This window comes from Micromonospora sp. NPDC048830, from assembly GCF_043198215.1.
Lineage (GTDB): Bacteria > Actinomycetota > Actinomycetes > Mycobacteriales > Micromonosporaceae > Micromonospora.
In genome coordinates, this window is sequence record NZ_JBICUP010000020.1 from 55,774 (window position 1) to 110,321 (window position 54,548).

Genomic DNA, 54,548 nt, shown 5'->3' on the forward strand with positions numbered 1-54,548 from the left:
TGAGTCTGCGCTTCGTCCTCGACCCCGACCTCACCGCCGAGCTGCGCGAGCAGCTCGTCTCCCTCTGGGTGGACGTCACCAACGCCGGCGGCGCCGTCGGCTTCGTCGCCCCGGTCACCGCCGCGGACGTCCTCGGCATCGCCGAGCCGACCTTCGCGGCCATCGCGGACGGCCCGGACCGGCTGCTCGTCGCGTACGAGGGCGAGCGCCCGGTGGGAATGCTGATCTTCGTCGACAACCGGTTCCACCTGAAGACGCACTGGTGTGTGCTGAAGCGGGTGATGGTGCACCCGGACACCCAGGGCCGGGGCCACGGGTACGCGCTGATGCGGGAGGCGGAGCGGCTCGGCCGCGCGATGGGCTTGGCGGCGCTGCACGTGACGGTGCGGGGCGGGCTGGGGCTGGAGGGGTTCTACGAGCGCCTCGGGTACCGGGAGGTGGGCCGGCTGCCGGGCGCGCTCCGGGTCGCCCCGGACGACGACCGGGACGAGATCTTCATGTGGCTCAACCTGGCCGCGCCGGGCGCCTGACCTACCGGAGCCGGCCCCGGCGGGGACCCGACCTACCGAAGCCGGCCCCGCCGGGCGCCAGACCTGCCGGAACCGGCCCCGCCGGGCAGGCACGCCAGGCACGCCGGACACGCCAGGCGCGCCGGTCAGCCCGCCACGACCAGCGGGTCGCCGACCCGCACCGCGCCCGGCCCCTCGGGGACGAGGTTCAGCCCGAACCGGAGCTTGCCGTCGACGTTGCGGCGTCGCCCGAGGGTGTGCAGCGGCTCCCTGCCGCGTACCCCGGTCTCCTGGTCGGTCGTGGTGACCACGCAGCGACCGCACGTCCCGCCGGCGCGGAACCACGCCGACCCGATCCGCAGTCGGCGGCCGACCCAGCCGTCCTCGGCCCAGGCCGGCGCGCCCGCCACGACGAGGTTGGGCCGGAAGCGGCTCATCGGCACGGCCTGCTCGCCGGCGTCGGCGAGCCAGCCGTTCAGCGCGTCGAGGGAGGCGGCGCTGGCCAGCAGCAGCGGGTACTCGTCGGCGAAGCTGACCTGGTCGCCGGTGTCGTGGACCAGTTGCCCGACGGGCACGTGCCGGGCCGGCCGGGCCAGGTGGACCAGCCGGACCGGGCGGTCGAGCAGGGCGCTGAGCCAGGCGTCGGCGGCCGGGCCGGCGGGCAGCGCGGCGACCTGCTGCCGGCTGCTGAACACCCGCACGGGCAGCGGGTCGACCCCGGTGGGTTCGGCGACGCGGAGGTCGGGGCGGCCGGCGGCGCGCAGCAGCAGGCCGCCGTCGCGGGGCTCGACCAGCAGCCCGACGAGCGCGGTGGCCTCCCGCTGGGTGACGCCGAGCCCGTCCGCGTCGACCACCATCCAGCGGCGGTCGCCGGCCAGGCCCCAGGGCTCGACCCGGGCGTCGTCGTGGTCGAGCCGGCGGCACCCCTTGACCGGGTACGTGTGGAGGGCGGCGAGCCTCACCAGGCGACCCCGATCCCGTCGCCCGGGTACCAGTGCCGGGCCGGGGTCTCCCGGTACGCGAGGAAGCGCCGGCCGGTGCGTTCGGCGTGCTCGGCGAGGACGTTGGTGTGGGTGACGTTGTCGGTGAGCAGCAGCCCGCCGGGGGCCAGCTTCGGCTCGACCGCCGCGAACTCGCGTTTCTCGTGCTCCCGGCTGTGGTCGCTGTCGTGCAGGAAGATGTCGACGGGCCGGTCGAGGGCGGCGATGGAGGCGATGGAGTCGCCCACCACCAGGTCGACGACCTCCGACCAGGGCGCGCTGCGGGCCAGGTAGCCGGCCTCGGGGTTGATGTCGAGGGAGGTGACCCTGCCGGGGTGCCCCTCGGCGGCGTTGCGCAGCAGGGCGGCGGCCAGCACGCAGGTGCCCAGTCCCTTGTCCACGCCGGTCTCGACGACGTGCGCGGGGTGGGTGGCGCGGACGATGGCGTACCAGCCGACGCGGCGGGCGTAGCGGACCTGCCGGTCGGCGAGGCCCCGGCGGGATGCCTCGGCGGTGGCCCGTTCGATGTGCCGGCGCAGCGCGTCGTCGCCCTCGATCTCGGCGAACCAGCCGCGGACCCGGGCCACGGGCACGTCGCAGACCACGCTGACGAACCAGGCCAGGTGGTGGCGGCTGAGCTTGGTCAGCTCGTACGTGTAGTTGTGGTGCTCCCGGGAGGTGAGCAGCCAGCGGGCGGAGGTGCGCAGCACCTTGGCGTCGTGCCGGGCCACCCGGGCGAGTCGCTTGGGAAAGGCGGCGACCGGGGCGAGTCGGGTGCGGGCGATCGCCCGCCGCAGCTTCGTTGCGTCCACGGGAGCGTTCTACCAGGTTTCGGGAAACGGAAGCTGAGAAAGTTTTCTTTCAGCCCGACGCGGTCCGCCACGGGCGGGCGGGGAGCCGACCCTGATCAGCCCTGCCGGCGGCGCCGGAACAGGACCACCAGGCCGACGACCAGCCCGGCGATCAGCGCTCCCCCGAGCGCGGCGACGGACACGGTGACCCAGGCCGGCTGGCCCGACGAGTCGCCTTCGAGCTTCTGGCGCTGCGCGGCGTTCTCCCGGTACGCCTGGGCGAGCAGGTTGGCCGGCGACTCCTTCGCGACCCGGTCGAACGCGGCCACCGCCGCCGGCTGCTCCCCGCCGAAGTACGCGTCGAGCCCGTCGCGGTAGCGCTCGTCGGCGGCGCCCAGGGCGTTGTCGACGTTCACCTTGTCGAGCAGGGCGGCGCCGGTGGCCGCCGGTATCACCACGTCGTTGGCGCTGTCGGGCCGCGCCTCGTCGCGGCCCTCGTCGAGGATGCCGACGACCCGGCCGCTCGGGTCGAGCGCCATCCCGCCGTGGGAGATCCGCTTGGGGTCCCCGTCGACCCGGTAGATGGACACGGAACCCGACTGGGCGACGTCGGTGACGGTCACGATCCGCGCCCGCGGGGTGTACGTGGAGCTGCTGTCGCTCAGGCGGAAGCCCACCGTGAGCAGTGGGGCACCCGCCTTGAGGGTGCTCGACGTGTTCAGCTCGACCGCCGGCAGGTCCTCGCGGAGCAGCTTGACCACCGCGGCACCGCCCTGTTCGGCGGGGAGCGCCTCGACGATCTGTCCGGGGACGGCCGGCGCCACGGTGAGGCTGCCGCGGGCGCTGTTGAGCTGCCCGTACACCTGGACGGTCGGCTGGGAGCCGGGCTCCTGACCGGTGAAGCTGGTGGCGGGCAACTTGTCCTGGACGTACTCATCCACCTGGGCCGAGGTGAGCTTGTGGTCGTCGACGAGGTCGTCGGCGTACGAGTCGAGGGCGCCCTCCCGGGTCACCTCGTCCGGCGGGCGGACACAGGAACTGCTGGTCAGGACGTGCCCCTTGGTGGACACGACGAAGCCGCTGCACCGCCGGTTGACGGTGATCGGCTTCGTGCCCAGCGGCGCGTTGGTGGCGCTGTCCCGCAGGTAGCCGGTGACCACCGTCTCGAGGAAGACGAGCGACGGCGCGGCGGCCGCCAGTGCGCGCTCCTCGGGGCTGTACGGCCCGAACGTCGTCCACGGCTTGAGCGGGACGTCCACGGAGGCGGTGGTCGAGAACGTGGTGGGGGCGGCGGGGGCGGCGTCCCCGCCGCGGCCGGCCGCCTTCGTCCAGAACACCAGGCCGCCGCTGACGGCGACGAGCAGCACGGCGAGCACGGCCGCCCCGATCCACGAGCCGCCGGACCGCCGTTCCGGCGCGGACGGCTGGATGCGGCGCTGCGGGCTGGCGAAGGGGTCCTGGGTCGCGGCGGTGGGGTCGAAGGGCGTGCCGCCGGACACCGGGACGCCCGAGACGGGGTGCCCGGTGGCGACGGGCTGCGGGCCCCAGTACGGCGTCCCGCCCGAGACCGGATGCACGGGCCCGCCGGAGACGGGGTGCATCGGCCCGCCCGAGACCGGATGCATCGGCCCGCCCGAGACCGGATGCATCGGCCCGCCCGAGACCGGATGCATCGGCCCGCCCGAGACCGGGTGCACCGGCGTGACGGCCGGGACCGGCTGGGTGGGCACGACCGTCGGCAGCGCCACGGTGGCGTCCCACCCGGGCTGCGGCTCGTCGCCCTCGGGGCGCAGCTGCATGCCGAGCATCTGGAACAGCCGCTGGGCGGCACCGTCCTCCTCGGACGGGTACGCGACCCACGGCTGGGCGGCGGCGAAGTCGGCGTTGAGGTAGCGGTGCCCGCCGGGGGTCTGCGCGAGCGTGTTCGCGGCGTTGGTGAACGCCTCGCGCCAGGGCGGGTCGGCCGCGGCCGCCCCCTCCAGCACGGCGACCGTGACCAGCCGGTCCTGTCCGTCGACGGCCCACCAGGCCCTGCCGACCTGGCAGACACCTGAGGTCTCCGTGAACCTGTACGGACCAACCGGCTGCATGCCCACTCCCTCTGCTCACCCGCCGTGCGGATAGTACAGACGTGGCACGACGTCACGGGGCGGCGCGGGTTGCCTCTGAAAGCTTTACAGTCGCCGCATGAATGACGGAGGTACCGTCGGAGCGTCCGCCGACCGGGTGCTCGACCTGTTCCAGGGCGTCCGGCTCACGCCGACGCAGCGCCGGATCGCGCACAGCCTGGAGCATGCGGCCGACGGCAGCGCCCTCGCGGGCCAGAAGATCGAGCGGGTGCTCACCAACGGCCCGGCGATGGGCGTGATCCGGCACGTCGACGCCGGCTACGACGCCGCGCGCGAGGTGGCCGGGCGTACCGGGGTGCGGGTGCCGATGGCGGAGAGTGCGGAGGGTGCACCAATGAGCGAGGATCTGGTCGCCCGGTTCCGCAAGCTCTGGGACGAGATCGCGCCCATCGGGCGGGACGCCCGCAGCGGCGGCTACCTGCGGTACGCGTTCACGGAGCCGGAGCTGACGCTGCGCGACTGGTTCCGGGAGCAGGCCGAGCGCCGGGGCATGCCGGTCACCGCCGACGGCAACGGCAACCTGTTCGCGCGGTGGGGCGACCCGGCGGCCGGGGGCGCGGTGCTGACGGGCAGCCACTTCGACTCGGTGCCGCACGGCGGGGCGTACGACGGGCCGCTCGGGATCGTCAGCGCGTTCCTCGCCGTGGACGAGCTGCGGGCCGCCGGGGCCACCCCGGTCCGGCCGCTGGTGGTGGCCGCGTTCGCGGAGGAGGAGGGCGCCCGGTTCGGCGTAGCGTGTCTGGGGTCGCGGCTGCTCACCGGCGCGCTGGACCCGGACCGCGCGGCCGGGCTGCGCGACGCCGACGGGGTGAGCCTGGCCGAGGCGCTGGGCGACCGCCCGGCGGGCGCCCGCCCCGACCTGCTGGGCGGCTGGTCGACGTTCGTGGAGCTGCACGTCGAGCAGGGCCGCGCGCTGGTCGAGCAGGCCGCGCCGGTCGCGGTGGCCAGCGCCATCTGGCCGCACGGCCGCTGGCGCTTCGACTTCTCCGGCGAGGGCAACCACGCCGGTACGACGCGGATGGCCGACCGCCGCGACCCCATGCTCACGTACGCGTTCACGGTGCTCGCGGCGAACAAGGAGGCCCGGCTGCGCGGCGCGCACGCCACGGTGGGCCGGGTGGTTGTCGAGCCGAACGCCACCAACGCGATCCCGTCGAGGGTGACGGGCTGGTTGGACGCCCGGGCGGCGGAGCCGGAGACGCTGACCGGGCTGGTCGAGGCGGTCCGCGCCAAGGCGGCCGAGCGGGCGCGGCGGGACGGCACGGCGATCGCCCTGACCGAGGAGTCGGCGACCCCGCTGGTCGCCTTCGACGGCGGCCTGGCCGACCGGCTGGCGGCGCTGCTCGACGCGCCGGTGCTGCCCACCGGGGCGGGCCACGACGCCGGGGTGCTGGCCGGGCACCTGCCCACCGCGATGCTGTTCGTGCGCAACCCGACCGGGGTGTCGCACGCCCCCGCCGAGGGCGCCACCGACGCCGACTGCGCCGCCGGGGTGACCGCCCTGGCCCGCGTTCTCGGGGAGCTGACGCTCAAGGAGCTGACGCTCGGGGAGCCGACGTGCGCGTGAACACCTCCGCGGCGCGGAGGGCCGGCACCCGCTCGCGGACCCTGTGGAGTTGCCCGCACGGACGGGGCGGCGGCCGGGCGAGGCCGGGCGAGGCCGGGCGAGAGACCACGTGCGCCACGCGGGCCACTCCGCCCAGCGGCGGCAGCGGTAGCACCGACGGGGCAGCTCCACAGGGGGTGGACGAGGTGACCGCGAGCCGCTGGCTGGCCGAACACGCCTGGCTGCCCGACCGGCCCGAGCCCACGCCGGACGTGCTGATCGAGGCGGAGGACGGCCGGATCACCGCCGTTACGCCGCTGCGCCCCGGCAGTGCCCCCACCGCCGGGGTCGAGGTGCTGGGCGAGGCCGTACGGCTGCCCGGGCTGACCGGGATCACCTGCGTCGGCGAGTTCCACTACCTGCACCACGGCCCAGGCGGCGCCCCGTACGGCGAGGCGAACGCGATGGGCGCGGCGCTGGCCGGCCCGCGGCGGCGCTTCGGCGACGGCGACGCGCTGCGCTGGGCCGAGCGGGTGACCGCGTTCACCCCCGACGGTCCGCACGCGCGCGTCGGCGCGGCGGTCCACCCCGTCCGGGCGGTGCCGGCGGGGCAGCTCGCCACGGTCGCCAACTGGGCCGACCGGCGGGGCGCGCCGCTGCACGTCCACCTGTCGGAGCAGCCCGCCGAGAACGACGCCTGCCGGGCCGTGCACGGGTGCACCCGCGGCCACTTCGGCCCGGCCGCGTTGTTCGCCGCCGCCACCGCCGGCGGGCACGCCGCCCTCGGCTGGCCCGACGCCGGGCGGATCGTGCCGCGCGAGCCGCGCGCGGCCATCGAGGAGGTGACCCGGTGAGCGCACTGCTGGTCGACAACATCGGGGAGCTGGTCACCAACTCCACCGGCGGCGAGGACGGGCCGCTGGGCATCCGCCGCAACGCCGCCCTGCTCGTCGAGGACGGGCGGGTGGCGTGGATCGGGCCGGCCCGGTACGCGCCGGCCGCCGACCGGCGGATCGACGCCGACGGCGCCGCCGTGCTGCCCGGCTTCGTGGACAGCCACGCCCACCTCGTCTTCGCCGGGGACCGGGCCGCCGAGTTCGCCGCCCGGATGGCCGGCGAGCGGTACACGGGCGGGGGCATCCGGACCACGGTCGGCGCGACCCGGGCGGCGAGCGACGACGAGCTGCGCGCCACCGTGCGCCGGCTGCGCGACGAGGCGATGCGGCAGGGCACCACCACGATCGAGATCAAGAGCGGGTACGGCCTCACCGTCGCCGACGAGGCCCGCTCGCTGCGGATCGCCGCCGAGTTCAGCGCGGACACCACGTTCCTCGGCGCGCACGTCGTCCCCGCCGAGTACGCCGACCGCCCCGACGACTACGTGGGCATGGTCTGCGGCCCGATGCTCGCGCTCGCCGTACGCGAGATGCGGATGACCCCGGCGGAGGCCGTCTGGGCCGCGACGGCCGGGGGCGCGCGGGCGCTGCGCCGCGACGACGTCGGCCGGCTGGAGCCCGGCGCGCGGGCCGACCTGATGATCCTCGACGCCCCGTCCCACCTGCACCTGGCCTACCGGCCCGGGGTTCCACTGATCCGCCAGGTCCTGCACAACGGAGTTCCGCAATGACGACCGTCACCGTCCAGCCCACGGGGATCTCCCCCGCCGACGTGCTCGCCGTCGCCCGCGGCACCGCCAAGGTCGTCCTCGACGCCTCCGCCGTGGACGCCATGGCGACCAGCCGGTCCATCGTGGACGGCATCGAGGCCGCCGGCAGCCCGGTCTACGGCGTGTCCACCGGGTTCGGGGCCCTCGCGAACACCTTCGTCGCGCCGGAGCGACGGGCCGAGCTCCAGCACGCGCTGATCCGCTCGCACGCCGCCGGGATGGGCGCGCCGATGCCCCGCGAGGTGGTCCGGGCCATGATGCTGCTGCGGGTCCGCTCGCTGGCGCTGGGCCGCTCCGGGGTCCGCCCGCTGGTCGCCGAGGCGCTGGTGGACCTGCTCAACCGCGAGGTCACGCCGTGGGTGCCGGAGCACGGCTCGCTCGGCGCGTCCGGCGACCTGGCCCCGCTCGCGCACTGCGCGCTGGTGCTGCTCGGCGAGGGCTGGGTGCTCGGCCCGGCCGGCGACCGGATTCCCGCCGCCGAGGCGCTGCGCCGGGTCGGGCTCGCGCCGATCGAGCTGGCCGCCAAGGAGGGGCTGGCGCTGATCAACGGCACCGACGGCATGCTCGGCATGCTGCTGCTGGCGATCCACGACGCGGCGCACCTGTTCACCATGGCCGACGTGACCGCGGCGCTGGCGGTCGAGGCGATGCTCGGCTCGGAGCGGCCGTTCCTGCCCGAGCTGCACGCGATCCGGCCGCACCCCGGGCAGTCCGTGTCGGCGGCGAACATCCACCGGCTGCTCCAGGACTCGGCGGTGATGGACTCCCACCGCCACGACCTGTCGCACGCCGTGCAGGACGCGTACTCGATGCGCTGCGCGCCGCAGGTCGCCGGGGCGGCCCGGGACACCCTGGACTTCGTCCGCACGGTCGCCGACCGGGAGCTGGTGTCCGTGGTGGACAACCCGGTGGTGCTGCCCGACGGCCGGGTCGAGTCGACGGGCAACTTCCACGGCGCCCCGCTCGGCTTCGCCGCGGACTTCCTGGCCATCGCCGCCGCCGAGGTCGGGGCGATCGCCGAGCGCCGGGTGGACCGGCTGCTCGACGTCACCCGGTCCCGGGACCTGCCGGCGTTCCTCTCCCCCGACGCCGGCGTCAACTCGGGGCTGATGATCGCCCAGTACACCGCGGCCGGGATCGTCGCGGAGAACCGCCGGCTGGCGTCCCCGGCCTCCGTGGACTCGCTGCCGACCAGCGGTATGCAGGAGGACCACGTCTCGATGGGCTGGGCGGCGACGAAGAAGCTGCGCACCGTGCTGGACAACCTGACCAGCCTGCTCGCGGTGGAGCTGCTGGCCGCCGTACGCGGCCTGCAGCTGCGCGCCCCGCTGGAGCCGTCCCCGGCCGGCCGGGGAGCACTGGCGGCGTTCGGGGACGTGGCCGGCGAGCCGGGGCCGGACGTCTTCCTCGCCCCGCTGATGGAGGCCGCCCGCGAGGTGGTGCGCGGCCCCGAGCTGCGTGCCGCGATCGAGCGGGAGGTCGGCTCGCTCGGCTGACCGCGCCGCTCCGAGGCGGGTCAGGCCGCCGGGGGCAGCACCTTGGCGACCAGCTTGGCCAGCTCACGCAGCGCCTTGCCGCGGTGGCTGACCGCGTCCTTCTCCTCCGGGGTCAGCTCCGCGTTGGTGCGGTCCTGCCCGTCACCGAGGAAGATCGGGTCGTACCCGAAGCCGCCCTCGCCGCGCGGGGCGCGCAGCACCCGGCCGGCCTGGCGGCCGTCGACGAGGTGCTCCCTGCCGTTGGGCAGCACCAGCGCCACGGTGCAGACGAAGGCGGCGCCCCGGTGCTCGTCCGGCACGTCGGCGATCTGGTCCAGCACGAGCTGGAGGTTGGCCTTGTCGTCGCCGTGCCGGCCGGCCCAGCGGGCGCTGAACACCCCGGGCATGCCGTTGAGCGCGTCGACGGCGATGCCGGAGTCGTCGGCGATGGTCGGCAGGCCGGTGCGCCGGCAGCCCTCCCGCGCCTTGATGAGCGCGTTCTCGCCGAAGGTCAGGCCCGTCTCCGGCAGCTCCGGGTACTGCTCGACGTCGTCGAGGCCGAGCAGGGCGATCCGGTGTGCGCCGAGCGCGCCGTCGAGGATCCGCTGCAGCTCGATGAGCTTCTTGCGGTTACGGGTGGCGAGCAGGACCTTGTTCATGAGAGAGCCTTCCGCTGGGCATCGGCCAGTTCCGCGCAGCCGGCGACGGCCAGGTCGAGCAGGGCGTCGAGCCGGTCCCGGGCGAAGACCCCGGACTCGCCCGTCCCCTGCACCTCGACGAAGTCGCCCGTGCCGGTGCAGACCACGTTCATGTCCACCTCGGCCGCCACGTCCTCTTCGTAGCAGAGGTCGAGGCGCGGCTCGCCGGCGATGACACCGACGCTCACCGCGGCGACCGACCGGTGCATCACCCTGTCCACCCTGCCGGCCAGCGCCTTGCGCCCGGCCAGCCAGGTCACCGCGTCGTGCAGCGCCACGTACGCGCCGGTGATCGCCGCCGTGCGGGTGCCGCCGTCGGCCTGGAGCACGTCGCAGTCGAGCACGATGGAGTTCTCGCCGAGGGCCTTGAGGTCGACGCTGGCCCGCAGGCTGCGCCCGATGAGCCGGGAGATCTCGTGGGTACGCCCACCGATGCGACCCTTGACGCTCTCCCGGTCGGAGCGGGTGTTCGTCGCCCGGGGCAGCATCGCGTACTCGGCGGTGACCCAGCCGAGCCCGGAGCCCTTGCGCCAGCGGGGCACCCCCTCGGTGACGCTCGCCGTGCAGAGCACCCGCGTCCCGCCGAACTCGACGAGCACGGAGCCCTCCGGGTGGGTGCTCCAGCCCCGGGTCAGCGTCACCGGTCGAAGTTGGTCGGGCCGCCGCCCGTCAGGTCGTGCCATCCCTGCACCCTATTCGGTGCGGCCGTCCGGCCACCGCTCGCCCCGGCCCCTCTCAGTCGCACTCCTGGACGCGGACGTTCAGCACGAGCGGCCGGTCCCAGCCGGTCGGCACCTGCTCCAGCCCGGTCGTGGTCGCGGTCGCCCGGCAACCCTTCGCCCGCCACGTCCAGGTGCAGGTGGGGCCGCCGTACTGGAAGCCCCGGGCCACGCAGCGCGTCACGTCCTCGATCTTCGCGTCCTGCGCGCCGGCCGCGACGAGCCACTCGTGCACCCGCTCGCCGAGGTCCACCGGGCACCGGCCCTGCGGGCAGGTGAACCGGTACACCCGCAGCGACGAGTCGTCGCCCTCGACGAGCCCGTCGGAGGTGAAGCTGCGCGGCGAGCCCCAGTCCGTGAAGATCGCCCGCCGCTCGGCCGTGTCCTGCCGGGGCACCCACCAACCCACGTACCCGGCGATGCCGCCGCCGGCGCAGAGCCCCATCGCGACCAGCCCGGCGAGCAGGACGAAGAACACCCGCAGCCCGATGGACCGGCGCGGCGGCGCCGGCGCGGGCCCGGCCGGCGGGTGCGGGTACGCGCTCGCCGGGGGTGCCGGCGGGTACGGTCCGGCCGCCGCCGACGGCCGGGGAGCCGGCCACGGCCCGGCCTGGGCGGGCGGTGTCGGCGGGAACGGCGGGCCGGACGGAGCTGGCGGAGGGGTCGGCGGCTGGGGCTGCCAGCCGGCCGCCCCGGAGGGGGAGTCGCTCACCAGCGGGATCCTAGGGGGACGACGGCGGGTTCGAGGCCCCGGTCGGGGCCGCCGGCCCCGCAGCCGCCCGGTGCGCGGCGAGGAAGCCGGCAACGGCGGCCGGCCAGCCGAACCGCTCCGCCCGGGCGCGGGCGGCCGCCCGGCGGTGGGACTCCGGGAGGTCGAGCAGCCGGGTCACGGCGGCCGCGAACGACGCGGGCGTCCCGTGCGCGGTCGCCCCGGCCGGGCCGAGCACCTCGGGCAGGGCGCCCGCCGCGTCGGCCACCACCGGCGTGCCGCAGGCGAGCGCCTCCAGCCCGGCCAGGCCGAACGTCTCCACCGGCCCGGGCGCCAGCACCACGTCCGCGCTGGCCAGCAGCGTGGCCACCGCAAGCCGGTCCGGCAGGAAGCCGGTGAAGTGTACGGGCAGGTCGGTGGCGCGCCGGACCAGAGCGGCCCGCAGCGGCCCGTCGCCGGCCATCACGAGCGTCGCCGGCAGCCCGGCCCGGCGCAACGCGGCGAGGGCGTCGACAGCGAGGCCCGGTCGTTTCTCCGGCGACAGCCGGGCGCAGTGCACCAGCAGGATCTCCGTGTCGTCGGCGTACCGCTCGCGGACGCCGGGGTCGGCGCGTCCGGGATGGAACGTCTCCAGGTCGACGCCGAGCGGCACCAGCGACACGTCGGGCGCGCCGAGGCGGTGGAACTCCTCCGCCGCCCACCGGGTGGTGCAGACGATCCGGTCGTACGCGCGGACGGTGGCCGCGTTCAGCCGGTCGGCGAGCCGGCGGGCGGCGGGGCGGGGCAGCCTCCACTGAGCCAGCAGGCCGGTGAGGCTCTCGTGCGACACCATCACCGACGGCACGCCGTTGGCCCGCGCCCAACTGCCCGCCCAGCGCAGGGTGGACCGGTCGGACACCTCCAGGCGGTCCGGCGCGAGCGAGTCGAGCACCCGGACCACGTCCCGCCGGCTGGTGAGCAGCCGGTAGCCGCCGCTGCCGGGAACCGCGGGCCCGGGCATCGTCAGCAGGCGGCCGTATCCGTGCCGGGTGTCCTCGTGCCGCGGGCCCGGCACCACCAGGACGGGGTCGTGTCCCGCGGCCCGGTATCCCGCGCCGAGGTGGCGCAGCGCCGTGCGGAGCCCGCCGGAGCGCGGGGCCACGAAGTTCGCCAGCCGGACGATGCGCAGGCCGGACGGCGCCGGCCCGGGCGCCACCGACGGGTCTCCCATGTCGGTCATCACGCGGCCGGCAGGGCGCGGGCGGAGCCCGCGGCGGCCTGGACCGCCCGGTAGTGGGCGATCAACTCGTCGCCGACGGCGGTCCAGCTGCGCCCCTCGACCATCGCCCGCCCGGCCGCGCCGTACGCGGCCCGCCGGGCGGGGTCGGCGGCCAGCGCCGCGACCGCGTCCGCCAGCGCCTCCGCGTCGCCGGGCGGCACGAGCAGGCCGGTCTCACCCGTGCGCACCAGGTCCACCGGTCCGCCGCTGGCGGGCGCGACGACGGGTACGCCGCTGGCCGCGGCCTCCTGCAGGGTCTGGCCGAAGGTCTCGTGCGGGCCGGTGTGCACGAAGACGTCGAGGCTGGCGTAGAGCCGGGCCAGCGCCGCGCCGTGCTGCACGCCGAGGAAGGTCACCTTCGGCAGGGCCCGTTCCAACTGCCCACGGGCAGGGCCGTCGCCGGCCACCACCACGCGGACGCCGGGCAACCCCGCGGTGGCCGCGAGCAGGTCCACCTGCTTCTCCGGGGCCAGCCGGCCGACGTATCCGACCAGGGTCTCGCCGGCGGGGGCGAGCGTGCGACGCAGCGACGGGCAACGGTGGGCCGGGGCGAACCGCTCGGCGTCGACGCCGCGCCGCCAGAGCCAGACCCGTTCGACGCCGTTGGCGCTCAGATCGGCGGCGGCCCGGGTGGACGGAGCGAGGGTCCGGTGCGCCGAGTTGTGAATGGCTCGGAGCCGCCGCCACGCCGCCGCCTCGCCCCAGCTGACGCGGTAGGCCCGGGCGTACGCGGCGACATCGGTCTGGTAGACGGCGACCGTGGGCAGCCCGTGCCGGGCGGCCACGGCGGCCGCCCGGGCCCCGAGCACGAAAGGGCTGGCGAGGTGTACCACGTCCGGCCGGTGGGCCAGCAGGGCCTCCGGCAGCCGCCCGCCGGGCACCCCGAGCCGGAATCCCTGGTAGCGCGGCAGCGGCACGCTGGGGATCCGGATCACGGGGTACGGCTGCCGGCTGGTGTCCCGGTGCCTTGCGGCGGGGGCCGGCGCGATGACCAGCGGCTCGTGGCCGCGACGCAGCAGGTGTTCGGCGCTCCGCACGACCGAGTGCGCCACGCCGTTGACGTCCGGGGGGAACGACTCGGTCACGATGGCGATGCGCATGGCCCCACCGTGGGGGTCGCAACGGTGCATCAGGCGACGGGCTGCTGACGGGCCGGCGAACAGTGCGGCACAACACGGCGCTCCGCCGGGGCGGCGGCGTTCAGACCTCGTACGACGCGCCGGCGCGGACCACCTCGAGCGGGCCGGCGTACGCCGCCCCGGCCGCCTCCACGGTCATCGCCTCGCTGCCCCACGCGGCCACGAGATGGGTCAGCAGCAGCCGCCCGACGCCCGCCTTGGTGGCCGCCTCGCCGGCCTCCCGGCCGGTCAGGTGCAGGTCCGGCGGGTTCTCCACCCCGTCGAGGTAGCTGGCCTCGCAGAGGAAGACGTCGGCGCTCTGGGCCAGCCGCAGCAGCGCCTCGCACGGCGCGGTGTCCGAGGAGTAGCAGAGCACCCGGCCGTCGTGCTCCAGCCGCACCCCGTACGTCTCGACCGGGTGGTTCATCCGGTCCACGGTGACCGTGAACGGTCCGATCGGGAAGGTGCCCGGCTGCAGCCCGTAGAACTGGTACACGTCGTCGACCGTGCCGTCCTCCTGCCCGTACGCGGAGGCCAGCCGGTCGGGCGCGCCGGAGGGCGCGTACACCGGCAGGGCCGGGTACGGGCCGTCCGGGGCGTACCGGCGGACCACGACGTACGACGCGGCGTCGAGGATGTGGTCACAGTGCAGGTGGGTCAGCAGGATGGCGTCCGGGGCGTGCAGCCCGGCGTACCGCTGGAGAGTGGACAGGGCTCCCGGGCCGAAATCGATCAGGAGGCGGAAGCCCTCGGCCTCGACGAGATAGGCCGAACACGGGGAGTCGGGGCCGGGGAAGCTACCGGCGCAGCCCAGGACGGTCAGTCGCATCACGTCGTCCCGCTGTAACATATGGTAGTCGTCACGTCGGCCGCCACCCCGGGGATGATCTCCACCGACGCGTACGCCACGCTGCGCAGCCTACGCTGGCCCACACCGGAGCAAGAATCATCTCGTGGAAGTTGTCACCAAGGTGACACCCACGGCGGGGCGCCCGGAGGGCGGAAAGCACGCGACGGGCCGCGACCGTCACCCGGCCACGACCCGTCCCGTCGCTGTCGTCAGGCCCAGAGCTGGCCTTCGAGAGCCTCCTCCGCCTCGGCGAGCGTGCCGCCGTACGCGCCCGTGGAGAGGTACTTCCATCCGCCATCGGCGACCACGAACGCCACGTCGGCCCCCCGGCCGGCCCGGACCGCCTCGTGCGCGACCGCCAGGGCGGCGTGCAGGATGGCTCCGGTGGAGAAGCCGGCGAAGATCCCCTCGACCTCCACCAACTGCCGGGTACGCAGCACGGCGTCCCGCGTGCCGACGGAGAACCGCCTCGACAGGACCGTGCCGTCGTAGAGCTCCGGGACGTACCCCTCGTCGATGTTGCGCAGCCCGTAGACCAGCTCGCCGTAGCGGGGCTCGGCGGCCACGACCTGGATGCCCTCGACCTTCTCGCGCAGGTAGCGTCCGGTGCCCATCAGGGTGCCGGTGGTGCCCAGCCCGGCCACGAAGTGCGTGATGGTGGGCAGGTCACGCAGCAGCTCCGGCCCGGTCGTCTCGTAGTGCGCCCGGGCGTTGGCCTCGTTGCCGTACTGGTAGAGCATCACCCAGTCGGGGTGCTCGGCCGAGATCTGCTTCGCCGTGGCGACGGCCTGGTTCGACCCGCCGGCGGCCGGCGAGAAGATGATCTCCGCGCCGTACATCCGGAGCAGCTGGACCCGCTCGGCGGAGACGTTCTCCGGCATCACGCAGACCAGCCGGTAGCCGCGCAGCTTGGCCACCATCGCCAGGGAGATACCGGTGTTGCCGCTGGTCGGCTCCAGGATGGTGTCGCCCGGGCGCAGCCGGCCCTCCTCCTCGGCCCGGCGGACCATGAACATGGCCGCGCGGTCCTTGATGCTGCCCGTCGGGTTCCGGTCCTCCAGCTTCGCCCACAGCCGCACCGGCGGCGCCCCCTCGGGCACCGTCGGGGAGAGCCGGGGCAGCCCGACCAGGGGTGTGCCCCCGCAGGCGTCCAGCAGGCTGTCGTACCGAGACATGGCGACAGCCCTAGCGGGCGCCGCCGGCCACGGCCGGCAGGATGGTGACGCTGTCGCCGTCGGTGAGCTTGGCGTCCAGCGCGCCGAGGAAGCGGACGTCCTCGTCGTTGACGTAGACGTTGACGAACCGGTGCAGCGCGCCGGCGTCGGTGACCAGCCGGGGGCGCAGGCCCTCGTGCCGGGAGTCCAGGTCGGTCAGCAGGTCGCCCAGCGTGTCGCCGGCCCCCTCGACGACCTTCGCGCCGCCGGTGTAGCTGCGCAGGATGGTGGGGATGCGAACCTCGATGGCCATGGTGTCGTAACTCCTTGTTCGGGTGTGTGGTGGCACGGTGACGGAAGGGAGAAGGATGTTTCGGCGCTGCGGGTGTCAGCGGTCGGAACACTCGTAGTCGACCGTCGCCGGGCTCTGCCCGAACATGCACGACTGGACGGCGTGCGGGTCCACGCTGGCGTCCACGATCCGGACCGGCTCCTCGGTCACCACGCCGTCGACGATCCGGTAGGAGCGGATCTCCTCCGTGTCGGGCTCTCGAGTGGAGACGAGCAGGTAGTGGGCGTTCGGCTCGCCGGCGAAGGAGATGTCCGTGCGGGACGGGTACGCCTCGGTCGCGGTGTGGGAGTGGTAGATGACGACCGGCTCCTCGTCGCGGTCGTCCATCTCCCGCCACACCCGCAGGTGCTCCATCGAGTCGAACTCGTAGAAGGTCATGGAGCGGGCGGCGTTCTCCATCGGGACGTGCCGGATGGGGGTGTCACTGCCGGCGGGGCCGGCGACCACGCCGCACGCCTCATCCGGGTGGTCCCGGCGCGCGTGGGCGACGATCGCGTCGACGATCGACCGGTCGATGGTCAGCACGCCGTCCAGCCTAACGCCTGTTGGCCTTCACCCGAAGTGGCAGCGGTCACGCTCAGTCGATCATCGCGTTGAGCAGCGATTCCTGGAGGTACCCGAGATAGGCGTATACCGATATTTGGAACACCCGGGTCGACGACGGGTCCGCGGCCACCGCCACGTCCAGTTCCGCGCCCAGGTCCGTGCCGTCCTTGATCTCCAGCCGGACGCCCATCGCCAGCCGCGCGTCGTTGAGCGCCCGCAGCCACGCCTCGGCCGCCTCGGCGTCGAGCGCCACCTCGCCGCTGGCCTCGGGCAGCGCGGCGAGGACCGCGCCGGCCTGGTCGATCTTGCCGGTCTTCAGGTCGCCCTCGGTGTAGCGGCGGAACTCCGCCGCACCGGGCGCGTCGTCCGGGTACGCCTCGGGGAACAGCCGGCCGACCACCGGGTCGGAGTGGTCGAAGCCGTCCGTGAGCAGGCCCACAACCTCGGAGGCCACCTTGCGCAGCACGCGGACCTCGTCCGGGGCGAGGGTGACGACGTACCGGTCGCCGCGGCGGCGGAACTCGCTCACGAGCGCTCCACCGTGGCCCACAGCCCGTACGCGTGCAGCTGCGCCGCGTCGTGCTCCATCCGTTCCCGGGCGCCGCTGGAGACCACCGCCCGCCCCTTGTGGTGCACGTCCAGCATCAGCTTCTCGGCCTTCTCCCGGCTGTACCCGAAGAGCTTCTGGAAGACCCAGGTCACGTACGACATCAGGTTGACCGGGTCGTCCCACACGATCGTCACCCACGGCCGGTCGGAAGCCGGCACCTCTTCGGTGTCCGGCGTCTCGACCGGTGCAACCTGCGGAGCCGCCATGCCCCCATCGTGCCACCGGTTCCGCCGTGGCGATGAACCGGAGCGCCGGACCGGCCCGGATCGGCGCCGACGGGCCGCACGGACGGCGCGCGCCCGAGCCGGGCCGCCGGGCCGACCGGGCGGCCGTCAGGCCAGCAGGATGCCGTGGTCGACCGCATCGGAGAGCACCACGCCGAGCGAGAGGCGGACCGCCTCGAACCGCCGGGAGACCTCCCGTGCGAGCTCCAGTTCGACCTCGCGCAGCGCCCGCTGCGCCCAGGAGCGCGCGCCACCCGGGTCGTCGTTGCCGGGCATGCGCCAGTGCTGCCAGCATCCGCCGGAGAGCGCCACCGCCACGGGCGGCAGCACCTCGGTACGCGGCGCGCCGGGGTAGCCGGAGACCGAGTCGACGGCGCCGGGGCCGGCCAGCTCGGCCACCCCGGCGGTGCTGGTGACGAGCAGCACCCGGTCGAGATCCTGGCCGGCCGGGTGCTCGGCGAGCCCGAAGTGCACGGCGTCGGCGATCCGCCGGCGCACCCCCTCCGCGACCGGGGCGCCGAAGACCCGCGCCGCGGCGTCGTCCAGGATCGCCCGCACCGCCCGGTCGCACGTGGCGGTGGCGAGCAGCGACAGCGCCTCCATCTCCCGGTCCAGTAACTGCGGCAGGCCCGCGCAGCCGACCCCGAAGACGATCTCCTGGACCACCCGCAGGTGGGTGTTGGCGAGTTCCAGGGCGAGGTCCTGGCGGATCCGCTGGGCGCAGGAGCGCGCCTGGCGGTCGAGCTGTTCGGACCACTCGGTCGGGTCCAGGCCGGGCAGCACCGACACCCGGCCGTGCGCCCCGGCCGGCACGGGCGGCTGGGCGCTGGCCCGGCGCAGTCCCTCCCCGACGGACCAGCCCACCAGCGCCCGACGCAGCGCGTCGGTCTCCTCCGGCCGCGCCGGACACCACCGCGCTCCGGCCAGCTCCGGCACGGCGGAGAGCAGGGCGGCGCGGTGCGCGGCGACGACCACCTCGACCGGCTCGACGGGCTCGGCCGCGGACCGGCCGGCCCGCGGGTCCACCGGGGCGCCCGGGCGCGCGGCCGACGCCGGCGCCCCGCCCCCGCCGTCGGGGCCCGCCGGCCCGACGCGCCTCGCCCGGCCCCCGCGGCCACGGATCACCCGCCCGTCCGGCGCCGCCCCCTCGCCCCGGGCGACGGGCGCCCCGTCGGACGACGGCGCCCACCCGGACGTGCCCGGCGTGACCACGAAGAAGACCTCGACCCGGCTGCGGGCGACCTCGGCCAGCAGGTGCAGCTCGGCGGCGGTGAACGCCTGGTCGGCGGCGATCACGAAGAGCAGCGCGCCGCCCCGGCCGACGGCATCGCGCAGGATCTGCCCACCGGCGGGGCCGAGCGTCTCGCTGTCCGGCGTGTCGACAAGGGTGAAGTGCCGCAGCAGCGGCTCGGCGAGGCTCAGCTCGACCCGGCGCGGCGGCCGGGCCAGGGCGGGGCCCGCCGCGGACCCGTCCGGCGGGTAGCTGTGCGGCTCGCGGTAGCCCGGCACGTAGGCGGCCCGGGTGGCCACCCGGGCGTGGTCGACCATCAGCCAGCTCCCCGTCGGGACGGCGAGCACGTCCGGGGCGAGCTCCAGCAGGGCGGCGAGCACGTCGCGGCGGGCGGCGCCGGCCGGACCGGCGGCGACCACGGCCAGGGGCTCGTCCGGCCCGGGCTCGGTCACCCCCAGCCGGACCGGCAGCGGCGCGCACCGCGCGGGGCCGAAAGGGCCACCGCCGGCATGATCGGTCACGTCGATCCCGGGGAGAGGGCCCGGCTTCATCAGGTGGCCTCCCGGTGAGGGCGGCCACTGGAACCCGGCCGCGTGTCCCTTCCGGCCGAGACAGCCGGATGCCGGAAGAGTATGGGCGAACGGCGTCGGCAACAGGACACCCGGATACTCACGGGTAACCATCGGGTTACTCAATTTCCCGCGGCGACGGTACGTACGCGGACGCATCCGGATCGATATGCTGCTCCGATGAGTCGCTGGGAGTTCGTCGGCCGCCGGGATGAGCTCGACCGCCTGTTGACGGCGGCCACCGGGGCCGAGGGGCGCGGCCTCTTCTACCGCGGCTCCGCGGGGGTGGGCAAGAGCCGGCTGCTGCGCGAGTGCCTGGCCGCCCTGCCCACCGACCGGTACGCCGTGTGGTCGATCTCGGCCAGCGCCACCACGGCGGCCCTGCCCTTCGGCGGCCTCATCCAGGTCCTCCCCGCCGAGCAGCCGCAGGGGCTGTCGCCCGCGGGGGTGCTGCGCTGGGCCGTGGACCAGTTGCAGCAGCAGGCAGCCGGGCGGCGGATCGTGCTGGCGGTCGACGACTCGCACCTGCTCGACCCCCCGTCGGCGGCGCTGGTGCACCTGATCGCCCGGGCCGACAACGCCACGGTGATCGGGACGCTCCGCGACGGCGAGCAGCTGCCGCTGCCGATCCGGGCCCTGTGGACCGACGGCCTGGTCGACCACGTGGAGCTGACCCCGCTGGGGCTCTCCGACACCACCGGGCTGCTCGCGGCCATCCTCAAGGGGCCGGTCGACGGCCGGTCCGCCGAGCGGCTGTGGCGGCTCTCCGGCGGCAACCCCCTGCTGCTGCGCGAGCTGGTGATGGCCGCCCCGGACGGCGAGCTGTGCCGCGCGTACGGGATGTGGCGCTGGACCGGCGGCCTAGAGCTGGCCCCCAGCCTGTCCGACCTGATCGACACCCGGATCGGGCAGCTCACCCCGGGCGTGCGGGCCGTGCTGGAGCTGGTCGCCTTCGGCGAGCCGCTGGGCCTGCACCTGCTCTACCAGGCGGTGGAGCCGACCGACGTGGAGACCGCCGAGGAGCGCGGCCTGATCGCGGTGGAGCACAACGACCGCCGGGTCGACGTGCGGCTGGGCCACCCGCTCTACGGCGAGGTGATGCGCCGCCGCTGCCCGGTCAGCCGGACCCGCCGGTTGCAGGCCCGGCTCGCCGAGCTGCTGGAGGCGGTGGGCAAGCGCCGCCGGGGCGACCTGCTGCGGGTGGCGGTGTGGCGGCTCGACTCCGGCACCGCGCAGGATCCGGCGCTGCTGCTCGACGCGGCCGCGCAGGCGTTCGCCCGGTACGACGTACCGCTGGGGACCCGGCTGGCCCGCGCGGCGCTCGACGCCGACGGCGGCTTCGACGCCGCGGAGCTGCTGGCCACCATCCTGATGTTCGCCGACCGGCCCGAGGAGGCCCTGGCGATGCTCGACGCCGTCGCCGCGGACGCGTCCGGCCCGGGGCGGCGCGCCCGGTGGCTCACGGTCCGGGGCATGGTCAGCTACTGGGGGCTCAACCAGGAGTCCACGGTGGAGGAGATCGCGGCCCTGGGCGCGGAGCTGACCGACGCGAGCGAACGGGCCCGCGTCAACGCCTTCGAGGCGATCATGCGGCTGCACCGGCTGGACACGACCGGCGCGGTACGGCTGGCCCGGGCGGTGCTGGACCGGCCGGCCGCCGGGGTGGCCGCCCGCGAGCTGGCCCGGTGCACCCTCGCTCACCTCCAGGCCGCGCAGGGGGAGCTGACCCGCAGCGCCGCCGCGATCCGGCAGGTGCAGGCCGAGGCGGCCCGCTGGCGCGGCGACATGCCCTACCTCCAGCTGGCGCTGGAGCTGGCCCGGGGCACCCGGCTCACGCTCGGCGGCGACCTGGCCGGCATCGACGCGATCGTCGCCGACGAGTTCGCCGACCTCGCGGGCGAGGGCGACTTCCGGCTCGGCACCGGCTACCTGGCCATCCTCCAGGCGTACGCGGCTCGGCTGCGCGGGCAGAGCGGCACCGCGCTCAAGACCAGCCTCGGCGCGTGCGCGGTGCTGGCCACCAGCCGGGTGTACGCGGGCCTGGCCCAGGCCGAACGCGCCCAGGCGGCGGCGCTGCGCGGCGACGCCGCGCACGCCGCGGAGGCGATGGCCGAGGCGGACCGGACCCACACGCCGGGGATGGCGGTGCTCTACCCCTGGCTGGAGCAGGCCCGCGGCGCCGCGCTCGCCGCCGCCGGAGACCTGCCGGGCGCCGCCAAGCACCTCGCCGCCCTGGCCGACCGGCTCCGTGCGGACGGCCTCGCCGGCCACGAGGTGCTCGTCCTGCACGACCTGGTCCGGCTCGACCAGGCCGCCACCCCCGTCGGCCCGACCTGCACCGACGGCGGCCGGCGGACGGTGGCCCAGCGGCTGGCCGAACTCTCCGAGCGGGTCGACGGCCCGCTGCCGCCGCTGCTGGCCCGGTACGCGCGGGCCACCGTCGCCGACGAGGCCGACGACCTGCTCGCCGTGGCCGACGACTTCGCCGCGCTGGACCTGCGGGTCTTCGCCGCGGAGGCGACCGCGGCGGCGCTGCACCGGCTGCGAAGCGACCGGTCCAGCTCGGCCTCGGTCGCCCACGAGCGCCTCGGCGAGCTGCTCAGCCGGTGCGACCAGGTCGCCACCCCCGCGCTACGGCTGGGCCAGCCCACCCTGACCGAGCGGGAGTGGGAGATCGCCCGCCTCGCCGCCGAGGGGGTGACCAGCCGGGCCATCGCCGAGCGGCTCTTCCTGTCCAGCCGGACGGTGGAGAACCACCTGCAGCACGTCTACAGCAAGCTCGGGGTGGCCGGGCGGACCGCGCTGCGCTCCGCGCTGCGGTCGTTGCCGGGGCAGGACGGCGAGCTCGCGGGCTGAACTCTAGGCTGGTCGGGTGAGCACCCTTCGTCCCGCGCTGCTGACCGACCACTACGAGCTGACGATGGTCGGCGCCGCCCTGCGGGACGGCACGGCCGACCGTCCCTGCGTCTTCGAGGTGTTCACCCGGCGGCTGCCCACCGGGCGCCGGTACGGCGTGGTCGCCGGCACGGCCCGGCTGGTCGAGATGATCCGCGACTTCCGGTTCTCCCCCGCCGAGATCGACTTCCTGCGCCGCACCGGCGTCGTCGACGACCGGGCCGCCGAGTGGCTGGCCGGGTACCGCTTCACCGGCGACGTCGACGGGTACGCCGAGGGCGAGCTGTTCTTCCCCGGCTCCCCCATCCTCACCGTCTCCGGCGGCTTCGCCGAGTGCGTGGTGCTGGAGACGCTGGTGCTGTCCGTGCTCAACCACGACTGCGCCGTCGCCGCGGCCGCCGCCCGGATGGTCACCGCGGCCCGCGGCCGGACGCTGATCGAGATGGGTTCCCGGCGCGCCCACGAGGAGGCGGCGGTGGCCGCCGCCCGCGCCGCGTACCTGGCCGGGTTCCGGTTCACCTCCAACCTGGCCGCCGGCGAGCGGTACGCCATCCCGACCGCCGGCACCGCCGCGCACGCGTTCACGCTGCTGCACGACGACGAGCGGGCGGCGTTCGCCTCGCAGGTCGCCACGCTCGGCAAGGACACGACGCTCCTGGTCGACACGTACGACATCAGCCAGGGCATCCGCACCGCGATCGAGGTGGCCGGGCCCGAGCTGCGGGCCGTCCGGATCGACTCGGGCGACCTCGCGGTCATCGCCCAGCAGTCCCGCGAGCTGCTCGACTCCCTCGGCGCCACCGAGACGAAGATCGTCGTCTCGGGCGACCTCGACGAGTACGCCATCGCCGCGCTCGCCGCCGAGCCGGTCGACATGTACGGCGCCGGCACCGCGGTCGTCACCGGCTCCGGCGCGCCCACCGCCGGCCTGGTCTACAAACTGGTCGAGGTGGCGGGCCAGCCGGTCGTGAAGCGCTCCGAGCACAAGGCCACCATCGGCGGGCGCAAGGTCGCCGTCCGCCGGCACAAGCCGACCGGCACCGCCACGGAGGAGGTCGTCGTCCCGCAGGGCGTACCGGACCGGCAGCCCCACGACCGGCTGCTCCAGCGGTCGTACGTCGTCGCGGGCGATCCGGTCACGCTGCCCACGCTGGACGAGTCGCGGGAGCACCTGCGGCAGTGCCTGATCTCCATCCCCTGGGAGGGCCTGAAGCTCTCGGCCGGTGACCCGGCGATCCCGGTCACGGTCGTCCCCGCCGCCTGACTCCACTCCCCCGAAGGAGCACCCCCGTGGGCAACGCGCTGATCATCGTCGACGTGCAGAACGACTTCTGCGAGGGCGGGTCCCTCGCCGTGGCCGGCGGGGCCGGCGTGGCCGCCGGGATCTCCCGGCTGCTCGCCGCCGAGCCCGACCGCTGGGACCACGTCGTGGCCACCAAGGACTACCACGTCGACCCGGGGGCGCACTTCGGCGACCCGCCGGACTACGTCGAGTGCTGGCCCGCGCACTGCGTGGTCGGCACGCCCGGCTCGGAGTTCCACCCCGAGCTGGACACCAGCCGCGTCGAGGCGGTCTTCCACAAGGGCGAGTACGCCGCGGCGTACTCGGGCTTCGAGGGGCACGCCGCCGACGGCGAGTGCCTGGCCGACTGGCTGCGCCGGCACGGCGTCGACACGGTCGACGTCGTCGGCATCGCCACCGACCACTGCGTGCGGGCCACCGCCCTGGACGCGGCCCGGGCGGGGTTCGCCACCACCGTGCTGCTCGACCTCACCGCCGCCGTGGCCCCGGAGACCACCGACGTGGCGCTGCGCGCCATGGAGGGTGCGGGAGTGGCGATGCGCGGGCAGGCGGTGATCAGGGCCGCCTGACGCGGTAAACGGCTGGCGGGTGTCGTGCCGGGGGTCGAGGATGGCGACCGGAGGTACTCCACCGTCGTGAACATGAAGCCTTACCGGCAGGCGCTCGCCCTGCCCGGACTCCGGTCGCTGCTGCTGGTGTCCGTGCTCGCCCGCATCCCGCTCACCGCGACCGGGATCACCATCACCTTCCACGTGGTGCTCGACCTCGGCCGCGGGTACGGGGCGGCGGGCCTGGTCGGCGCGGCCATGACCGTGGGCGCCGCGATCGGCGGCCCGCTGCTCGGCCGGCTGGTGGACAGGCGCGGCCTGCGGCCGGTCCTCGTCCTCACCACGGTCGCCGAGGGCGTGTTCTGGTCCACCGCGCCCGCGCTGCCGTACCCGCTGCTGCTGCCCGCCGCGTTCGTCGCGGGGCTGCTCGCCCTGCCCCTGTTCTCGGTGATCCGCCAGTCGGTCGCCGCGCTCGTGCCGCCGGAACGGCGCCGCCCGGCGTACGCGCTGGACTCCATGTCGGTGGAGTTGTCGTTCATGGTCGGGCCGGCGCTCGCCGTGGCCCTGTGCACGACGGTGTCGTCCCGGTTCACCCTGTACGCGGTCGGCGCCGGCATCGTCGCCTCGGGGATCACGCTGTGGCTGATGAACCCGCCCGTGCGGGAGGCGGACGAGCCGGCCCGCGAGCCGCGCCGGGTGCCCCGCCGTGAGTGGATCACGCCCCGGCTGCTCGCCGTCCTGGCGGTCAGCCTCGCCGCCACCCTCGTGCTCGGGGGCACCGACGTCGCGGTCGTCGCCGTGCTGCGCGCCGGCGGCGAGGTGGGCTGGACGGGCGCGGTCCTCGCCGGGTGGGCTGCCGCGTCGCTGGTGGGCGGCTTCGCGTACGGGGCGGTGAGCCGCGCCGTGCCGCCGCTGGCCCTGGTGGCCGCGCTGAGCCTGTGCACCATCCCGATCGGGCTGGGCGGCTCCCACTGGTGGCTGCTCGGCCTGGCCCTGGTCCCGGCCGGAATGCTCTGCGCGCCGTGCATCGCCGCCACGGCCGACGCCGTCAGCCGGCTGGCCCCGGCCGCCGTGCGCGGCGAGGCGATGGGCCTGCACGGCTCGGCCGTGACGGTCGGGGTCGCGCTGGGCGCCCCGCTGGCCGGCGCGGTGATCGACGCCAGCGCGCCGCTGTGGGGATTCGTGGTCATCGGCGTGATCGGCGTGCTGGTCACCGCCGCCGTGCTCCCCGCCGAGCTGCGCCGCCGCCGCGCCCCGGCTCCGGAGCCCGCCCCGACACCGGAGCCGGCCCCGCTGACCGGCTGACGGCCCCGCTGACCGGCTGACGGCTCCCCGGGACGCTCGCCCACCCCGGCGCCGCTGCCCTGGCGCCACGGGCCCGGCGACCACAACTCCCGGTCCAGACGCTCGCCCACCCCGGCGCCGCTGCCCTGGCGCCACGGGCCCGGCGACCACAACTCCCGGTCCAGACACTCGCCCACCCCGGCGCCGCTGCCCTGGCGCCACGGGCCCGGCGACCACAACTCCCGGTCCAGACACTCGCCCACCCCGGCGCCGCTGCCCTCCGCCCGCACCGTGGCGGTCTCGCGCCACGGGCCCGGCGGCCGCACCGGGACGGTCTCGGCGTCCAACCGGCGCCACGCGCCCGGCGGCCGCAACTTCCGGGAAGTTGCGGCCTCGACCGGCCGGAAAGGCGACAACTTCCGGGAAGTTGCGGCCTCAACCCGGGGTCGGGACCTCGACCCGGGGCCGGGACCGGGACCGGAGGAAGGGCATGGGACCGGAGGAAGGGCACGGGGAGAAGGCACGCGGGGAGAAGGGTGGAACACGGCAACGGGCGCCGCACCCCCAGTGGGGTGCGGCGCCCGTCGTAGCGGTCGGTCAGCGCCGGTCGGCGTTGCTCGCGGTGTCCTCCTGGTAGCTGGCGCCACCGTCGGCCTCGCTGGTCAGCGGCTTGGCGCCGCCCTCCGGCGGCCCGGCCAGGCTCTGGCCGCCGGCGGCCAACTCCGGGAACTTCGCGTCGAACGCGGGGCGCTCGGAGCGGATGCGCGGCATCCGGTCGAAGTTACGCAGCGGAGGCGGCGAGGTGGTGGCCCACTCCAGGGAGTTGCCGTGGCCCCACGGGTCGTCGACCTCGACCACCGGGCCGGTCTTGTACGACTTCCAGCAGTTCCAGATGAACGGCAGGGTCGAGATACCGGTGATGAACGCGCCGACGGTGGAGATGGTGTTCAGCATGGTGAAGCCGTCGTCGGGCAGGTAGTCGGCGTAGCGGCGGGGGAAGCCCTCGGCGCCCAGCCAGTGCTGCACCAGGAACGTGGTGTGGAAGCCGATCATGGTCAGCCAGAAGTGCACCTTGCCGAGCCGCTCGTCGAGCATCCGGCCGAACATCTTCGGGAACCAGAAGTAGATGCCGCCGAAGACGGCGAACACGATGGTGCCGAAGAGCACGTAGTGGAAGTGCGCCACCACGAAGTACGAGTCCGAGATGTGGAAATCCAGCGGCGGGCTGGCCAGCAGCACGCCCGTCAGGCCACCGAAGAGGAACGTCACCAGGAAGCCGACGGCGAACAGCATCGGCGTCTCGAAGCTGATCTGGCCCCGCCACATGGTGCCGATCCAGTTGAAGAACTTCATGCCGGTCGGCACGGCGATCAGGTAGCTGAGGAAGCTGAAGAACGGCAGCAGCACCTGGCCGGTGACGAACATGTGGTGCGCCCAGACGCTCATCGACAGGGCGGCGATGCCGACGGTCGCGGCCACGAGGCCCTTGTAACCGAAGATCGGCTTCCGGGAGAAGACCGGAATGATCTCGGAGATGATGCCGAAGAACGGCAGCGCGATGATGTAGACCTCGGGGTGGCCGAAGAACCAGAACAGGTGCTGCCACAGCATCGGGCCGCCGGTGGCCGGGTCGTACACGTGGGCGCCGATCAGCCGGTCCGCGGCGAGCGCGAACAGCGCGGCGGCCAGCAGCGGGAAGACCAGGATCGCCAGCAGGCTGGTGACCAGCAGGTTCCAGGTGAAGATCGGCATCCGGAACATGGTCATGCCGGGGGCGCGCAGGGTCAGGATCGTGGTGATCATGTTCACCGCGCCGAGGATCGTGCCGAGGCCGGAGATGGCCAGGCCGACGATCCACATGTTGGCGCCCACGCCCGGCGAGTGCTGCGCGTTGCTCAGCGGGACGTACGCGAACCACCCGAAGTCGGCCGCGCCGCCCGGGGCGATGAAGCCGGCGGTGGCCATGGTGCCGCCGAACAGGTACAGCCAGTACGCGAAGGCGTTGAGCCGGGGGAACGACACGTCCGGGGCGCCGATCTGCAGCGGCACCACGTAGTTGCCGAAGGCGAACACGATCGGCGTCGCGAAGAACAGCAGCATGATCGTGCCGTGCATCGTGAACAGCTGGTTGAACTGCTCGGGCGACAGGAACTGCATGCCCGGTCGGGCCAGCTCGGCCCGCATGATCAGAGCCATCAGGCCACCGATCATGAAGAACGCGAACGCGGTGACCATGTACATGATCCCGATCTGCTTCGCGTCCGTGGTCCGCAGCAGCCGCGCGAGGGCCGACCCCTTGACCGGCTCTCGGACCGGCCAGGGCCGGGTCACGACCGGCTTGGGTGCGACGGTGGTCACGAGTGGCCTCCGGTTCTGGTTTGTCCCGCTCGGCACGCGCTGGTTATCTGCGAGCCGTCATCCGCAAGGAGGATAGTCCCCCGCAGGTGGGGGCACCGCGTGGGGTGGCGGGGCAGGATGGAAGGTCGCTCTACAGCGGGTCGACGAGCAACCGGTAGTGCTCGCCGAAGATGCGCCCGCCGCGCCCGCGCAGCAGCGGGTCGCGCAGCGCCGGCGGCACGTCGCGGGTTCGGTTGCGGTCCCGGGTCCGGTCCCGCACCCACCGGGTACGCGGACGCCGCCGACTCTCGTACGCGACCAGGGCCGCCTCGACCGAACCGGCCCCCTTCAGTGCCTCGGCCAGCACCACCGCGTCCTCCAGCGCCATGGCCGCGCCCTGCGACAGGGTCGGGGCGGTGGCGTGCGCGGCGTCGCCGACGAGCAGCACCCGCCCCCGGGACCAGCGCCCCAGCTCGACCTCGTCGGTCACGCTGACGTGCACCTGGTCCAGCGCCTCCAGCACCTGCGGCACGGGCCCGCCGTACGAGCCGAACAGCTCGCGGAGCCGGGCCAGCGGCTCCGCCGGGGCGACGGTGCCCGCCTCGTCGGCGTAGCAGTAGAGCCGCCCGGCGCCCAGCGGCACCACGAGGAAGCCCGACCGCTGGCCGAGCAGCGCGGTCCACTCGGTGACCGGCGGGCCGCCCCGCACGACGCCCCGGTACACCACCTGCCCGGCCCGACGGGGCGGCCCGCCCAGCGCGGCCAGCGAGCGTACGGTCGAGCGGGGGCCGTCCGCCCCGATCACCAGGTCGTACTCGGCGGCCGTGCCATCGGCGAAGGTGACGGCCACGGCCGCGGGCAGCAGCTCGATGGCGCTCACCTCGGCGCCGTGCCGGACGGCGCCGCCGGCCCCGGTGAACAGGACGCGGTGCAGCTCGGCGCGGGGCAGGGCCCGGCACTCGCCGACGCCCGCCCACAGGGCGTCGAGGTCGACCTCGCACAGCGGGACGCCGTCGGAGTCGAAGAAGCGTTGCCGGTAAATGATCCGCCCGAGCGGGCGTACCGGGTCGTGCAGGTCGAGCCGGCGCAGCGCCCGCGCCGCGTTGCCGGGCAGATAGAGGCCGGTGTCGACGAGTTCCGACGCGGGCAGCTTCTCGGTGACGTCGGGCCGGAAGCCCACCATCCGCAGCGCCCGGGCCACGGCCAGCCCGGCGATGCCCGCACCGACGACGAGGATGCGCAGGGGGGAGCCACGCATGGTGGTGTACGCCTCCGGGAGGGGTGAGGCACGCGTTGAAGGCAAGAGACTACTCGGTGCGATGAGTGCACGGTAGAGCCCTTCGTCCCATTCTGATCAGCGGCCGGCGGGCCCCGCATCGCACGGCTACCCAACGCCGCCGCTGGCCTGCTCGTCGACCGTCGCCTGGCCCGTGCCGTGGTGGTCGTTGGCGACGTGGTGCAGCCCGTTGACCTTGCGGACGATCGTCGCCCCACCGGGCAGCGCGTAGTAGCGGGTGGCGTCCGTCGCGCGGGTGGTGTGGTTGAGCCGGATCTCCATCCCCGGCAGGTAGAGGGTGGTCGCGTCCGGCTCCTTGCGGAGCATCCGCGAGCCGTCGACGTCGTACAGGAAGCTGGTCTTCTTGCCGTCGGCGTTGGTGACGGACTCGAGGTTGCCCTCGGCGTCCCACTCCAGCGTCTGGTCCGCGCCCACCTTCGTACGCACGGTCGTGTTGCCGGCCGCGTCGTGGTCGTACTCGTGCCGCCAGACGTTGCCCGCCGGGTCGGTGACGGTGGCGAGCTGGCCCGAGCGGGTGTAGGTCTTGTCGAGCTTGCCCGTGGCGGTGTAGAAGGTGTCGGCGATCATCCGGGTGCCGTCCGGCCCCTGGGTCTGCACCTGGCGGGGGCGCAACAGGCCGTCGTGCAGCGTGTACTCGACGCTGTAGGAGCCGTCGTTCTGCCGCTTCTCCGTCTTGACCGCGACCGGCTTGTCCGTCCGGATCAGGTACGTGTACTTGATTACCGGCCGAGGGCGTCGATGTCGCGCATCTCCTCCGCCGTCAGCGAGAAGCCGAAGACGTCGAAGTTGGCGCGGATGCGCTCCGGCGTCACCGACTTGGGGATCACCACGATCTCGTGGTCGATGTGCCAGCGCAGCACCACCTGCGCCGGGGACGCGTCGTGCGCGGCAGCGATCCGGGTCAGCACCGGATCCGACAGGTCGCTGGTCTTGAACGGGCTGTAGCCCTCCAGCACGACACCCCGGTCCCGGTGCGCGGCGTGCGTCCGCCGGTCGTACAGGGTGGGGCTCCAGCGGATCTGGTTCACCGCCGGGGTCTCCTCGGTGGCCTGGATCAGCTCGTCGATCTGGCTGACGCTGTAGTTGCTGACCCCGACCGCGCGGGCCAGCCCCTCGTCCCGGGCCGCCAGCAGCTCCCGCCAGGTGGGAATGCTGTCCCCGGGCGTGGCCGGCGGCCAGTGGATCAGCCACAGGTCGACGTGGTCGGTGTCGAGGGCGCGCAGGCTCTCCTCGATGGTCTCCCGCTCCCGGCCCACCCGTTCCGGCGGCAGCTTCGTGGTGATGAAGAGGTCCTCCCGGCGCACCCCGCTCTCCCTGACCGCCCGGCCCACCTCCCGCTCGTTGCCGTACATCGTGGCGGTGTCGATGTGCCGGTAGCCGGCGTCGAGGGCGGCGAGCACGGCGTCGTAGCCGGCCTGGCCCGTGGCCTGCCAGGTGCCGAAGCCGAGCAGCGGCATCCGGACGTCGCCGGCGAGTGGGACGGTGAGCTGGTCAACGCTCGTCATGCCGGCGGTTCTACCCCCGATCGCATCCGACATGCCCCCGGGCCCGCCCAACGACGGAAGCGTTCGGAACGGCACGAACCGGACGGTCGGCGATGCCGGGGGGCACCGCGTACCGGAGAATGCGGGGATGGCCGACCGGCTGGAGGAGTACCGGCGCCGGAGGGACGCGAAGCGTACCCCCGAGCCGCTGCCGGAGCGGACGCCCGCGCCGGGGCGGGCGGGCCGGCGCAGGCCCCGGTTCGTCATCCAGCAGCACCACGCCCGCCGGCTGCACTGGGACCTGCGGCTGGAGCACGAGGGCGTGCTGGCGTCCTGGGCGGTGCCGCGCGGCCTGCCCCGGGAGCCGGGCCGCAACCACCTCGCCGTGCACACCGAGGACCACCCGATGGAGTACCTCACCTTCCACGGCGAGATCCCGGCCGGCGAGTACGGCGGGGGCCGGATGACCATCCACGACACCGGGACGTACCGCGCGGAGAAGTGGCGCGACGACGAGGTGGTCGTGGTCCTCGACGGGAAGCGGAGCTCCGGCCGGTACGTCCTGTTCGCCACCGGCGGCCGGGACTGGATGGTCCGCCGCACCGACCCCGCGCCGCCGGGCTGGACGAGCATGCCGGAACTGGTCCGCCCGATGCGCCCGACGCGGGCCGCCCGGCTGCCCCGCGACGAGGCGGCCTGGGGGTACGAGCTGCGCTGGGACGGCGTCCGGGCCGCGGCGTACGTCTCCGGCGGCCGGCTGCGGCTGATCGACGACGCCGACGCCGACGTCACCGGGGCGTACCCGTGGCTGCGCGAGCTGGCCGAGGAGCTGGCGCCGACGGAGGCGGTCCTGGACGGCGTGCTGGTCGACATCGACCGGCGGGGCCGGGTCCGGCCGGCCCGGCCGGGCACCGGCGCTCGCGCCGGCGCGACCGGGCAGTACCTGGTCTTCGACCTGCTCTGGCTGGAGGGCGTGTCCAGCGTCGAGGTGCCGTACGCGCAGCGCCGCGAACTGCTCGACGGTCTGGCGCTGGCCGGGGCGCACTGGCAGACTCCGCCGTGGTTCCCCGCCGCCGGGGCGGACGCGTTGCGGGCCGGCCGCGAACAGGGGCTGCCCGGGGTGGTGGCGAAGCGGCTGGACTCGGCGTACGAGCCGGGCCGCCGCAGCCGGAACTGGCTGAGCATCGACGCAAGCTGAGGATGCGAGGAGCAGGCACGTGTACCTGACGCACCTGGAGTGCCCGCGCTGCGGCCGGGCGTACCCGGCGACGGAGCCGCAGAACCTGTGCCAGTGCGGCTCGCCCCTGCTGGCCCGCTACGACCTGGCGGCGGTCGCCGACACCGTCATGCCGGAACGGTTCATGCTGCGCCCGGCCGACCTGTGGCGCTACCGCGAGCTGCTGCCGGTGGCCGACCCCCGGTACGTCACCACGCTGGGCGAGGGCTGGACGCCGCTGCTGCGCGCCCCGGCGTACGGCGCCCGGATCGGCATCCCCGACCTGATCGTCAAGGACGAGGGGCTGACCCCGACCGGCTCGTTCAAGGCGCGGGGGGCGGCGGTCGGGGTGAGCCGGGCCCGCGAGCTGGGCGCGACCCGGATCGCCATGCCGACCAACGGCAACGCGGGCGCGGCCTGGGCGACGTACGCGGCCCGGGCCGGGATCGGGGCGACCATCGCCATGCCACTGGACGCGCCGGCGATCTGCCGCCGCGAGGTGCTGGCCGCCGGCGCCGACCTGCGCCTGGTCGACGGGCTGATCAGCGACGCCGGCCGGCACATCGCCGCCCTGGTGGCGTCCTCCGGCGGCGCGATCTTCGACGCCGGCACGCTGCGCGAGCCCTACCGGCTGGAGGGCAAGAAGACGATGGGGTACGAGATCGTCGAGCAGCTCGGCTGGCAGGTGCCCGACGTGATCATCTATCCGACCGGCGGCGGGGTGGGGCTGATCGCCATCCACAAGGCGATGCTGGAGCTGCGCGAGCTGGGCTGGATCGGCGACCAGCTGCCCCGGCTGGTGGCGGTGCAGTCGACCGGCTGCGCGCCGATCGTCCGGGCGTTCGCCAACGGGGACGAGCGGGCCGAACCGTGGGTGGACGCGCGGACGGTGGCGTTCGGCATCACCGTGCCGGCGCCGCTGGGCGACGAGCTGGTCCTGTCCGCGCTGCGGGCCAGCGCCGGCACGGCGATCGCGGTGGACGACGCGGAGATCCTGGCCGACCTGCGGGACTTCGGCGCCGACGAGGGGCTGCTGCTGTGTCCCGAGGGGGCGGCCTGCCTGACCGCCGCCCGGCACCTGCGCGCCGGCGGGTGGATCCGGGCCGGCGAGCGGGTGGTGGTGCTCAACACGGGCGCGGGGCTGAAGTACCCGGAGACGGTGGACGTCTCTGCCGTACCGGTGGTGGCCTGACCGGGGGCGCCCGGCGGCCTGGGCGGCCCGTCACGCGGTCGGCGGCTCGTCCTCGCCGGCCGCCTCCGCCGCGTCGGCCTCCTCCTTCGTCCGGTGCACCGCCTGGTCGGCGTGCTCCGGCGGGCCGTACACGGTGTAGAGGACCAGCGGGTTCGGGCCGGTGTTGACGAAGTTGTGCTTCGTGCCGGCCGGCACCACCACCAGGTCCCCCTGGGCGACCGCCTTCTTCGCGCCGGCGACCCGGGCCTCGCCGGTGCCGCTGACGAACGTCAGGATCTGGTCGATCCCCTCGTGGATTTCCGCGCCCGCCGGAAGTCCGGGCTCTTCTCGGCCACGGTCGCGATCGTGTAATGCTCCATGGCGCGCACATACCCGGCGGCGGCGCGCGTCACGCCGGTAACCGCAGATGGTGGAATTCCCCACTGTTCGGAGGTTTGGACCCGGACACACCGGGCATCGACAGCATCGACCGGCCCGCGCGGCCGGTCGAGCCAAGTCCCCGCTGGCGTACCGCCGGGTGGCTGCGACGGCGGGAGACGGCCGGAGCGCGGCGACGTTACGACCTCAGGGTCGGGGCGGCGCCGTGCGCCCGTTTCCGCCGGCCGCCGACGCGCGGTCAGTCGTCGAGCACCGGGTGCCCGCCGGCGCAGCGCACCTTCAGCTCCGACCGGCCGTCCGGCCCGACGAACCGGACCTTCGCCTCGTGGCCCGGCCCGCGCTCCACCTCGGCGGCCCGGTAGCCCTGCGCGGGGGTCCAGTAGACCAGCCGTACGCCGGCCGGACCGCACTCGGCGACCGCGCTGCCGCCCCTCGCGGAGAACTGCCGCGTCGCGCCGGGGGCCGCGGTGGTGCCCGTCGGGGCGGGACCGGCGGACGGGGACGCACCCGCGCCCGACGTGGCGGGCGACGGCACGGGTGAGGCAAGGGTCTCGGCGACGTCCCGAGCGCTGCGCACCCCGCCGGGCGTGCCGGTGATGCTGTCCCCGACCAGCGGGATCGCGGCCAACCCGACGACGGTGGCCACCGCGACGGTGACCAGCCAGCCGACGACGGCGAGGAACGGGTGACGGCCCATGCCCCCAATATCCCCCGGTCCCGGGTTACGGGCGCTGCGCGAGCGGGGGCACGCGGTCGCCGCCGCGTCGACCGCGCTGGACGGCCTGCGCGACGCCCTCGACGAACGGCCGGACCTGGTCGTACTCGATCTCGGGCTGCCCGACCTGGACGGCCGTGAACTGCTGCGGATGCTGCGCGCGGTCAGCGCGGTGCCGGTCATCGTGGCCATCGCGCGCGACGACGAGACGGAGATCGTCCGGGTCCTCGACGCCGGCGCCGACGACTACGTGGTCAAGCCGTTCACCGCCGCCCAGCTCGACGCGCGGGTCCGGGCCGTGCTGCGCCGGGCCGCCGCCACCGCCGAGGGCGACCCGACCCTGGCCGTCGGCGGGCTGCGGATCGACCCCCCGGTCGCGGCAGGTCACCCTGGACGGGGTCGCGGTGGAGCTGACGCCCCGGGAGTTCGACCTGCTGCACCACCTCGCGGTCCGCGCGGGCCAGGTGGTGACCAAACGGGTGCTGCTCACCGAGGTCTGGCACATCCCGTACGGCGGGGCGGCTGGCGGCTGGCGGCTGGCGGCTGGCGGCTGGCGGCTGGCGGCTGGCGGCTGGCGGCTGGCGGCTGGCGGCTGGCGGCTGGCGGCTGGAGAGTATCCGTCTCGGGCGCTGTGGAGCTGCCCCGCCCACGCTCCCACGTACCAACAGGGCCCGGAGGCCACCGGTCGTGAAGGAACGAGCCGCGTCATCGCCGGCCTCGGCGCCACCGCGGTCGCGTCCCGTGGAGTGGTGTAGAGCCGGGAGTCTCCACTCGTCCGTTCGGTGTCGGGGTCGGGTCGTCGCGTCGAGGCGCCGAGGTGGGAAGCGGGCGGAGCGCGTTCGCCGGAGCTTGCCCCGGTTGTGCGGGCAGCTCCACAGTGCACGGAACGGGGGTCGCCCGGGGCGCCCGGCCCGGGCCTGCCCAGCCCGGTGACAACGAGGGGCCGTGGCCGCCGGAACCGCCCAGGCCGGCCGACCGGCTCCTGGCGGCGATCGGCGGGGCGGCCGCGCTGGCGATCACCGGCGCGGCTCTCGGCGTGGGCGCGGCGGACCGCACCGACCGGCCGGCCGGCGGTACCGCCCTGACGGCGGTGGCCGCGACGACCGACGACACGCCGGGCGGAGACTACACGCCGGGCGGAGACCGGTCGACCGGTACGACGACCGGTGCCCCGGTGGCCGGTCAGGTGAGCCGGGACCGGGCCGGCCAGCTCGCGCTCGCCGCGACGGGCGGCGGCCGGATCGTCAGGATCGAGGCCGAGTCGGAGCACGGCCGGTCGGTGTGGCGGGTGGACGTCGTGGCCGGCAGCAAGACGTACGAGGTCGACGTCGACCGGGCCACGGGCGCGATCGGGCGAATCAGGCGGGAGGCGGCCGACGACCGTCGCGGCGGCGGCTCCGACGACCGCCGCGGAAGCGCAAGCCGCGACGACCACCCGAGCGCCGACGACCAGAGCGGCGACGACCAGAGCGGCGACGACCAGAGCGGCGACGACCAGAGCGGCGACGACCAGAGCGGCGACGACCACGGCGGCGGCCGGGACGGGGACGACCACCCGAGCGCGGACGACCGCGCCGGGGACGACCACGGCAGGGACGACCACGGCGGGGACGACTGACGCAGACAGGTTCGCCGCCGCCGGGCTCCCGGCGGCGGCGGGCCGGCGTTGACCGGCTGCTGTCGAGGGAGAGGACACGTCGACGGGCGCCCGCTCACCCACAGACGATCATGCGTCAGGTGACCGCGACGGGGGCGGCGTCAGTCGGCACGGTGGAGCCAGGCGAGCAGGTCCGGCGGGGCGAGGGCGGCGGTGCGCCGCCGGTAGCGGGCCAGCGCGGCCGGGTCGAGCAGCTCCCGGCCCTGGCCGGAGCCGCCACGCCGGAAGAAGGCGGAGCGGTCCTTGAGCACGCCCGCCGGGTCAGGGGCGAGCTGGTCCGCCCGTCGGCGCATCCGCTCGAAGGTGGCGGCCTCGACCAGCTCCGGCCAGCGCGCCTCGGGCACCTCGACGCCGAGCCTGCGGGCCAGGGCACGCATCTGCCCGGGCAGGTCGGCGACCAGGTCGTCGTAGTGCACCAGGGTGACGTTGGGCCGGTCGCGGCGGGACCAGGCGTCCGCCAGGTGCCACAGCACCCCGGGCAGCGAGTCCAGTTCCTCGCGCGGGTCGACCTCCCGGTCCACCCAGCGCGGCAACCACTCGGCCAGGGGCGTACGCGGGGCCGGCGGCCCCTCCGGCCTCGGCCGGCCGGTCAGCTCGGCCATCCGTACGCGGTCCAGGTTGCCAGCCTGGTGCCACAGGGAGACCGCCATGTCGAGCGGGTGCCGGGCCACCACCACGTAGTGCGCCCGGGGGTCGAGTGGGACGCCGTCGAGCGGGGTGTGCGTCTTGACGAACCGGCGGTGCCGCTGCGCCGCGAGCCGGGCGTACACCTCGTCGCGGGGCTCCACCAGCCAGTCCAGCCACGGCGAGAGGTGCGGCAGCGGGGCCGGCAGGTCGGGCGTGCCGAACACCAGCAGGGCGCAGATCATCTGCATCCAGGTGGTGCCGCTCTTGGAGCGGGTGCTGATGACGATGTCGCCGTCGCGGAACGGGAAGCCGAGCCAGCGCGCGCTGTCCTCGTCCGGGGAACGGTAGCGGTGCGGGGCCTCGGGCATCCGGGGATGGTAACCAGGGTCCTGCCGGGACGGCCGGGCATTTTCGGCAAGCACTGTGGTCGGCGTGATCTGGTCGGTACGCTGAGGTATGGTGCCCGCCCACGGGGGCCGGGTGGCGGAACCGGTCTACCGCCCCGTCCTCGCCAGTCGGCGGGGCGAGCTCGAGGCACTGTGTCATGTCGACGGTGCCACGGCACCCCTGCTCGCTCCGGTTCTCGACGTGTCCATCGTGAATCCTTCCATTCCGGACGGTCTCGCCCGGCTCCCCGCCGGCCTGGTGCCGGCGGTCGACGTGACTGCGCTGCCCGACGGGCCGGAGGGCGAACTGGTCCGCTGGGGCGTACCCCTGGTGCCGGTGGCGGGTCTCGCGGACAGCGACCGCCGGCTCGCGGCGCACGGCCTGGCGGCCCGGGCGTACGGCGGGCGGATGGTGGTGCGGCTGCGGCCCGGACGCGACCGCTCGGGCCCGGACGCGGCCACGGCCGCGGTGGAGCGGATCTGGCGGCTCAGCCGACTGGTGCCGGAGCAGTGCGAGCTGCTGGTCGACCTCGGGGACGTCTGCTGCGCGGCCGACGTGCGGCAGGCCGAGGCGCGCGTACGGCGGCTGGCGGACTGGGCCCGGCGGCACGCCTGGCGGACGGTGACGGTGGCGGCCGGCGGGCTGCCGCCGACGCTGTCCCGGCTGCCCACCGACGAGCCGGTACGCCTGGAGCGCTGGGACTGGCTGCTCTGGCGGCGGCTGGCCGACCTGGGCGTCGGGTTCGGCGACTACGGGGTCGGTTGCGCGGTGCCCGGCGCGGACGCGGGAGGGGACCGGCTGCCCACCGTCCGGTACACCGCGGACGGGGCGTGGTGGGTCTACCGCTGGTCGCGGCGGGGCGGCCGGGGCGACGACCGGATGACCGACCTGTGCCGGACCCTGGTGTCGGCGCCGCACTGGCCGACCGACGGGGCCGCCTTCTCGTGGGGCGACCACGAGATCGTGCGCCGGGCCCGCCGGGTGGTCGGGGCGGGGCACAGCACGAACTGGGTCGCCTGGAGCACGTCCCACCACCTCGCGCACGTACTGCGCGCGCTGGCCGGCCCGAGGCGGGAGGACCGCCCGGGGCCGTGGCGGGACGAGCGGGGCCGGCCCGCGCGGTCCCACCGGGGCGGCGAGTCCAGGCGGGCGGGCTGACCGCTACTGCTTCTCGGTGAAGCCGAACTGCACGATCCCCTCGTCGTCGACGGTGGCGTCGACGGAGCTGTCGCTGAGCAGTTCGGCGGCGTCCGAGTCGAGGAAGATCCGGGCGCCCTGGGTGTCCACCACCTGGTCGCCCTGCGCCGGCTCGGCCACCAGCTCGATGGTCAGCGAGCCGGCGTCGGTGTCCGCCGCGATCCGCAGCCCGCCGCCCTCGGCGACGTCCTCCTGGTTGGCCAGGTCGCGGATGACGAGCACGGCGTTGTCGGTCATGGTCAGCATGGCGGGACTCCTCGTCGCTCGGATCGCGGTCGGCGCAGCCGGACTCTGCCCGTGTACGGGCACGTCAGGGAGGCTACGCGGCGAAACGGTCGTCTCCGTATGAAACAGGGCAGGTCGCACCCCCGTCTCTGCCTACGGTGCCCCCTGACGGGGCATCCGTCAAATAGAGCACCATCGACGGGGCGGCGTGCCGCCGTACCGCCGGAAACGCCTCCGACCTGCCCCGACGCGGCGTAGGCTGGACCGACGGCCGGCGGGGTGGATCCGCCGCCGCCCGGCCGGAACCGACCGGCCCCCACCGTGGTCTGATCCCTGCGAGGACGACGGCACCGCGGGGAGGCGGCGATGGGTCGACGGCGGGTACCACGGCTGCTGGGGCCGGTGGCGGCGCTGGCGCTGCTGGCCGGTTGCACCGGGGTGGCGGTGGGTGACGCCCCGCGCGAGGGCAACGCGTCGTACCAGGTGTGGGGGCTCAACGAGGCGTCGAGCGACCTGACGGGCTCGGACCGGACGGTGGTGCTCAACGGCGACCTGGACAACGACAGCAAGGCGTTCTTCACGGTGGACGGGACGTGGCGCCCGGAGGGGTTCGTGCTCGACGACGCCTCCGCCGAAGAGGTCCGGACGCTGGCGGGGAAGCTGCCCGACCGGACGGGCGATCCCCGGTGCCGCCGGCTGGTACTGGTCGACGGGGGCCTGGTGACCGACAGGGCGGTGGCCGTCCTGGCGCCTCCCGTCGAACCGGCGGCCGGGCCGGTGACGGCCGCCCGGCTCGACGGCTGACCCCGCCAGCCCGTACGGCCGCCCGTCTCGACGGCCGACCCCCGCCACCCCGTACGGCGGAAACGGTGGCCACCGGGGAGAGCACGATCTCGTTCGAGCGCACGCACGGGGGCAACACGATCGTCGTCACCGGGCAGATCGCGGTGGGCGACGACCCGACCAGCGACTGGATGACGGTCTGGGAGCCGACCGGGTACGCGGCCGACGTCTTCCTCTGCTGACCTGCCCGGGCCCCTTCCGGGTGCGGAGGAAGGGGCCCGGGCACCGCAGAGCCGCCGCGGCGGGCCCGCACCGGGTACGCGGACACGCCGCGGCGGCTCTCCGGCCCCGCGACGTTCTCAAATCCGGCGGCTCTCCGGCCCCGCGGCGGCTCTCAGGCCCCGGGGCGGTGCGGCGCGGGCACCACGGCGGTCGGGTCGCCCCGCTCGACGAGGGCGTCGATCTCGGCGGCCCGCAGCCCGCGCAGCGCGAGCACCCGCCGGCCCCACCGGTGCAGGCGGCACGGGTGCGGGCTGGCGTCGTTGCGGCAGATCGTCCCGCCCGACCAGCGCCGGGGCGCGTGCACGACCACCGCCCGCACCGCGAAGTGCACGTCCTCCCCGGTGACGTACGGGGGCAGCGGGATCTCCCGGAGCGACTCGCCAGGCTCGTCGTCGACACGTGCCGGGCCGGCGGGACGGACGGTGCGGGCGGTGGTGGTGCGGCTCATCGGAAGGGCCTCCACAGGGGACGGACGGATCGGGACAGCGCGACCGTACGGCCGCTTCCGGGCACGGTGACGGACAAACTGTCCCCGTGCGGGCGGAGCCGCAGCCTCACCCGCATGGCACCCAGGGCACGGGCGGCAGGCACCGGTGGGGCGGCCCTGGAATCTCGTCGCCCGGTCAGCCGACCCGGAAGCCGAGCGCCTGGGCGAGCACGACGGCCTGCTCGGCGTCGACCCGCGCGCCGGCCCGCTCGACGACGGTCGGGTCGAGCGCGGTGAGGTCGCTGCCGCGCAGGTCGGCCCCCGAGAGCCGGCAGCCGTGCAGTTGCGCGCCCGACAGGTCGACGCCGGTGACCGTGGCCCCCGTCAGGTCGGCCGCCGTGAGATCCACCTCGCGCATCCGCACGTCGGTGACGCGGGCCCCGCGCAGGTCGGCGCCCGGCAGGGCCACGAACGACCAGTCCCCGCCGTCGACGCGCAGCGGGCGCAGGTCGCACTGGGCGAAGCTGCTGCCGACCAGCTTGCAGCCGGTGAACTCGGCCTCGAAGAAGTTGCACCGCTTGAACACGCAGCGGGTGAAGGCCGAGTCGGTGTGCCGGGAGGCGTTGAACGCCACGTTGCCGAAGGTGCACCCGGTGAAGACCGCGCCCCGGCTGACCGCCTCCGTCAGGTCGACGTGGAAGAACTCGCAGCGGACGAAGTGCCGGTCGGCCAGCTCCTCGCCGTACCAGTCCTCGTGGCGGAACGTGGCGTCCTCGGTCGGCTCCGGCATCCGGCCAGCCTAGTGACGGCCACCGACACCGACGCCCTTCCTTCCGGGGCGTACCGGCTAGTAGTTTTCTGGGCGTGAGCGTCGCACCCAGCATCGACCCGGACCGCATCGGCTTCGACCCCGTCCGGCTGGCGCGGATCGACGAGCACTTCCGCGGGTACGTCGACGACGGCCGGCTCGCCGGATGGCAGATCGTGGTCACCCGCCGCGGCGAGATCGCCCACTCCTCGACGTACGGGATGCGCGACCTGGAGGCCGGCGCGCCGGTCGAGCAGGACACCCTCTGGCGCATCTACTCGATGACCAAGCCCGTCACCTCGGCCGCGGCGATGATGCTGTGGGAGGAGGGCCGGATCGAGCTGACCGACCCGATCAGCCGTTACCTGCCGGAGTTCGCCGACGTCCGGGTCTACGACAGGGGCTCACTGCTCAAGCCGTACACGGTGCCGGCGGTCGAGCCGATCCGGATCTGGCACCTGCTCACCCACACCTCCGGCCTGACGTACGGCTTCGCCCAGGTCTCCGTGGTCGACGGCCTGTACCGGGCGGCCGGCTTCGACCTCGGCGTGCCCGCCGGGGCCGACCTGGCCGCCGCCTCGGAGGGGCTGGCCCGGCTGCCGCTGCTGTTCCAGCCGGGCAGCAGCTGGAACTACGGCGTCTCCACGGACGTGCTCGGCCGGCTGGTCGAGGTGGTCTCCGGGCAGCGGCTGGACGCGTTCTTCGCCGAGCGGATCTTCCGCCCGCTGGGCATGACGGACACCCGCTGGTGGGTCGACGAGGCGGACGCCAAGCGGCTGGCCGCCCTGTACGCCCCGCACCCGGCGACGGGGAAGGCGTTCCGGGCCGACACGTTCGGCCGGGCCGCGCTGGCCGAGCCGACGTGGCACTCCGGCGGGGCCGGCCTGATCTCCATGGCCGCCGACTACCACCGGTTCACCCAGATGCTGCTGCGCGGCGGCGAGCTGGACGGCGTCCGGCTGCTGGGCCCCCGCACGGTGCGCTTCATGACCCGCAACCACCTGCCCGACGGGCGCGACCTGGCCTCGTTCTCCCCCGAGGGCTTCTCCGAGACGGTGCTGGACGGCATCGGCTTCGGCCTCGGCTTCGCGGTGGTGCAGGATCCGGTCCCGGCCCGGGTGCCGAGCAGCGTCGGCGAGTACTACTGGGGTGGCCTGGCCAGCACCGCGTTCTGGGTCGACCCGGTGGAGGAGGTCACGGCGCTGCTGTTCACCCAGCTCATGCCGTCGAGCACCTACCCGCTGCGGCCCCAGCTGCGCCAGCTCGTCTACTCCGCCCTGGTCGACTGAGTCCCGTTCGCCGGTCCGAACGGGTCCCGCCCGGCCGGGATCGCCGTTCGCGCCCGAGGCCCCGGCGCACTTCATAGCCTGGGAGGCGGGCGACGTCGGGCCAGGCCCGACCGGGCGCGGGAGGCGGTCAGGTGAGCGACATCGTGGTGTTCGGTGCCGGAGGCACGGCGGGTTCGCGCATCACGGCCGAGGCGGTGAGCCGTGGCCACCGGGTGACCGCGGCGGTGCGCCGCCCGGAGGCGACGAGCTACCTCCCGGCCGGCGTACGGGTGGTCACCGGGGACGCCACCTCCGGGCGGAGCGTACGGGAGTTGGCCGCGGAGGCCGACGCGATGGTGGTGGCGGTCGGCGGCGGCGACCGGTCGCTCTGGCGGGAGGCGGCGGAGACCCTGGTCACGGTGCTGCGGGACCAGCCGAATCCGCCCCGGATCATCCACGTCGGCGGCGGGGCGACCCTGCTGACCCCGAAGGGCACCCCGTACCTCGAGGAGCCGGACTTCCCGGCGGAGTACCGGGACGCGGCGCTGGGCCAGGCCGACGCGCTGGCCCTGTACCGCGCATCGGCCGACGGGGTGACCTGGACGTACCTCTCCCCGCCGCCGCTGGAGTTCCATCCGGGCGAGCGGACCGGCCACTACCGCACCGGCACCGACCAGCCGGTCACCGACGAACAGGGCCGGTCGGTGCTCAGCTACGAGGACCTGGCGGTCGCCGTCGTCGACGAGATCGAGCGCCCGCGCTTCGAGAACATGCGCTTCACCGCCGCGTACTGAGGCCGCCGGCCGGCGGGGAGAAAGCGGCGCCGTCGACCTGCGCCCACGCGCCGTTCCAGCCCTCGGAGAGCAGCCGAGACCCGGGATCCCGCCGGATGCTCGCCACCTTGGCCCGCTCGGGATACGTGGAGATCACCGGCCCCCGGCCTCAGCGCTGCCCCGTGGCGGCCCGGCCCGTGGCCTGGGCGGGCACCCGCGGGCGGGCGGGCGGACGCCAGGCCCGGCCGTTGGCGTAGATCACCCGGAAACCCAGGTACGCCGCCAGCGGCGCCCAGTGCGCCGAGCCCATCCGCAGCTCGGCGGCGTTGTGCCGGTGCCCGTTGGCGAGCACGTCGAGCAGCACCGTCTCGAACGCGGCCGACTCCACCCAGTCGACATCCCGGGTGAACCCGCAGATCAGGGCCGCCCCGGTCACGTCGAGGAACTCGCGCAGCGCGGCGTCGGACGCCCGCAGCACCGAGCAGCTGCCGAAGTAGAGCCGTCGGCCGTCGCAGCGACCGGCCATCAGCTCGGCGACGTCGGCCAGCTCGACCGAGTCCCAGTCGGTGAGGCGGAGTCGGCTCGGCTCGCCGTGCATCGCGAAGAAGCCGACCCGGTAGTCGGCGTACTGCTTGAGCAGCCAGCGGTCGAGGAAGTAGAACAGCTCGTCCCGGGTGGCCGCGTCCTTGTGGATGAAGCGGATCTTCCCGAGCCGTTCCAGCAGCTCCAGCGTCGGCAGGACCGAGCCCCGCTCGTTGAGGTCGCGGTGCCACTGCCCCTCGACGCAGAACACCCCACCCCGTGCCACGCCCACCTCCCCGAGCCCACCGCCGACGTTACCGCCGCCGGGTGAACCAGCCGCGGTCACCCTCCGCCGGACCGAGGTAACGTTTCCGTCGCGTCGCGCCGTTCGTGCCCCGGCGTCGTCCTTCTCCCGGTCGCCGGGGGCTGGCAGGCTTGCCGGGTGGGCGACGGCAGGGACTGGTACGACTGGCATCTCCCGTACGCCGATGCCGGCTCGCCGCTGGCGCGCCGGCTGCTGCTGCACCTCAAGCCGCTCTCCGACGCGCTCGACTGGCTGGCGGGCGACCCCGACCAGGTCGAGGCGTACGCCGGCACCTGGTCCAACGTGGCCGCCGCGCTGCGCTCCACGGCGGCCGACCTGGACGCGGCCGTCGCCACCGACCTGGCAGCCTGGTCGGGCGGGGCCGCCACCGCGTACCGGGCGCACGCCGGGCGGCAACGCGAGGCGCTGGCCACGATGGCCGCCGGGGCGGACGCGCTCGCCCTGGTCACCACCGGTACGGGGCTGGTGGTCGCGCTGGTCCGGGAACTCGTGCGCGACCTGATCGCCGACTTCGTCTCGGTGCTCGCCGTACGGCTGTGGGAGTGGCTGGCCATCGCCGGCGGCACCCTCGGCGCCGGCACCCCCTGGGTCGTCGCCCAGGTCTCCACGCTGGCCGCGCGCTGGGCCGCGAAGATCGCCCGGCTGCTCACCGGGCTGGTCGGCAGCCTGCGCCGGGTCGCCCCGATGCTGCGCCGGCTGGACGGCGTACTCGGCCGGCTGGAGGAGGAACTACGCCGCCTCGCCCGCCACGACCCCACCACCCCACCCACGACGACCTCGGCTCCCGCCCCCGCACGTCGGCCGGCACCAGCCCATCGCTGGTCCCCTGATCCCAACCGGCTGCCTCGTGGCGACCGCACGTCACCCGCCCGCCCCGGAAAGCTCCAGGACCGGGGTAGGGTGCGGGAGAACGAGTCGGCGGACGCCCTGTCCCAACACGGCTACGACGTGCTGCAGAACCCGCCGCCACGGGCCAACGGCAAGAACCCCGACTATCTGGTCGAGGGCGAGTACTTCGACTGCTATTCGCCGGCAACGCCGAACGTTGACGAGGTTCGGAGCAAGATCAATCGTAAGGTTGCCAGTGGCCAGGCGGACCGCATCGTCCTGAATCTTGACGACACGACTGTGGGTACCGCCGAGCTGCGGCGACTCCTGGAGCGGCGCCCCGTACCCGACCTGAAGGAGATCAAGGTGATTCAGGGCGGCGTTGTGCACGACTTCTATCCATTCGATGGCGGGGTCTGACGATGGCGGACGAATTCGATTTCCATGCCTCAACCACGGCGCACCCGGAGCACTTGGCTCAGTTCCTGGCGCGCGCCCTGGACGCAGAGACGGTGACTCCCCGATTCCTGCGACGAGACAGAATGCACGTCGACCTGATTCGGCTGGAAGATCCGGCGGACCAGGATCCGATCGCGCCGCTCCTCGGCTTCACGCACCGGGTCACCGTTACCTACCGACTTCTTCCGTCGTCGGACGAGGGTGCCTACTACGCCGACGTCCGGGCAATGGTGGACTCCGTACTCGGCATTCTCGATCACTTCGGCGGCGACGGTGTGTTGCTGTTCAACGGGGAACATATGCTGATCGAGGCGCTCAACGGATACGTCGTCTTCGATTCCGAGTGGGACGACTTCCGGGACGTCCCCGAACTGGCGGAGGTCGCCCGCCGGCACGAGCTCCGAAGGCTCGCCCAGCCGTTGCTCTGACGGGTAAGCAGAACTTCGCGGGGACGACAGGAGTCGGCGTGGAGCGCGTTCCCGGTTCGCGTCTCGTCGTCGAAGCCGTGCACCGGCTGTCCGGGCGGTCGTGGGTGTTCGCCACCGGCGCCCTCGAAGGCGCGCCGCTGCGGATCAGGGACGCGGTGACGATCGAGAGCGACCAGGGAGGACTGGCCGGCACGGTCGAGGCCGTCGAGCTACACAACCGCCCCGGGCTGGTGACGATCGCGATCACGAGCGACCTCGCACACGCCGTCAAGCCGGGCTTCGTCATCTCCAGAGCCGCATGATCCACACCATGTCGGCGACATGGCGGGGTCGGGCCCGCATTGACACCCCCATGTCGGCGACATGGCGCCGCAGGGCGGCTGCCCCAGGGCGGCTGCCGCCGGCCGGCTACCGCCGGGCGGCGCTCGCCCGGCGCGGCTGAGGCCGGCCGACCGAGGCCAGCAACTCGTCCAGCGCCTCCAGCTCGGCCCAGCCGTTGACCGACACCCGGCCGGCCGCGTCGACGATCACCTCGACCCGGTCGGGCGTGCTCGGCAGGTCGTCCAGCAGTCCCGGGAACCGGTCGCCCCGCAGCACGAACTCCTGGTTGGTGGAGCCCACCCAGGGGCGGCGGGTGTCGACCAGGTCGGCCCGGAACGGCCCGGCGACCAGCAGGTCGGTCTCCGTGAGCAGGGCCGCCACGTCGTCGCGACCACTGTCGACGGCCCGGCGCAGGCCGGCCCGGGTGTAGCCGGTGAAGGTCATGACCGACCGGCCGGCCCGGCGTACCCCGGCGGCCACCTCGGCGAGCGGGGCGGCCTGGTCGAACGGCTCCCCGCCGAGCAGGGTCACGCCCTCGGTACCGGCGGCGAGGACCCGCTCGACCAGCTCGGCGGGCGCCACCAGTTCGCCGCCCCGAAAGGCCCACATCTGCGGGTTGAAGCAGCCCGGGCAGCGGATGGCGCAGCCCTGGACCCACAGCGCGGTCCGCTCCCCCGGCCCCTCGGCGCGGGTCGAGGCGAGGAACCGGGCCAGGGCCACCCGCTCCAGCCCGGCGGGGGTGCGCCGCACCGGGCCGGCCTCAGAAATCGAGTACGCGTCCATGCGGCGTCCCGGGATGGCCGGCCGGCCCGGTCGGCGGTGCGCAGACCAGCACCTCGCGCAGCCGGGCGTACTCGTGCGGGGCCAGGTCGGCGGCGGCGGCGAACTCGGCGAGGCTGCCGAACCCGCGGCGGGACTCCCGGGCGGCGAGCACCCGGGCGATCCGGGCGAGGTCGAAGCCGGGCAGGGCGGCGAGCTGCTCGGCTCCGGCGGTGTTGACGTCCACCTGCGCCGGCGTGTCCGCCCTGGACGGTCCGGGGACGGCGGGCGACACCGGCGACACCGACTGTGTGACGGGCGACGCGGTGGTGGGTGCCGGCCCGGTGGCCGGGACCGGTGTCGCGGCCGGCCCGGCGCCCCAGTAGCCGGGCTCGCGCGCCGCCCCGGTCGGGCCGGAGGTCGGGTCGCCGAACCCGGGCGACGCGGGGGCCGGGACGCCGAATCCAGCCGAGTTGGCGGCCGGGACGCCGAATCCAGCCGGGTTGGCGGCCGGGACGCCGAATCCAGCCGGGTTGGCGGCCGGGACGCCGGATCCAGCCGGGCCGGTGATCGGCGAACCGGGCGCGCCGGGCGGCGGGGCGAGGGTTCCCGGCGGGTACCGGCCGCCCGGCGCGGCGTACCAGGGGCGGTGGTTGGCGCGCCAGCGCAGCCAGGACGCGTTGATCAGGCAGGCGTGCGCGATGCTGGCCAGCCAGGACGCCAGGAAGACGCCGAGGGCCCAGTCGGTCAGCGGGTTCTCCTTCGGCAGCGAGCCGACCACGATGAAGCCGGACCAGCCGGCGATCAAATAGCCGATGCCGGAGAGCCACCACGCCGACCGGCGCGCCCGGACGCCGACGTAGAGGAAACCGAACCCGCCGAGGCAGCTGAAGCCGAGGATCGGCAGCAGCAGCCACCAGCTGTGCCGCACCCGCCACCAGGCGCTGGCCGCGGGCGATCCTGCCGGCGGCGCGCCGGACCAGGCCGAGGTACCCGGCGCGGTGGGCCAGGCCGAGACGCCCGACGGCGCGCCGGACCAGGCCGAGACGCCCGACGGCGCGCCGGACCAGGCCGAGACGCCCGACGGCGCGCCGGACCAGGCCGAGGTACCCGGCGCGCCGGACCAGGCCGAGGCATCCGGCGCGGTGGGCCAGGCCGGGGCACCGGGCGGCGCGGCGGGCCAGCCGACCGGGCCAGGCGGGACCGGGTGGCCGGGGGTGGCCGGGGGGCCGCCCGGGCCGGGTGCCGCCGGCCAGCCCTGCTGCCAGCCGCCCTCAGGCGCGGTCGACATCGCGCTCCTCCTGGGCGACGACGGCCGCCACCCGGCCGTGGTCGGCGGTGTACGCGCTGCGCACCGTCCGCGCCGCCAGCAGGTCCTCCAGCACGGCGACGTAGTCGAGGCAGCGCTCGCCGAACAGCCCGTGGGTCTCCGCGCTGACCGCACCGTCCGGGCCGACGGTCACGACGATGCGGGGCTGCTCGCTCATGCCGTCCGCTCCCCCACGGCAAAGACCAGGCGCACCGAGGCGTCCTCGGTGACCTGCTCGGACTCCAGGCGCAGCCCGGCGGCGGGGGCCTGGGCGCGCAGCCGTTCCAGCACCGCGCCCTGCACCTGCCGCCCGTACGCGGCGTCCACCGCGTGGACGATCTCCACCGCCCGCTGCTCGTCGACCTCGCCGGCCAGGTGGGCCGTCCAGATGCCGTCCGAGCCGCGACGGAATCCCGCGCGTACCCCCGCCCAGTCGGCGATGATCCCGTCGGCGTCGGCGGTGACCGCCGCGCCGGTGTCGCGCAGCGCGGCGGCGAGCAGCGTCTCGTCCCGCATCCGGGTCTGCACCTGGCAGACCACCCGGTCCTCGTCGTCGCGGTCCGCGCTGGTGGCGTGGGCGGCGGCGACCGTGGCCACCGCCAGCGGTACGAGTATCAGTGAGATGCTCACCGGCACTCTCCTGTCGTCGAAGGGAAACTCAGAACTCCACCGCCCGGCCGTGCCCGCCCCCGGGGCGGCCCGGGCCGGCCGACGGCCGGGGTTCCAGGTCCCAGTCCTCGGCGGCGGTCGCGGCGACCGCCCGGTGCTCCGCCCAGCTCCGCACGGCGGCGATCCGCTCGGCCTGCGTGACGCTCAACGGGACCATGTTGACCAACACGCGCAACAGGTCGTCCCGGCGCAGCGGCCGGCGCTCCGCGTACGCGTCGACCAGCGCGCCGACGACGGCCTGCTCGATCTCCGCGCCCGAGTAGCCGTCGCTCAGCCCGGCCAGTTCCGTCATCAGCGCCTGGTCGACGGTCAGTTCCCCGGCTACGGCCGGGTGCCGCAGTCGCCGGGCGACGTGCAGTCCCCAGATCGACGCGCGCTCCGCGCGGGTGGGCAGGTCGACGAAGAAGATCTCGTCGAAGCGCCCCTTGCGCAGCAGTTCCGGGGGCAGGCCGGCGAAGTCGTTGGCGGTGGCGATGACGAAGACGGGCCGGGTCTTCTCCTGCATCCAGGTCAGGAACGAGCCGAAGACCCGGGCGGAGGTGCCGGAGTCGCCGCCGGCCGCCCCGGCGAAACCCTTCTCGATCTCGTCCAGCCACAGCACGCAGGGCGCCGTGGCCTCGGCCACCGCGATCGCCTCGCGCATGTTGTGCTCGCTGGATCCCACCAGGCCGGCGAAGACCTTGCCGATGTCCAGCCGCAGCAGCGGCAGCCCCCAGGCGGCGGCGACGGCCTTGGCGGTGAGCGACTTGCCGCAGCCCGGCACGCCGGTGATCAGCACGCCGCGGGGGGCGGGCAGCCCGTACGCGGCGGCCTCGGCGAGCCAGGAGCCGTCCCGCTTGGCCAGCCAGCGTTTCAGGTTCTCCAGGCCGCCGACGTCGGCGAGCGCCACCCGGTCGTCCACGAACTCCAGCAGCCCGCTGCGGCGGACCGCCTGCCGCTTCTCCTCGTGGACCACCTGCAGGTCGCTGGCGTCGAGCACCCCGTCGTCGACCATGGCCCGGGCGAACGCGTTCTCCGCCTCGTGCAGGGTGAGCCCGAGCGCCGCCTTGGCGAGCCGTTCCCGGCCCTGCTCGTCCAGCGCGATGCGGATCCGGCCGCTGGCCGCGTTGGCCGCGATGATGCCCTCCAGCACGACGCGGATCTCGGTCTCGGTGGGCAGCGGGAAGTCCAGCACGGTGACGTCCTTGGCCAGCTCGACCGGCAGGTCCGGTACCGGGGAGAGGAGGACCAGCGTGCGCGGGACCGGGCCCGAGCGGTAGGCGACGGCCAGCTCCCGCAGCCGGCGGACCACGCCGGGATCGGCCGGCCGGCCGCCGGCGCCGAGCGCGGGGTGCAGGTCGGCGAGGACGAGCAGGGCCGGCGCGTCGATCCGCCACGCCGCGTCGAGCGCGGCCACCGGCTCGGTCGTTCCCGGCCGCCGCTCGCCGTCCGGCGTGACCAGGCCGCGCGTCGCCGACCAGGTCCAGATCCCGCGCGGCGTCCGTACCCGGGCGGCGTCGTGGGCCACCGCGGCGATCTCGGCGAGCACCCGCTGCTCCTCGTACGAGGAGATCTGGAGCACCGGTACGCGGGCCTTGAGCAACTGCGACAGGGTGTCGCGGAACGCCCCCACCATCGCCGTTCCTCCCCCGAGACCGCCGCCGAGCCGCGAGGACCTTAGCACCGGCGACCTCGGGCGCCGCCCCCGATGGTGGCCGTCGGCGGCCCGCCGGACAACCGGGCTGACCAGCCTCGACGGGTGACCGCATCGGCCGGGAGCGGCCGGCCGTACGGATGATCTTGCGAACGGCGCCCTTGTTCCCGATCACCGGCCTGGATAGGCTCCCGCCCGCTCAAACCACGAGAGGACCAGCGTGAACGCTCCTGTCACCAACCAGCGGTCGTGGGTCGTCGCCCTGCTGCTGTGCTTCTTCTTCGGCATCATCGGGGTGCACCGCTTCTACGTCGGCAAGACCGGCACCGGCATCCTGCAGATCGTCACCTTCGGGGGCCTCGGCCTCTGGACGCTGATCGACTTCATCGTGATCCTCGTCGGCGGCTTCCGCGACAAGCAGGGCCAGCCGCTCGCCCGGTGACGACCGCGTGACGGCGAGGGGCCGGGCCGCCTGATCCCGGCCCCTCGCCGTCGTCGGCGCCTACCTGTCAAGCAACGCGAGAGCGAACACGGCCGCTGCCGGCGTTCCCGCGGCCCGCTCGACGGCCGCGCGCGTGTCCGCGCGAGCGTCGCCTGCCGCCAGCGGGGACAGGGCGGTGCCGGCGACTCCGGCGGCCCGGAGAAGGTTGCGGCGTGACATGCGCATGCTGCTGCCCCCATCGATTGTGTCGACCGGCGGGAGCCACTCGCTCCACTCTGGTCGCCTCCACAGTAGGGCGATGGTCCGGCCGGAAAGCGTCCGGACTGTTGGCGGAGAAATTCGCCCGCCGCCCTCCCGGCGTTCACGCCGCCGCCGCTAACATCGCTGAACATGAATGCAAAGAGCATCACCCGCTCGCGATCCGGGCGGTTGGCCACGGCGTTCCTCCTTGCCGTGACCCTGGTGACCGGTGCGGTGGTGGCAAGCACCTCCGCGTCGGCCGCGACCGCGCTGACCGTCGCCCAGGCGCTGGCCGCCCAGGACGGCCGTACGGCGACCGTCACCGGCTACGTGATCGGCCAGCCGATCACCACGAACACGGTGATCACCTCCGGCTTCACCGCCGACACCGCGATCGCCATCGCCGACACCGCCGGCGAGACCAGCACGAGCAGGATGCTCTACGTCCAGGTCACGGCCGCGTACCGGAGCGCCTTCGGGCTGCTGACCAACCCCGGCCTGCGCGGCAGACTGGTGACCGCGACCGGGACGCTGACCGCGTACTTCAGCCACGGCGGCCTGAAGGAGCCGACGGCGATGAGCCTCGGCGGCGTGTCCCCCAGCCCGACGCCGACCACCGGCCCGACCGGCGGCCCGTACGACTCCACGTACTACGCGAGCGCGATCGGCAAGACCGGCACGGCCCTGCGCGGCGCCCTGCACTCGATCATCAGGACGCAGACGAAGCTCAGCTACGACCAGGTGTGGGAGGCGTTGAAGGACACCGACCAGGACCCGGCGAACGCCAACAACGTCATCCTGCTCTACAGCGGCCGATCGCAGAGCAAGGCCAGCAACGGCGGCGGCGTGGACGACTGGAACCGCGAGCACGTCTGGGCCAAGTCGCACAGCGACTTCGGCACCGCCACCGGTCCGGGCACCGACGTGCACCACCTGCGCCCCGAGGACGTCACCGTCAACTCGACGCGCGGCAACAAGGACTTCGACAACGGTGGCAGCGCCGTGTCGCAGTGCCCCGACTGCTTCAGCGACGCCGACTCGTTCGAGCCCCGCGACGCGGTCAAGGGCGACGTCGCCCGCATGATCATGTACATGGCGATCCGGTACGAGGGCGACGACGGCTGGCCGAACCTGGAGATGAACAACTCCGTCACCAACGGCACCGCCCCGTACCACGGCCGGCAGTCCGTGCTGCTCGCCTGGCACCAGCTCGACCCGCCGGACGCCTTCGAGAAGCGCCGCAACCAGGTCATCTACGACCGCTGGCAGCGCAACCGCAACCCGTTCGTCGACCACCCGGAGTGGGCCGCCGCCATCTGGGGCTGACCGCGACACCTGCGCCACGTCGGCGACATGGGGGTGTCCGAGTGCGCGGGATGCCACCATGTCGCCGACATGGAGTCTGACCACCGCCGGTGGCTGGACGACGCCGAGCAGCGCGTCGCGGCGCCGGCCCGGGCCTGACCGACCTGCACGGCGGTCAGCGGGCGTCGGTGACCACGTGGGAGCAGGCGACGCAGGCCGACGGGCCCTGCTCGGCGTACCAGCGGCAGGACCGGCGGATCGCGCAGCGCGGCAGCTCCGCCTCGGCCGATCCGGTGGTCTCCTGGTACGAGGCGACGAGGCGTTCGCCGAGGCCACAGTGGTCGCCGGTCCAGAAGCCGCACGACGAGGTGACGCAGGGGCCGGCGAAACGGTACCGCGACTCCACCGGCCCGTCGGCCCCGGCCGAGGCGGCGAGCGCCACCTCGGCCGGGAGCTGCGGCGTGACGTACGCGACCCGGCCCGCCGGAGTGATCATGCCGAGGAACACCGTGGCGTTGGCCGCGGGGGTGCTCGGGCACATCCGCTCCGGCGGGTCCGGCCGGTGGACGGGCTGGGTCACTTCTGCATCCAGAAACCGAGGTCGTTGATCTTCTGGCCGAGCTCGTCGGCGAACGGCCCGTCGACCACCCACAGCCCGTACCACTCGGGGCGGAGCCGGATGTTGCCGTGCCCGACGGTCAGCGGGTTGGTCAGCCGGCTGCCGACGGCAGTCAGGGCGGCAAGGCCCGCCTTCTGGATCTCGCCGGCGATGGCGGTCTGCTGCTCGGGGGTCAGCTCGACCCCGTCGACCACGAACCGGAACTCACTGCGCGCCATCTGCTGTCTCCTTCTACTGGTAGGTCTCGGTGCGCAGGCCGAGCCGCAGGCTCGTCCTGGTGAAGGCCGCCCACCCGGAGCGGGAGGCGACGTCGAGGCGGTGCCCGGCCCGGGCGAGGGCGGCGTTGGCCCGGTCGCGCCAGTCCCCCGCCGGCAGGCCCCACAGCTCGCGGCACGCCCCGGCGACGAAGGCGAGCTGGTCGGGCGAGCCGGTGAAGGCGGCGGACCCGTCGCACACCCGGAGGGTGCCGTCGGGCAGTCGGCGTACGGACGGGAAGTGGTGGTGCAGGCTGGCCTCGGTGGCCCGGTGCGCGGCGTCGAGTCGGGCCGCGGTGAACCCGTCGGCCAGGTCCTCGCCCCGGCGTACCCGGACGCTGTGCAGGGTGAGCGCGTCGCCCGTGGGGGCGACCTCGCCGACCACCTCGACCGGGGCGCCCCAGGACGGGGGCGAGTTGGCCGACCAGAAGGCGAGCCAGGCGGCGAGCCGTTCGTGGAAGTCCGCCTGGAAACGGGCCGCGCCCGGGCCGACGCCGGTCGCCAGGAGGCGAGCGGTCGCGATCCGGTCGCGGGCGACGAGGGGCTGGGCGGGCGCGGTGGACGGGGCGGCCTGAGCGGGCGCGGTGGACGGGGCGGCCTGAGCGGGCGCGGCGGGCGGGGCGGCCTGAGCGGGTGCGCCGGACGGGGCGGCCTGGGCGGCGGCCGGGCCCACGGCGGTGAGCGCCGCCGAGGCCGCCGCCGCGCCGACGAGCAGTCGCCGGCGGGAGAGGGAATTGGATTGATCGTTCATCGTCCGCCTTTCGGTGACGGCCTTTGCCCGCGGACTCTATAGATCGGAATAGATCAGCAGTACGAACGATCTATCGGCACAGCGACAGGATTCTCACGGATAACTGGCGGCGTATTGCGGGATTCTGTGCATCGCCTGCGACAGTGGTCGCCAGCGGAGCCCGCCGCTGGGCAACATGCCGCCTGAACCGAGGTGATCGGGCGGCACCCGCACACCGACCTACTGGGCCGAGCCGTGCAGGTGGGCGAGGATGGCCTGGTTGGCCTGCCAGCCGTCCGGGAACTTGACCGGGACGTCCAGGTACACCGGCTCGGACGACGGGTGGGCGTCCAGCAGCTCCGCGATCCCCGCGCGCGCCACCACGACGCAGGCGTGCCGGTGCCGGGACGCCAGCACGCACAGCCGCCCCGACTCCAGGTGGAACGCCGTCGCGTCCCGCCGCCCCGACAGCGGGTGCAGCACGATCGTCACGTCGTACTCGCGGCCCTGAAGCCGGTTGGCGGTGTCCACCGTGACGCCCGCCCCGGCCTCGCCGAGCTGCGCGCGGATGGCCGCGACCTGGTCGCGGTGCGCGGCCCCGACGGCGATCCGGTCGGCGGTGACCGGCGCGCCCGCCGGCGCCTGCTCGGAGACCGCGACCGCGCCGCGCCGCAGCACCCGCAGCGCCAGCTCGGCGCACGCCGACGCGGCCTCGGCGTCGGTGCGCAGCGTGTGCCGGGCCGGCAGCTCGTACAGCGCCCAGCCCGAGGACGCCGCCAGCTCCACCGCCGCGTCGACCGCGTCCCCCGGCCCGGGCTCGGTGAACGCCAGCGCCCGGTCGGCCCCGCCCGTGCCGGCGCGGAACCCGGTGAACGGGTAGAACGCCTGGGAGATCACCGGGGCCGCCGACGCGGGCAGCCGCCACGACACCGGCAGCCGGTGCACCGGCAGGTCGGGGTTGTGCCGCAGCAGCACCGCCACCGCCGACTGCATCGGGTCCCAGGTCAGGCCCGTCCAGCGCGCGGTCTCGACCGTCGAGAACGGGTCGAGCTGCCCCGGGTCACCCACGAACAGCGCCCGCTCGAACCTGCCGGCCACGCGCAGCAGGGCGTCCGACCGCATCTGGTACGCCTCGTCGACGATCGCCCACGGCCACGAGCCGTCGGTGACCGTGGCCCACTTGGCGGCCGTACCGATGATGACGGCCGAGTCGGCGAGGTCGGCGACCTTCGCGGCGACCCGGACCGTGTCGTGGCCGCTGACCCGGTCGGTCGCCCGGTAGTCGGCGGCGGAGAGCCGGCCGATGCGAAGCTCGGCGGCCTTGCGGGCCAGCCGGTCGATGAGGTCGTCGACCTGCTCGTTGGTCTGCGCGATGACGATCAGCGGCTCCCCGGCGGCGGCCAGCTCGACGGCGGCCCGGACGACCAGGGTCGACTTGCCGGCCCCGGGCGGCGAGTCGACGACCACGCCCCGGTGGTCACCGGAGCG

At 74.8% G+C, this 54,548-nt stretch carries 55 protein-coding genes and 4 pseudogenes (2 of these 59 only partly in view); 23 read left to right on the top strand and 36 right to left on the bottom strand.

Features of this window, described 5'->3' with window-relative positions; genetic code table 11:
• Positions 1 to 530, top strand: the 3' portion of a protein-coding gene (locus ACGFIZ_RS18455; RefSeq protein ID WP_393420698.1) for a GNAT family N-acetyltransferase. It extends 1 nt beyond the left edge of the window; 530 of the gene's 531 nt are visible here — the last part of the coding sequence; only part of the start codon is in view: it crosses the left edge, with 2 bases visible at positions 1 to 2; the stop codon is at positions 528 to 530.
• A gap of 125 nt (positions 531 to 655) precedes the next feature.
• Here ACGFIZ_RS18455 and ACGFIZ_RS18460 read toward each other — a convergent pair whose 3' ends face one another.
• From ACGFIZ_RS18460 to ACGFIZ_RS18470, 3 genes are all read right to left on the bottom strand, one after another.
• Positions 656 to 1,471 carry an MOSC domain-containing protein gene (locus tag ACGFIZ_RS18460; RefSeq protein WP_393420700.1) on the bottom strand — a complete coding sequence of 272 codons (816 nt, stop codon included), beginning with the start codon at positions 1,469 to 1,471 and terminating at the stop codon, positions 656 to 658.
• The gene (locus ACGFIZ_RS18465) at positions 1,468 to 2,301 is read right to left on the bottom strand and encodes a class I SAM-dependent methyltransferase (protein ID WP_393420702.1); all 834 of its coding nucleotides are present in this window, start codon (positions 2,299 to 2,301) and stop codon (positions 1,468 to 1,470) included. The genes ACGFIZ_RS18460 and ACGFIZ_RS18465 overlap by 4 nt, the downstream gene beginning before the upstream one ends.
• Before the next feature lie 95 nt (positions 2,302 to 2,396).
• A complete protein-coding gene (locus ACGFIZ_RS18470) occupies positions 2,397 to 4,370 on the bottom strand; it encodes a trypsin-like peptidase domain-containing protein (RefSeq protein WP_393420704.1) in 1,974 nt (657 codons plus the stop codon).
• A 97-nt stretch (positions 4,371 to 4,467) separates the two neighbouring features.
• Between ACGFIZ_RS18470 and ACGFIZ_RS18475 the strand changes: the two genes are divergently transcribed.
• From ACGFIZ_RS18475 to hutH, 4 genes and pseudogenes are all read left to right on the top strand, one after another.
• Positions 4,468 to 5,976 carry an allantoate amidohydrolase gene (locus tag ACGFIZ_RS18475; RefSeq protein WP_393420706.1) on the top strand — a complete coding sequence of 503 codons (1,509 nt, stop codon included), beginning with the start codon at positions 4,468 to 4,470 and terminating at the stop codon, positions 5,974 to 5,976.
• A 185-nt stretch (positions 5,977 to 6,161) separates the two neighbouring features.
• Positions 6,162 to 6,677: pseudogene (locus tag ACGFIZ_RS18480) on the top strand (formimidoylglutamate deiminase); the annotation flags it as partial.
• Positions 6,678 to 6,805: 128 nt separating this feature from the next.
• Positions 6,806 to 7,582, top strand: coding sequence for an amidohydrolase family protein (locus ACGFIZ_RS18485; protein ID WP_393420708.1), 777 nt, complete (start codon positions 6,806 to 6,808; stop codon positions 7,580 to 7,582).
• Positions 7,579 to 9,117 carry a histidine ammonia-lyase gene (gene hutH / locus ACGFIZ_RS18490; RefSeq protein WP_393420710.1) on the top strand — a complete coding sequence of 513 codons (1,539 nt, stop codon included), beginning with the start codon at positions 7,579 to 7,581 and terminating at the stop codon, positions 9,115 to 9,117. Before ACGFIZ_RS18485 ends, hutH begins: the two co-directional genes overlap by 4 nt.
• A 20-nt stretch (positions 9,118 to 9,137) precedes the next feature.
• Here hutH and rdgB read toward each other — a convergent pair whose 3' ends face one another.
• From rdgB to ACGFIZ_RS18550, 12 genes are all read right to left on the bottom strand, one after another.
• A complete protein-coding gene (gene rdgB / locus ACGFIZ_RS18495) occupies positions 9,138 to 9,755 on the bottom strand; it encodes an RdgB/HAM1 family non-canonical purine NTP pyrophosphatase (protein WP_393420712.1) in 618 nt (205 codons plus the stop codon).
• A complete protein-coding gene (rph, locus tag ACGFIZ_RS18500; protein ID WP_393420714.1) occupies positions 9,752 to 10,477 on the bottom strand; it encodes a ribonuclease PH in 726 nt (241 codons plus the stop codon). Before rph ends, rdgB begins: the two co-directional genes overlap by 4 nt.
• A 52-nt stretch (positions 10,478 to 10,529) precedes the next feature.
• Positions 10,530 to 11,225, bottom strand: a complete 696-nt coding sequence (locus ACGFIZ_RS18505) for a hypothetical protein (protein WP_393420716.1) — start codon at positions 11,223 to 11,225, stop codon at positions 10,530 to 10,532.
• 10 nt (positions 11,226 to 11,235) lie between these two features.
• Positions 11,236 to 12,441, bottom strand: a complete 1,206-nt coding sequence (locus tag ACGFIZ_RS18510; protein ID WP_393420718.1) for a glycosyltransferase — start codon at positions 12,439 to 12,441, stop codon at positions 11,236 to 11,238.
• Entirely contained in the window at positions 12,441 to 13,580 is a 1,140-nt protein-coding gene (locus ACGFIZ_RS18515; protein ID WP_393420720.1) for a glycosyltransferase family 4 protein, read from the bottom strand. The genes ACGFIZ_RS18510 and ACGFIZ_RS18515 overlap by 1 nt, the downstream gene beginning before the upstream one ends.
• Before the next feature lie 100 nt (positions 13,581 to 13,680).
• Entirely contained in the window at positions 13,681 to 14,427 is a 747-nt protein-coding gene (locus tag ACGFIZ_RS18520) for an MBL fold metallo-hydrolase (RefSeq protein ID WP_393420722.1), read from the bottom strand.
• 230 nt (positions 14,428 to 14,657) lie between these two features.
• Positions 14,658 to 15,623: a PLP-dependent cysteine synthase family protein gene (locus ACGFIZ_RS18525; protein ID WP_393420724.1), complete on the bottom strand. Its 966-nt coding sequence runs from the start codon at positions 15,621 to 15,623 to the stop codon at positions 14,658 to 14,660.
• A 10-nt stretch (positions 15,624 to 15,633) separates the two neighbouring features.
• Positions 15,634 to 15,915 (bottom strand): MoaD family protein, encoded by a 282-nt coding sequence (locus tag ACGFIZ_RS18530; RefSeq protein WP_393420726.1) that lies wholly within the window; start codon positions 15,913 to 15,915, stop codon positions 15,634 to 15,636.
• A gap of 75 nt (positions 15,916 to 15,990) precedes the next feature.
• A complete protein-coding gene (locus ACGFIZ_RS18535; protein WP_393420728.1) occupies positions 15,991 to 16,479 on the bottom strand; it encodes a Mov34/MPN/PAD-1 family protein in 489 nt (162 codons plus the stop codon).
• Between the two features lie 52 nt (positions 16,480 to 16,531).
• Entirely contained in the window at positions 16,532 to 17,050 is a 519-nt protein-coding gene (locus ACGFIZ_RS18540) for a DUF2017 domain-containing protein (protein ID WP_393420730.1), read from the bottom strand.
• Positions 17,026 to 17,316 carry an ATP-dependent Clp protease adapter ClpS gene (gene clpS / locus ACGFIZ_RS18545; protein WP_393420732.1) on the bottom strand — a complete coding sequence of 97 codons (291 nt, stop codon included), beginning with the start codon at positions 17,314 to 17,316 and terminating at the stop codon, positions 17,026 to 17,028. Before clpS ends, ACGFIZ_RS18540 begins: the two co-directional genes overlap by 25 nt.
• A 126-nt stretch (positions 17,317 to 17,442) precedes the next feature.
• On the bottom strand, positions 17,443 to 19,116 hold the full coding sequence (locus tag ACGFIZ_RS18550; RefSeq protein WP_393420734.1) for a hypothetical protein: 1,674 nt from the start codon (positions 19,114 to 19,116) through the stop codon (positions 17,443 to 17,445).
• Positions 19,117 to 19,314: 198 nt separating this feature from the next.
• Here ACGFIZ_RS18550 and ACGFIZ_RS18555 point away from each other — a divergent pair, with 198 nt between their 5' ends.
• From ACGFIZ_RS18555 to ACGFIZ_RS18570, 4 genes are all read left to right on the top strand, one after another.
• Positions 19,315 to 21,990, top strand: a complete 2,676-nt coding sequence (locus ACGFIZ_RS18555; protein ID WP_393420736.1) for a LuxR C-terminal-related transcriptional regulator — start codon at positions 19,315 to 19,317, stop codon at positions 21,988 to 21,990.
• A 16-nt stretch (positions 21,991 to 22,006) separates the two neighbouring features.
• Entirely contained in the window at positions 22,007 to 23,293 is a 1,287-nt protein-coding gene (locus ACGFIZ_RS18560; protein WP_393420738.1) for a nicotinate phosphoribosyltransferase, read from the top strand.
• 26 nt (positions 23,294 to 23,319) lie between these two features.
• Positions 23,320 to 23,901 carry an isochorismatase family protein gene (locus tag ACGFIZ_RS18565; RefSeq protein WP_393420740.1) on the top strand — a complete coding sequence of 194 codons (582 nt, stop codon included), beginning with the start codon at positions 23,320 to 23,322 and terminating at the stop codon, positions 23,899 to 23,901.
• Between the two features lie 72 nt (positions 23,902 to 23,973).
• Entirely contained in the window at positions 23,974 to 25,185 is a 1,212-nt protein-coding gene (locus ACGFIZ_RS18570) for an MFS transporter (protein WP_393420742.1), read from the top strand.
• A 576-nt stretch (positions 25,186 to 25,761) separates the two neighbouring features.
• On the opposite strand, the gene ctaD is transcribed toward ACGFIZ_RS18570, so the two are convergent.
• The 4 genes and pseudogenes from ctaD to ACGFIZ_RS18590 form a co-directional block, all read right to left on the bottom strand.
• Positions 25,762 to 27,522 (bottom strand): cytochrome c oxidase subunit I, encoded by a 1,761-nt coding sequence (gene ctaD, locus ACGFIZ_RS18575; protein WP_393420744.1) that lies wholly within the window; start codon positions 27,520 to 27,522, stop codon positions 25,762 to 25,764.
• A gap of 130 nt (positions 27,523 to 27,652) precedes the next feature.
• Entirely contained in the window at positions 27,653 to 28,759 is a 1,107-nt protein-coding gene (locus tag ACGFIZ_RS18580; protein ID WP_393420746.1) for an FAD-dependent monooxygenase, read from the bottom strand.
• A 150-nt stretch (positions 28,760 to 28,909) separates the two neighbouring features.
• Positions 28,910 to 29,401: pseudogene (locus ACGFIZ_RS18585) on the bottom strand (hypothetical protein); the annotation flags it as partial.
• A 116-nt stretch (positions 29,402 to 29,517) separates the two neighbouring features.
• The gene (locus ACGFIZ_RS18590) at positions 29,518 to 30,303 is read right to left on the bottom strand and encodes an aldo/keto reductase (protein WP_393420748.1); all 786 of its coding nucleotides are present in this window, start codon (positions 30,301 to 30,303) and stop codon (positions 29,518 to 29,520) included.
• Between the two features lie 127 nt (positions 30,304 to 30,430).
• Here ACGFIZ_RS18590 and ACGFIZ_RS18595 point away from each other — a divergent pair, with 127 nt between their 5' ends.
• On the top strand, positions 30,431 to 31,480 hold the full coding sequence (locus ACGFIZ_RS18595) for a DNA polymerase ligase N-terminal domain-containing protein (protein ID WP_393420750.1): 1,050 nt from the start codon (positions 30,431 to 30,433) through the stop codon (positions 31,478 to 31,480).
• 19 nt (positions 31,481 to 31,499) lie between these two features.
• Entirely contained in the window at positions 31,500 to 32,690 is a 1,191-nt protein-coding gene (locus ACGFIZ_RS18600) for a threonine synthase (protein WP_393420752.1), read from the top strand.
• Between the two features lie 30 nt (positions 32,691 to 32,720).
• Here the strand turns inward: ACGFIZ_RS18600 and ACGFIZ_RS18605 are convergent, their stop codons facing one another.
• Positions 32,721 to 33,113 carry a cupin domain-containing protein gene (locus ACGFIZ_RS18605; RefSeq protein WP_393420754.1) on the bottom strand — a complete coding sequence of 131 codons (393 nt, stop codon included), beginning with the start codon at positions 33,111 to 33,113 and terminating at the stop codon, positions 32,721 to 32,723.
• Between the two features lie 193 nt (positions 33,114 to 33,306).
• Positions 33,307 to 33,765, bottom strand: coding sequence for a septum formation initiator (locus tag ACGFIZ_RS18610; RefSeq protein ID WP_393420756.1), 459 nt, complete (start codon positions 33,763 to 33,765; stop codon positions 33,307 to 33,309).
• Between ACGFIZ_RS18610 and ACGFIZ_RS18615 the strand changes: the two are divergent.
• Together ACGFIZ_RS18615 and ACGFIZ_RS18620 are read left to right on the top strand one after the other, a co-directional pair.
• A pseudogene (locus tag ACGFIZ_RS18615) lies at positions 33,764 to 34,304 on the top strand (response regulator transcription factor); the annotation flags it as partial. The gene ACGFIZ_RS18610 and the pseudogene ACGFIZ_RS18615 overlap by 2 nt on opposite strands.
• Positions 34,305 to 34,660: 356 nt before the next feature.
• The gene (locus ACGFIZ_RS18620) at positions 34,661 to 35,401 is read left to right on the top strand and encodes a PepSY domain-containing protein (RefSeq protein WP_393420758.1); all 741 of its coding nucleotides are present in this window, start codon (positions 34,661 to 34,663) and stop codon (positions 35,399 to 35,401) included.
• A gap of 140 nt (positions 35,402 to 35,541) precedes the next feature.
• On the opposite strand, the gene ACGFIZ_RS18625 is transcribed toward ACGFIZ_RS18620, so the two are convergent.
• Positions 35,542 to 36,435, bottom strand: coding sequence for a sulfotransferase domain-containing protein (locus tag ACGFIZ_RS18625; protein ID WP_393420760.1), 894 nt, complete (start codon positions 36,433 to 36,435; stop codon positions 35,542 to 35,544).
• A gap of 88 nt (positions 36,436 to 36,523) precedes the next feature.
• Here ACGFIZ_RS18625 and ACGFIZ_RS18630 point away from each other — a divergent pair, with 88 nt between their 5' ends.
• Positions 36,524 to 37,612, top strand: a complete 1,089-nt coding sequence (locus ACGFIZ_RS18630) for a beta family protein (protein WP_393420762.1) — start codon at positions 36,524 to 36,526, stop codon at positions 37,610 to 37,612.
• Between the two features lie 3 nt (positions 37,613 to 37,615).
• On the opposite strand, the gene ACGFIZ_RS18635 is transcribed toward ACGFIZ_RS18630, so the two are convergent.
• Positions 37,616 to 37,897, bottom strand: coding sequence for an iron-sulfur cluster biosynthesis family protein (locus ACGFIZ_RS18635; protein ID WP_393420764.1), 282 nt, complete (start codon positions 37,895 to 37,897; stop codon positions 37,616 to 37,618).
• 345 nt (positions 37,898 to 38,242) lie between these two features.
• On the opposite strand from ACGFIZ_RS18635, the gene ACGFIZ_RS18640 reads away from it, so the two are divergent.
• Both ACGFIZ_RS18640 and ACGFIZ_RS18645 read left to right on the top strand, forming a co-directional pair.
• Positions 38,243 to 38,680, top strand: a complete 438-nt coding sequence (locus ACGFIZ_RS18640) for a hypothetical protein (RefSeq protein WP_393420766.1) — start codon at positions 38,243 to 38,245, stop codon at positions 38,678 to 38,680.
• A 65-nt stretch (positions 38,681 to 38,745) separates the two neighbouring features.
• The gene (locus ACGFIZ_RS18645) at positions 38,746 to 38,901 is read left to right on the top strand and encodes a hypothetical protein (protein WP_393420768.1); all 156 of its coding nucleotides are present in this window, start codon (positions 38,746 to 38,748) and stop codon (positions 38,899 to 38,901) included.
• A gap of 152 nt (positions 38,902 to 39,053) precedes the next feature.
• Here ACGFIZ_RS18645 and ACGFIZ_RS18650 read toward each other — a convergent pair whose 3' ends face one another.
• Entirely contained in the window at positions 39,054 to 39,389 is a 336-nt protein-coding gene (locus ACGFIZ_RS18650; RefSeq protein ID WP_393420770.1) for a hypothetical protein, read from the bottom strand.
• A 175-nt stretch (positions 39,390 to 39,564) separates the two neighbouring features.
• A complete protein-coding gene (locus ACGFIZ_RS18655) occupies positions 39,565 to 40,158 on the bottom strand; it encodes a pentapeptide repeat-containing protein (protein ID WP_393420772.1) in 594 nt (197 codons plus the stop codon).
• Between the two features lie 74 nt (positions 40,159 to 40,232).
• Between ACGFIZ_RS18655 and ACGFIZ_RS18660 the strand changes: the two genes are divergently transcribed.
• Both ACGFIZ_RS18660 and ACGFIZ_RS18665 read left to right on the top strand, forming a co-directional pair.
• On the top strand, positions 40,233 to 41,465 hold the full coding sequence (locus ACGFIZ_RS18660) for a serine hydrolase domain-containing protein (protein WP_393420774.1): 1,233 nt from the start codon (positions 40,233 to 40,235) through the stop codon (positions 41,463 to 41,465).
• Positions 41,466 to 41,596: 131 nt separating this feature from the next.
• Entirely contained in the window at positions 41,597 to 42,238 is a 642-nt protein-coding gene (locus ACGFIZ_RS18665) for an NAD(P)-dependent oxidoreductase (RefSeq protein WP_393420776.1), read from the top strand.
• Positions 42,239 to 42,260: 22 nt separating this feature from the next.
• On the opposite strand, the pseudogene ACGFIZ_RS18670 reads toward ACGFIZ_RS18665, so the two are convergent.
• Together ACGFIZ_RS18670 and ACGFIZ_RS18675 are read right to left on the bottom strand one after the other, a co-directional pair.
• Positions 42,261 to 42,374: pseudogene (locus ACGFIZ_RS18670) on the bottom strand (PPOX class F420-dependent oxidoreductase); the annotation flags it as partial.
• A gap of 12 nt (positions 42,375 to 42,386) precedes the next feature.
• Complete coding sequence (locus ACGFIZ_RS18675) at positions 42,387 to 43,025, bottom strand: DUF6642 family protein (RefSeq protein WP_393420778.1); 639 nt, start codon at positions 43,023 to 43,025, stop codon at positions 42,387 to 42,389.
• A 156-nt stretch (positions 43,026 to 43,181) separates the two neighbouring features.
• Here ACGFIZ_RS18675 and ACGFIZ_RS18680 point away from each other — a divergent pair, with 156 nt between their 5' ends.
• Genes ACGFIZ_RS18680 through ACGFIZ_RS18690 form a run of 3 tightly spaced genes read left to right on the top strand, consistent with a single transcriptional unit; the run spans position 43,182 to position 45,081 of the window.
• Positions 43,182 to 44,312 (top strand): hypothetical protein, encoded by a 1,131-nt coding sequence (locus ACGFIZ_RS18680; protein ID WP_393420780.1) that lies wholly within the window; start codon positions 43,182 to 43,184, stop codon positions 44,310 to 44,312.
• A 2-nt stretch (positions 44,313 to 44,314) separates the two neighbouring features.
• Positions 44,315 to 44,779: a SitI3 family protein gene (locus ACGFIZ_RS18685; RefSeq protein WP_393420782.1), complete on the top strand. Its 465-nt coding sequence runs from the start codon at positions 44,315 to 44,317 to the stop codon at positions 44,777 to 44,779.
• Between the two features lie 38 nt (positions 44,780 to 44,817).
• The gene (locus ACGFIZ_RS18690) at positions 44,818 to 45,081 is read left to right on the top strand and encodes a hypothetical protein (protein ID WP_393420784.1); all 264 of its coding nucleotides are present in this window, start codon (positions 44,818 to 44,820) and stop codon (positions 45,079 to 45,081) included.
• 106 nt (positions 45,082 to 45,187) lie between these two features.
• Here the strand turns inward: ACGFIZ_RS18690 and ACGFIZ_RS18695 are convergent, their stop codons facing one another.
• The 5 genes from ACGFIZ_RS18695 to ACGFIZ_RS18715 are packed head-to-tail and all read right to left on the bottom strand — an operon-like array spanning position 45,188 to position 49,452.
• Positions 45,188 to 45,883 (bottom strand): 4Fe-4S single cluster domain-containing protein, encoded by a 696-nt coding sequence (locus ACGFIZ_RS18695; RefSeq protein WP_393420786.1) that lies wholly within the window; start codon positions 45,881 to 45,883, stop codon positions 45,188 to 45,190.
• On the bottom strand, positions 45,861 to 47,150 hold the full coding sequence (locus ACGFIZ_RS18700; protein WP_393420788.1) for a type II secretion system protein GspK: 1,290 nt from the start codon (positions 47,148 to 47,150) through the stop codon (positions 45,861 to 45,863). The genes ACGFIZ_RS18695 and ACGFIZ_RS18700 overlap by 23 nt, the downstream gene beginning before the upstream one ends.
• Complete coding sequence (locus tag ACGFIZ_RS18705) at positions 47,134 to 47,346, bottom strand: DUF2997 domain-containing protein (protein ID WP_393420790.1); 213 nt, start codon at positions 47,344 to 47,346, stop codon at positions 47,134 to 47,136. The genes ACGFIZ_RS18700 and ACGFIZ_RS18705 overlap by 17 nt, the downstream gene beginning before the upstream one ends.
• Positions 47,343 to 47,798 (bottom strand): hypothetical protein, encoded by a 456-nt coding sequence (locus tag ACGFIZ_RS18710; RefSeq protein WP_347667727.1) that lies wholly within the window; start codon positions 47,796 to 47,798, stop codon positions 47,343 to 47,345. The genes ACGFIZ_RS18705 and ACGFIZ_RS18710 overlap by 4 nt, the downstream gene beginning before the upstream one ends.
• Positions 47,799 to 47,826: 28 nt before the next feature.
• Positions 47,827 to 49,452 carry an AAA family ATPase gene (locus ACGFIZ_RS18715; RefSeq protein ID WP_393420793.1) on the bottom strand — a complete coding sequence of 542 codons (1,626 nt, stop codon included), beginning with the start codon at positions 49,450 to 49,452 and terminating at the stop codon, positions 47,827 to 47,829.
• A gap of 238 nt (positions 49,453 to 49,690) precedes the next feature.
• On the opposite strand from ACGFIZ_RS18715, the gene ACGFIZ_RS18720 reads away from it, so the two are divergent.
• Complete coding sequence (locus tag ACGFIZ_RS18720) at positions 49,691 to 49,912, top strand: TM2 domain-containing protein (RefSeq protein ID WP_393420795.1); 222 nt, start codon at positions 49,691 to 49,693, stop codon at positions 49,910 to 49,912.
• Between the two features lie 390 nt (positions 49,913 to 50,302).
• Positions 50,303 to 51,478, top strand: a complete 1,176-nt coding sequence (locus ACGFIZ_RS18725) for an endonuclease (protein ID WP_393420796.1) — start codon at positions 50,303 to 50,305, stop codon at positions 51,476 to 51,478.
• Between the two features lie 154 nt (positions 51,479 to 51,632).
• On the opposite strand, the gene ACGFIZ_RS18730 is transcribed toward ACGFIZ_RS18725, so the two are convergent.
• The 4 genes from ACGFIZ_RS18730 to ACGFIZ_RS18745 form a co-directional block, all read right to left on the bottom strand.
• Complete coding sequence (locus tag ACGFIZ_RS18730; RefSeq protein WP_393420798.1) at positions 51,633 to 52,037, bottom strand: hypothetical protein; 405 nt, start codon at positions 52,035 to 52,037, stop codon at positions 51,633 to 51,635.
• The gene (locus ACGFIZ_RS18735; RefSeq protein ID WP_393420800.1) at positions 52,034 to 52,294 is read right to left on the bottom strand and encodes a hypothetical protein; all 261 of its coding nucleotides are present in this window, start codon (positions 52,292 to 52,294) and stop codon (positions 52,034 to 52,036) included. Before ACGFIZ_RS18735 ends, ACGFIZ_RS18730 begins: the two co-directional genes overlap by 4 nt.
• Positions 52,295 to 52,307: 13 nt before the next feature.
• On the bottom strand, positions 52,308 to 53,081 hold the full coding sequence (locus ACGFIZ_RS18740; protein WP_393420802.1) for a hypothetical protein: 774 nt from the start codon (positions 53,079 to 53,081) through the stop codon (positions 52,308 to 52,310).
• A 219-nt stretch (positions 53,082 to 53,300) separates the two neighbouring features.
• Positions 53,301 to 54,548: the 3' portion of an AAA family ATPase gene (locus ACGFIZ_RS18745; RefSeq protein ID WP_393420804.1), read on the bottom strand. Its footprint extends 72 nt past the window's final position; only the last 1,248 of its 1,320 coding nucleotides appear in the window; its start codon lies off the right edge, out of view — the gene reads right to left on this strand; the stop codon is at positions 53,301 to 53,303.

Excerpts from the sequence above, each read along its gene's own strand:
- ACGFIZ_RS18470 (WP_393420704.1), bottom strand. The coding sequence starts at position 4,370 with ATGCAGCCGGTTGGTCCGTACAGGTTCACGGAGACCTCAGGTGTCTGC.
- ACGFIZ_RS18475 (WP_393420706.1), top strand. The coding sequence starts at position 4,468 with ATGAATGACGGAGGTACCGTCGGAGCGTCCGCCGACCGGGTGCTCGAC.
- hutH (WP_393420710.1), top strand. The coding sequence starts at position 7,579 with ATGACGACCGTCACCGTCCAGCCCACGGGGATCTCCCCCGCCGACGTG.
- rdgB (WP_393420712.1), bottom strand. The coding sequence starts at position 9,755 with ATGAACAAGGTCCTGCTCGCCACCCGTAACCGCAAGAAGCTCATCGAG.
- rph (WP_393420714.1), bottom strand. The coding sequence starts at position 10,477 with ATGGCACGACCTGACGGGCGGCGGCCCGACCAACTTCGACCGGTGACG.
- ACGFIZ_RS18510 (WP_393420718.1), bottom strand. The coding sequence starts at position 12,441 with ATGACCGACATGGGAGACCCGTCGGTGGCGCCCGGGCCGGCGCCGTCC.
- ACGFIZ_RS18515 (WP_393420720.1), bottom strand. The coding sequence starts at position 13,580 with ATGCGCATCGCCATCGTGACCGAGTCGTTCCCCCCGGACGTCAACGGC.
- ACGFIZ_RS18520 (WP_393420722.1), bottom strand. The coding sequence starts at position 14,427 with ATGCGACTGACCGTCCTGGGCTGCGCCGGTAGCTTCCCCGGCCCCGAC.
- ACGFIZ_RS18525 (WP_393420724.1), bottom strand. The coding sequence starts at position 15,623 with ATGTCTCGGTACGACAGCCTGCTGGACGCCTGCGGGGGCACACCCCTG.
- ACGFIZ_RS18530 (WP_393420726.1), bottom strand. The coding sequence starts at position 15,915 with ATGGCCATCGAGGTTCGCATCCCCACCATCCTGCGCAGCTACACCGGC.
- clpS (WP_393420732.1), bottom strand. The coding sequence starts at position 17,316 with ATGGCGGCTCCGCAGGTTGCACCGGTCGAGACGCCGGACACCGAAGAG.
- ACGFIZ_RS18550 (WP_393420734.1), bottom strand. The coding sequence starts at position 19,116 with ATGAAGCCGGGCCCTCTCCCCGGGATCGACGTGACCGATCATGCCGGC.
- ACGFIZ_RS18555 (WP_393420736.1), top strand. The coding sequence starts at position 19,315 with ATGAGTCGCTGGGAGTTCGTCGGCCGCCGGGATGAGCTCGACCGCCTG.
- ACGFIZ_RS18570 (WP_393420742.1), top strand. The coding sequence starts at position 23,974 with ATGAAGCCTTACCGGCAGGCGCTCGCCCTGCCCGGACTCCGGTCGCTG.
- ACGFIZ_RS18580 (WP_393420746.1), bottom strand. The coding sequence starts at position 28,759 with ATGCGTGGCTCCCCCCTGCGCATCCTCGTCGTCGGTGCGGGCATCGCC.
- ACGFIZ_RS18590 (WP_393420748.1), bottom strand. The coding sequence starts at position 30,303 with ATGACGAGCGTTGACCAGCTCACCGTCCCACTCGCCGGCGACGTCCGG.
- ACGFIZ_RS18595 (WP_393420750.1), top strand. The coding sequence starts at position 30,431 with ATGGCCGACCGGCTGGAGGAGTACCGGCGCCGGAGGGACGCGAAGCGT.
- ACGFIZ_RS18610 (WP_393420756.1), bottom strand. The coding sequence starts at position 33,765 with ATGGGCCGTCACCCGTTCCTCGCCGTCGTCGGCTGGCTGGTCACCGTC.
- ACGFIZ_RS18625 (WP_393420760.1), bottom strand. The coding sequence starts at position 36,435 with ATGCCCGAGGCCCCGCACCGCTACCGTTCCCCGGACGAGGACAGCGCG.
- ACGFIZ_RS18630 (WP_393420762.1), top strand. The coding sequence starts at position 36,524 with ATGGTGCCCGCCCACGGGGGCCGGGTGGCGGAACCGGTCTACCGCCCC.
- ACGFIZ_RS18635 (WP_393420764.1), bottom strand. The coding sequence starts at position 37,897 with ATGCTGACCATGACCGACAACGCCGTGCTCGTCATCCGCGACCTGGCC.
- ACGFIZ_RS18640 (WP_393420766.1), top strand. The coding sequence starts at position 38,243 with ATGGGTCGACGGCGGGTACCACGGCTGCTGGGGCCGGTGGCGGCGCTG.
- ACGFIZ_RS18650 (WP_393420770.1), bottom strand. The coding sequence starts at position 39,389 with ATGAGCCGCACCACCACCGCCCGCACCGTCCGTCCCGCCGGCCCGGCA.
- ACGFIZ_RS18655 (WP_393420772.1), bottom strand. The coding sequence starts at position 40,158 with ATGCCGGAGCCGACCGAGGACGCCACGTTCCGCCACGAGGACTGGTAC.
- ACGFIZ_RS18685 (WP_393420782.1), top strand. The coding sequence starts at position 44,315 with ATGGCGGACGAATTCGATTTCCATGCCTCAACCACGGCGCACCCGGAG.
- ACGFIZ_RS18695 (WP_393420786.1), bottom strand. The coding sequence starts at position 45,883 with ATGGACGCGTACTCGATTTCTGAGGCCGGCCCGGTGCGGCGCACCCCC.
- ACGFIZ_RS18700 (WP_393420788.1), bottom strand. The coding sequence starts at position 47,150 with ATGTCGACCGCGCCTGAGGGCGGCTGGCAGCAGGGCTGGCCGGCGGCA.
- ACGFIZ_RS18705 (WP_393420790.1), bottom strand. The coding sequence starts at position 47,346 with ATGAGCGAGCAGCCCCGCATCGTCGTGACCGTCGGCCCGGACGGTGCG.
- ACGFIZ_RS18715 (WP_393420793.1), bottom strand. The coding sequence starts at position 49,452 with ATGGTGGGGGCGTTCCGCGACACCCTGTCGCAGTTGCTCAAGGCCCGC.
- ACGFIZ_RS18725 (WP_393420796.1), top strand. The coding sequence starts at position 50,303 with ATGAATGCAAAGAGCATCACCCGCTCGCGATCCGGGCGGTTGGCCACG.
- ACGFIZ_RS18735 (WP_393420800.1), bottom strand. The coding sequence starts at position 52,294 with ATGGCGCGCAGTGAGTTCCGGTTCGTGGTCGACGGGGTCGAGCTGACC.
- ACGFIZ_RS18740 (WP_393420802.1), bottom strand. The coding sequence starts at position 53,081 with ATGAACGATCAATCCAATTCCCTCTCCCGCCGGCGACTGCTCGTCGGC.